The sequence below is a fragment of the Micromonospora sp. NPDC047738 genome (genome assembly GCF_040642675.1).
In the GTDB taxonomy this organism is placed as follows: domain Bacteria; phylum Actinomycetota; class Actinomycetes; order Mycobacteriales; family Micromonosporaceae; genus Micromonospora.
This window is the reverse complement of the sequence record NZ_JBEYSO010000015.1, coordinates 55,629-113,299: the sequence shown is the minus strand read 5'-3', so window position 1 is coordinate 113,299 and position 57,671 is coordinate 55,629. Positions and strand designations below refer to the sequence as shown.

38 protein-coding genes and 1 pseudogene (2 of these 39 cut by a window edge) are annotated in these 57,671 nt (G+C 73.7%); 29 read left to right on the top strand and 10 right to left on the bottom strand.

Annotated features, from left to right (window positions below):
* A protein-coding gene (locus ABZ783_RS22965; protein ID WP_357441564.1) for a hypothetical protein crosses the window boundary here: on the bottom strand, positions 1 to 200 show its 5' portion. 49 nt of this gene lie to the left of the window's left edge; only the first 200 of its 249 coding nucleotides appear in the window; the start codon lies at positions 198 to 200; its stop codon lies beyond the left edge, outside the window.
* Between the two features lie 221 nt (positions 201 to 421).
* Between ABZ783_RS22965 and ABZ783_RS22960 the strand changes: the two genes are divergently transcribed.
* Positions 422 to 3,361: a hypothetical protein gene (locus ABZ783_RS22960; RefSeq protein ID WP_357441562.1), complete on the top strand. Its 2,940-nt coding sequence runs from the start codon at positions 422 to 424 to the stop codon at positions 3,359 to 3,361.
* Between the two features lie 222 nt (positions 3,362 to 3,583).
* On the opposite strand, the gene ABZ783_RS22955 is transcribed toward ABZ783_RS22960, so the two are convergent.
* From ABZ783_RS22955 to ABZ783_RS22945, 3 genes are all read right to left on the bottom strand, one after another.
* Positions 3,584 to 4,963, bottom strand: coding sequence for a hypothetical protein (locus ABZ783_RS22955; RefSeq protein ID WP_357441560.1), 1,380 nt, complete (start codon positions 4,961 to 4,963; stop codon positions 3,584 to 3,586).
* A complete protein-coding gene (locus ABZ783_RS22950) occupies positions 4,960 to 5,463 on the bottom strand; it encodes a SigE family RNA polymerase sigma factor (RefSeq protein ID WP_357441558.1) in 504 nt (167 codons plus the stop codon). The genes ABZ783_RS22955 and ABZ783_RS22950 overlap by 4 nt, the downstream gene beginning before the upstream one ends.
* 173 nt (positions 5,464 to 5,636) lie before the next feature.
* Positions 5,637 to 6,062 (bottom strand): hypothetical protein, encoded by a 426-nt coding sequence (locus tag ABZ783_RS22945; protein ID WP_357441557.1) that lies wholly within the window; start codon positions 6,060 to 6,062, stop codon positions 5,637 to 5,639.
* Positions 6,063 to 6,368: 306 nt separating this feature from the next.
* On the opposite strand from ABZ783_RS22945, the gene ABZ783_RS22940 reads away from it, so the two are divergent.
* Positions 6,369 to 7,379, top strand: coding sequence for a hypothetical protein (locus tag ABZ783_RS22940; RefSeq protein WP_357441556.1), 1,011 nt, complete (start codon positions 6,369 to 6,371; stop codon positions 7,377 to 7,379).
* Positions 7,380 to 7,550: 171 nt separating this feature from the next.
* Here the strand turns inward: ABZ783_RS22940 and ABZ783_RS22935 are convergent, their stop codons facing one another.
* Positions 7,551 to 8,159 (bottom strand): hypothetical protein, encoded by a 609-nt coding sequence (locus tag ABZ783_RS22935; RefSeq protein ID WP_357441554.1) that lies wholly within the window; start codon positions 8,157 to 8,159, stop codon positions 7,551 to 7,553.
* A 175-nt stretch (positions 8,160 to 8,334) separates the two neighbouring features.
* Between ABZ783_RS22935 and ABZ783_RS22930 the strand changes: the two genes are divergently transcribed.
* The gene (locus ABZ783_RS22930; protein WP_357441552.1) at positions 8,335 to 9,033 is read left to right on the top strand and encodes a carbonic anhydrase; all 699 of its coding nucleotides are present in this window, start codon (positions 8,335 to 8,337) and stop codon (positions 9,031 to 9,033) included.
* Between the two features lie 75 nt (positions 9,034 to 9,108).
* On the opposite strand, the gene ABZ783_RS22925 is transcribed toward ABZ783_RS22930, so the two are convergent.
* The gene (locus ABZ783_RS22925; protein ID WP_357441549.1) at positions 9,109 to 9,612 is read right to left on the bottom strand and encodes an O-acetyl-ADP-ribose deacetylase; all 504 of its coding nucleotides are present in this window, start codon (positions 9,610 to 9,612) and stop codon (positions 9,109 to 9,111) included.
* 217 nt (positions 9,613 to 9,829) lie between these two features.
* Here ABZ783_RS22925 and ABZ783_RS22920 point away from each other — a divergent pair, with 217 nt between their 5' ends.
* Both ABZ783_RS22920 and ABZ783_RS22915 read left to right on the top strand, forming a co-directional pair.
* Entirely contained in the window at positions 9,830 to 10,342 is a 513-nt protein-coding gene (locus ABZ783_RS22920) for a hypothetical protein (protein WP_357441548.1), read from the top strand.
* Positions 10,343 to 10,668: 326 nt separating this feature from the next.
* On the top strand, positions 10,669 to 11,451 hold the full coding sequence (locus tag ABZ783_RS22915; RefSeq protein WP_357441546.1) for an AfsR/SARP family transcriptional regulator: 783 nt from the start codon (positions 10,669 to 10,671) through the stop codon (positions 11,449 to 11,451).
* Positions 11,452 to 11,520: 69 nt separating this feature from the next.
* On the opposite strand, the gene ABZ783_RS22910 is transcribed toward ABZ783_RS22915, so the two are convergent.
* The 3 genes from ABZ783_RS22910 to ABZ783_RS22900 form a co-directional block, all read right to left on the bottom strand.
* Positions 11,521 to 12,201, bottom strand: coding sequence for a response regulator transcription factor (locus ABZ783_RS22910; RefSeq protein WP_357441544.1), 681 nt, complete (start codon positions 12,199 to 12,201; stop codon positions 11,521 to 11,523).
* The gene (locus ABZ783_RS22905) at positions 12,198 to 13,283 is read right to left on the bottom strand and encodes an ATP-binding protein (RefSeq protein ID WP_357441542.1); all 1,086 of its coding nucleotides are present in this window, start codon (positions 13,281 to 13,283) and stop codon (positions 12,198 to 12,200) included. The genes ABZ783_RS22910 and ABZ783_RS22905 overlap by 4 nt, the downstream gene beginning before the upstream one ends.
* Positions 13,284 to 13,384: 101 nt before the next feature.
* Complete coding sequence (locus ABZ783_RS22900) at positions 13,385 to 13,948, bottom strand: DUF3995 domain-containing protein (RefSeq protein WP_357441539.1); 564 nt, start codon at positions 13,946 to 13,948, stop codon at positions 13,385 to 13,387.
* Between the two features lie 279 nt (positions 13,949 to 14,227).
* Here ABZ783_RS22900 and ABZ783_RS22895 point away from each other — a divergent pair, with 279 nt between their 5' ends.
* The 24 genes from ABZ783_RS22895 to ABZ783_RS22780 all read left to right on the top strand — a co-directional run bounded on the left by ABZ783_RS22895 (position 14,228) and on the right by ABZ783_RS22780 (position 56,838).
* Positions 14,228 to 15,436 (top strand): beta-ketoacyl-[acyl-carrier-protein] synthase family protein, encoded by a 1,209-nt coding sequence (locus ABZ783_RS22895; RefSeq protein WP_357441537.1) that lies wholly within the window; start codon positions 14,228 to 14,230, stop codon positions 15,434 to 15,436.
* Complete coding sequence (locus tag ABZ783_RS22890; protein WP_357441536.1) at positions 15,433 to 16,554, top strand: beta-ketoacyl synthase N-terminal-like domain-containing protein; 1,122 nt, start codon at positions 15,433 to 15,435, stop codon at positions 16,552 to 16,554. The genes ABZ783_RS22895 and ABZ783_RS22890 overlap by 4 nt, the downstream gene beginning before the upstream one ends.
* A gap of 4 nt (positions 16,555 to 16,558) precedes the next feature.
* A complete protein-coding gene (locus ABZ783_RS22885; protein WP_357441645.1) occupies positions 16,559 to 17,656 on the top strand; it encodes a beta-ketoacyl synthase N-terminal-like domain-containing protein in 1,098 nt (365 codons plus the stop codon).
* Complete coding sequence (locus tag ABZ783_RS22880) at positions 17,646 to 18,572, top strand: beta-ketoacyl synthase N-terminal-like domain-containing protein (protein ID WP_357441534.1); 927 nt, start codon at positions 17,646 to 17,648, stop codon at positions 18,570 to 18,572. Before ABZ783_RS22885 ends, ABZ783_RS22880 begins: the two co-directional genes overlap by 11 nt.
* A complete protein-coding gene (locus tag ABZ783_RS22875; protein WP_357441533.1) occupies positions 18,569 to 19,381 on the top strand; it encodes an alpha/beta fold hydrolase in 813 nt (270 codons plus the stop codon). The genes ABZ783_RS22880 and ABZ783_RS22875 overlap by 4 nt, the downstream gene beginning before the upstream one ends.
* Entirely contained in the window at positions 19,378 to 20,280 is a 903-nt protein-coding gene (locus ABZ783_RS22870; protein ID WP_357441532.1) for a thioesterase, read from the top strand. Before ABZ783_RS22875 ends, ABZ783_RS22870 begins: the two co-directional genes overlap by 4 nt.
* Complete coding sequence (locus ABZ783_RS22865; RefSeq protein ID WP_357441530.1) at positions 20,277 to 20,996, top strand: DsbA family protein; 720 nt, start codon at positions 20,277 to 20,279, stop codon at positions 20,994 to 20,996. The genes ABZ783_RS22870 and ABZ783_RS22865 overlap by 4 nt, the downstream gene beginning before the upstream one ends.
* A gap of 23 nt (positions 20,997 to 21,019) precedes the next feature.
* Positions 21,020 to 21,964, top strand: coding sequence for a beta-ketoacyl-ACP synthase 3 (locus ABZ783_RS22860; RefSeq protein ID WP_357441528.1), 945 nt, complete (start codon positions 21,020 to 21,022; stop codon positions 21,962 to 21,964).
* A 597-nt stretch (positions 21,965 to 22,561) separates the two neighbouring features.
* Positions 22,562 to 23,551 carry a 2,3-diaminopropionate biosynthesis protein SbnA gene (sbnA, locus tag ABZ783_RS22855; protein ID WP_357441527.1) on the top strand — a complete coding sequence of 330 codons (990 nt, stop codon included), beginning with the start codon at positions 22,562 to 22,564 and terminating at the stop codon, positions 23,549 to 23,551.
* A 10-nt stretch (positions 23,552 to 23,561) separates the two neighbouring features.
* Positions 23,562 to 24,584 (top strand): 2,3-diaminopropionate biosynthesis protein SbnB, encoded by a 1,023-nt coding sequence (sbnB, locus tag ABZ783_RS22850; protein ID WP_357441526.1) that lies wholly within the window; start codon positions 23,562 to 23,564, stop codon positions 24,582 to 24,584.
* 16 nt (positions 24,585 to 24,600) lie between these two features.
* The gene (locus ABZ783_RS22845; protein WP_357441525.1) at positions 24,601 to 25,563 is read left to right on the top strand and encodes an ATP-binding cassette domain-containing protein; all 963 of its coding nucleotides are present in this window, start codon (positions 24,601 to 24,603) and stop codon (positions 25,561 to 25,563) included.
* Positions 25,560 to 26,348, top strand: coding sequence for an ABC transporter permease (locus tag ABZ783_RS22840; RefSeq protein WP_357441523.1), 789 nt, complete (start codon positions 25,560 to 25,562; stop codon positions 26,346 to 26,348). Before ABZ783_RS22845 ends, ABZ783_RS22840 begins: the two co-directional genes overlap by 4 nt.
* Before the next feature lie 122 nt (positions 26,349 to 26,470).
* Complete coding sequence (locus ABZ783_RS22835) at positions 26,471 to 35,758, top strand: amino acid adenylation domain-containing protein (protein WP_357441522.1); 9,288 nt, start codon at positions 26,471 to 26,473, stop codon at positions 35,756 to 35,758.
* Between the two features lie 4 nt (positions 35,759 to 35,762).
* The gene (locus tag ABZ783_RS22830; RefSeq protein WP_357441520.1) at positions 35,763 to 50,690 is read left to right on the top strand and encodes an amino acid adenylation domain-containing protein; all 14,928 of its coding nucleotides are present in this window, start codon (positions 35,763 to 35,765) and stop codon (positions 50,688 to 50,690) included.
* Positions 50,687 to 50,920, top strand: coding sequence for an MbtH family protein (locus ABZ783_RS22825; protein ID WP_357441519.1), 234 nt, complete (start codon positions 50,687 to 50,689; stop codon positions 50,918 to 50,920). Before ABZ783_RS22830 ends, ABZ783_RS22825 begins: the two co-directional genes overlap by 4 nt.
* Positions 50,921 to 50,929: 9 nt before the next feature.
* Positions 50,930 to 51,667 carry a 3-oxoacyl-[acyl-carrier-protein] reductase gene (fabG, locus tag ABZ783_RS22820; RefSeq protein ID WP_357441517.1) on the top strand — a complete coding sequence of 246 codons (738 nt, stop codon included), beginning with the start codon at positions 50,930 to 50,932 and terminating at the stop codon, positions 51,665 to 51,667.
* Between the two features lie 74 nt (positions 51,668 to 51,741).
* The gene (locus ABZ783_RS22815) at positions 51,742 to 52,158 is read left to right on the top strand and encodes a 3-hydroxyacyl-ACP dehydratase (protein ID WP_357441516.1); all 417 of its coding nucleotides are present in this window, start codon (positions 51,742 to 51,744) and stop codon (positions 52,156 to 52,158) included.
* Positions 52,151 to 52,633, top strand: coding sequence for a 3-hydroxyacyl-ACP dehydratase FabZ family protein (locus tag ABZ783_RS22810; RefSeq protein WP_357441514.1), 483 nt, complete (start codon positions 52,151 to 52,153; stop codon positions 52,631 to 52,633). Before ABZ783_RS22815 ends, ABZ783_RS22810 begins: the two co-directional genes overlap by 8 nt.
* 36 nt (positions 52,634 to 52,669) lie before the next feature.
* Positions 52,670 to 52,927 carry an acyl carrier protein gene (locus ABZ783_RS22805; protein ID WP_073836461.1) on the top strand — a complete coding sequence of 86 codons (258 nt, stop codon included), beginning with the start codon at positions 52,670 to 52,672 and terminating at the stop codon, positions 52,925 to 52,927.
* Positions 52,928 to 53,005: 78 nt separating this feature from the next.
* Positions 53,006 to 53,821, top strand: a complete 816-nt coding sequence (locus ABZ783_RS22800; protein WP_357441512.1) for an alpha/beta hydrolase — start codon at positions 53,006 to 53,008, stop codon at positions 53,819 to 53,821.
* A gap of 20 nt (positions 53,822 to 53,841) precedes the next feature.
* A complete protein-coding gene (locus ABZ783_RS22795) occupies positions 53,842 to 54,465 on the top strand; it encodes a DsbA family protein (RefSeq protein ID WP_357441511.1) in 624 nt (207 codons plus the stop codon).
* Positions 54,462 to 54,929: a cobalamin-dependent protein gene (locus tag ABZ783_RS22790; RefSeq protein ID WP_357441508.1), complete on the top strand. Its 468-nt coding sequence runs from the start codon at positions 54,462 to 54,464 to the stop codon at positions 54,927 to 54,929. Before ABZ783_RS22795 ends, ABZ783_RS22790 begins: the two co-directional genes overlap by 4 nt.
* A gap of 20 nt (positions 54,930 to 54,949) precedes the next feature.
* Positions 54,950 to 56,290 carry a methylaspartate mutase gene (locus ABZ783_RS22785; protein ID WP_357441644.1) on the top strand — a complete coding sequence of 447 codons (1,341 nt, stop codon included), beginning with the start codon at positions 54,950 to 54,952 and terminating at the stop codon, positions 56,288 to 56,290.
* Positions 56,287 to 56,838 (top strand): GNAT family protein, encoded by a 552-nt coding sequence (locus ABZ783_RS22780; protein ID WP_357441506.1) that lies wholly within the window; start codon positions 56,287 to 56,289, stop codon positions 56,836 to 56,838. Before ABZ783_RS22785 ends, ABZ783_RS22780 begins: the two co-directional genes overlap by 4 nt.
* Positions 56,839 to 56,879: 41 nt before the next feature.
* Here the strand turns inward: ABZ783_RS22780 and ABZ783_RS22775 are convergent.
* Positions 56,880 to 57,671, bottom strand: a pseudogene (locus tag ABZ783_RS22775) (IS110 family transposase) (it continues 437 nt past the right edge of the window).

Sequence of the window (57,671 nt, the reverse complement as noted above, 5' to 3'; positions counted from 1 at the left end):
CAGCCGGGCGTGCAGTAGACGACCATGTTCCCGTCGTTCTGCAACGCTAGGACTGAACCCTGACCGGCGGCGTTGTTGCAACGGATCCCGGTCGCCCAGACCGCGCGACTGTCCTCCGTGTACACCACAAGGTTCGAGTCCGGCTGGAGCACGAGCTGAACGCCGAACTCCCAACCGGTCAGGCCGGTGAAGAAGTTCATTCGACCGGTCCCGAAGTTCCTGATCATAGGCTTTCTGCGTTGCAAGCTCGATGACGCCGGCCTGGTGGAGACCGTACGCGGGGTGGGCTACCGGCTGCGGCCGAGCTGACGGCACGGGCCGATTCTCAGATCATCCTCAAGAAAACCCGCCCGGTCGGCCGCTGGCGGCACGGCTGGCGTGTGCTGACCCCACCGTGTCATCCCCCTGTTCTGGAGCTTCTATGAGAGACAGACGGACGATCACCTTCTCCGTCCTGCTCGCCGCGACCCTCGCGGCGACCGTTGCGCCCACGCCCAACGCGTCCGCGGCCAGCGTCGGCGAGGAGCGCTTCCAGCCGAGTGTCACCTACGATCTGTCGGTGACCGACGCCGAGCGCGACGCGATCCACGCGGAAGTCGAGGCGTTGGCTGGACGGGTCAAGAGCGCGCGGGCGGGGGACGGCACCTACGACCCGCTCAGTCTGGTCGGGGCGATGCTGGACGGGTCGAGCTACGACTCCATCTCCAGAGGCGGCACGGCCGCCACGGCGTACCCCTTCCCGGTCAGCAACACCGCGGCCAACCAGTACGAGTACGACCGCAAGGTCGCCAAGCTCGCCTGGGTGGTCAAGCTGGCCACCGACCTGGGTTTCCCGGTGGTCGTCCAACGCCAGCCCGACAAGTACGTCTACGCAGAGATCGGTGACCCGGACGCCCCGGAGATGGTCATGGCGTTGAGCCACCTCGACTCGCCGACGGCCTCCGTTTCGCCAGCCCAGCTGGCGCGCTGGCGGGACGCCGATGGCAACCTCGGCACTCCTGGTGCGTACCACTCGCCCTATGTCCAGGACGGCTGGGTCTACGGGGCGGGCATCCAGGACGACAGCGGCCCGACGCTGGCGACGCTGCTCGCGGCCAAGGCGCTGCTCGAGGCGGGGTTGCCCCTCGACCGACGCATCCGCATCGTCATGGGAATCTACGAAGACGGCGGTCCCGGCACGCCCTCGACGACGAACACCGCCACCTTCCAGTCCATCCCGTACAACTCGAACCCGAGCTTCTACGACAACTGGGCCTACAAGAACCTCAACCGGGAAGAGATCCCGATCGCGGCCTACACCTCCGACTCGCGGTTCCCGGTCATCGTCGGCAACTCCGGAGCGGTGACCCCGCCGGTGTCGATGAGCTTGGCCGCAGACAGCACCAAGGCCTTCCGGCTGACGAATGCCACAGCCGGCGTCACCCTGCGCGAAGGCGACCCGACGCTCAAGGACATCGCCTACGGCAGCACCACGCAGATCGCCTCGCGGGCCATTTTCACCCTCGACGTGGCGGGGGCCGGCTCCGCCGAGCGCGACCGATTCGTAGCGGCGATCACCGCTGCTGCGACCACGAAGGGTTGGCTCCCGGCCGCTCCCCGCACCACGCCCAAGGTGCAGACCACGATCACCGGCGACTCGCTCACGCTGGAGATCAACACCGATGTGGCGATGGAGATGCCGACCCCGCAGTACGGCAAGAATGCCGTCGTGTGGGGAATGTTCCTCCTCGCCAAGGGACTCGGCGCACTGGGAACCACGGCCGCCGACATGCAATTGAAGAAGGCCGCCGACGGCATCGCCGACCTGTTCTTCCGTGACGGTGTCGAAGGCGAAGCCTATATCGGCAAGTACATGGGCATCCCGGCGAGCCTGTTGCGCAACCCGAGCAACGGCACCCCGAACCTGACCTTTGCCCTCATGGGAGGCATCAACTCGGAGACGCCGACGAGCTTTTACACGGACGCCTCCGGCATCCTCAGCATGCCGATGTATGTGCGCAGCATGCACGTCACCGCGGCTGACTCCAGCCAGGCAACGACGGCGGTCACGGCCGCCTTCCAGGCCAAGGGGTTCACCATCGGCAACCTCGGCTCGCCCGTCGGCGCCGGGTTGTACGTCACTCACGACAACCCGCTGACGGCTCTTCAGTTCGGGAGCTACCAAGCCTCGATCAACCGCAACCCGGAGGGGTTTGCGGATCCATACTCCCTCAGGGACGTGGTCTATCCGCAGGGCACGACCGGCGGCACCCTGGCCAGCAGCTTCCGCAACAAGATGACCGCCTTCGGCGCCGTCATCCCGGGTAACGAGCGCTGGTGGCACACGGCCAACGAGCGGATGAAGGTCGACTCGGCGGTGCAGATGACCAAGATCATGGCCGATGGCATGCTGGAGATGGCCCGGTACTCCGGGCCAGCCGGTGCCAAGTTCATGTGGGCAAACATCCCGGGGCTGAACGCCGACCGGGCGGACCTCGACCTGCTCGACGTCACGATCGGAACCTACAAGGACGCGTCGGCCGCGGTCGGCACGAGCCAGTTGGGCTCCCAGGCCCTGCTCGGCGCCACCTCGTTCAACATCCCGATGTGGAACGGGCGCGGCAACTCGACCCCGACGGCATCGGCTTTCGAACTGGGGCACGCCCCGGGAGGGGTCTACTTGCCCCTGACCGACACCGAGTACCTGAACTCCACGTACGTGGCGCCAATGCGTCTGGAGTTCAAGGTGGAGCGCCCCGACTACATGTCGGACGCGGCTTGGGCGAAGTTCGTCGCCGGCGGCTACGGCGACTTCCAGTTCAACATTCTCGTCGGCGACACCGTTGTGCCGCTGGCCGTTCCTGCCGGGCAGAGTGCGGACAAGTTCTTCTCCTCGCGCATCTCGGCCAACAACCCCAACGCCATCTACCTGTCGGTCAACCTCGCGGTCACCGATGCCCCGTACACCGGGGTGCAGGCCATCCTCGCGGATTCCAAGACGGACCTGTACACGGTCAATCCGTCGTACTTGGCCTCAAACCCGGATCCGTTCCCCGGGCGCGGGGCCATCGAACAACGGGGCTTCTTCGTGTTCGGCGATGGGCAGAAGAACGCGGAGTTCTCTTCGCCCGACGCGGTCTACGTGACAGTCGCCAACGCGGTCATCGATGCGAAGCCGTCGGCGGTGGTGAAGAAGCTGACGGGCGACACGAATGAGTTGACCATCACGGTGACGCAGACCCACATCGACGGCAGCGAGTCTCCTGTGACGGCCACGTTCACCATCGACAACAACGCTGCTGGCACCTACACCGTCGGCGATTACAAGGTATACGTCGACACGAAGGGCAACACCCAGGTGCGGTCGATCTCCATCGTGTGACGCGTGTGAACCGGAAGTTCAGCGCGCGCACGAGAGGGCATGCGCGGTGGCAGGATGCCTCGACTCGGGGTCAGCGGCCGCCGGGGTGCGAGGCACATTGACAACGGAGTGGAGACATTGCCGTCGGTAGTGGTTCCACTCCGTTGTGCAGCATTGGGCGTGTCTGTTCCTGTGGGTCGCTAATGAGACTTGCCGGGTCGGTTGCGGCAGACTCGGCTCCGATCATGAGGATCGCCCACCCCGTCGACGTGCTTGCCTGGCCTGCCGGTTGTGGAACCAGAGCGCCAGCCCTTCGCGATTGCGGTACGCCGCGATACCGGCCACCAGGACGGTGATGAGGACCGTCCAATACCAGAATCGTGGACCCACCCCGTGCGGCGGGCTTGCGCCGCGGGTGCGGCCGCTGCGGATCACGTCGTTGGAAACGTCGATCGAGACGACGTCTTGTGGAGCGGTGAGCAGGGTGGTGGGAACCTCTGCGCCCCGGCCGAGGGCCAGCACCCGGACGGTCCCGACGTTGCCGTACGCAAGTCGCTGATCCATCTCTAGGGGGACGTCGAACGCGGCCGGCGCGTGGGGTGCAGGGTGGTAGGCGACGACCCGCGCGGATCCGTCCGCTGCCCACCCGAGCAGCCGGATGGCGGTCACCCCGGAGACGGCGGGGGTGTCCATCGCGCCGAGGTCCCGGCCGGTGGCCGGGTCGATCTGTCGCAGACTCCAGCTGTCGCCGTCCCGCCGGGTGACCGTCAGCGTCCGGCCGTCGGTGCTCCAGGCACCCTTGCCGGCCAGTTCCGTCTCGGGTGCGAGGCTGAACGAGGAGAGCCGCCGGCCGTCCAGGTCGGTGACGGTGACCGTCCGTCCGGTCTGGAAGGCGAGCCGTGCGCCGTCCGGGGCGAATGCCGGCCAGGCGATGCCATCGGACTCGTCGGCCAGCCGGGTCCGGCGATTGCCGTCCAGCCAGACGATGCTCAGCACTCTCCGGTAGGCGCTGCGCTCCGGGTTGGCCGGCACGGCGTCCCCGATGAGCAGCGCCCGGCCGTCCGGCGACCAGCCGGCCGGTCCGGTCAGCACCGTGTCGGGGACGCCGCTGGACACGGTACGGCTGCGTCCGGTGACCAGGTCGACGATCTCCACCCGGGACCCCGAGGTGAAGGCGACCCGACGACCGTCGGGGGACAAGATCGTGTCCCCACCGGCGTGCGCCTCTCTTCCGCCCTTGATGATCCGGTAACGATCGGAGTCCGCACCGACGACCACGACGATGCTGCCCTCGTCGCCGTACTCCAGACCCGGAGCCTGGCCTGTGAAGATCACCGAGGCGGGACCGAGCCGCGGCCAGTCGGTCGCGTGCAGGCTGCCGAGGGGCGGCAGACCGACCCGGTCGGGCAGCGCGGCGTCCGCGCCGGCCGCCGGGCCGACCGCGGGGGTACGGGCCAGCGGCAGCACCGCCCCGGCCAGCGCGACCAGCACCAGCGCCGCCCCGGCCGCGAGCACGGTACGGCGGCGGTGACGGCGGGCCGTGGCGAGCGCCTGCTCGTAGACCGGGTAGGCGGGGACGTCGGCCGCGGCGGTGTGCAGCATCTCGCGAAGTCGAGTAGTCATCGTGGGCTCCTTTCCGCCGTCCGGTCGACCAGGTCGGGGGCGATGGCGCGTAGCCGGCGAACGGCGTCGTGGCTGTGCCGCTTGACCGTGCCGACCGAGCAGCCGAGCACCTCGGCGACCTGCGACTCGGTCAGGTCTTCGTAGAACCGCAGCACGACCACGGCACGCTGGCGCGGAGTGAGCTGACGCAGCGCAGCCGCGAGGCTCAGCCGCAGCGCCGTAGCGTCTGAGTGGTCGTCACCGGCCCGGTCGGTGGGCTGCGACTCCAGCCGCTCGGCCAGCCGTCGGCGACGCCACCAGGAGACCTGCTGGTGGTACATGACCCGCCGCACGTACGCTTCGGGGTCGCCGCCGTGGATCCGCCGCCAATGCCGGTACGTCCGGGCCAGGGCGGTCTGCAACAAATCCTCGGCAAGCTGATGATCACCGGTGAGCAGGTAGGCCCTCCGGGACAGCGCCGGCGACCGGTGCACCACGAACTGATGGAACGTCTCGGTCATGCCCACCCCCTCGCACGTTAGAACGCCTCCCGTCGCCGCGATGGTTGAGGCCGGGCGCGGCGGGAATGCAAGCACCACGCCATGTCCCATGCCGGGTCTCAGGACCTGCACGACAGATCGTCTCGGGACGTGCGTGACACGTCCGGCTAGACGATCTAGGAATGGCGGACCGGTCACCCTACGGTGAAGCCGCCGTGGCTAACGGTCCGCCTCAGCCAGTCGAGCCAGGCCACCCACAGGCCATCCCCCTCCAACTCCGCCCGCAGGCTGGGTGATGAAGCCTGGTAGAGGTTCAGCGCTTGCTCGATCTCTCGCGCACCTACCAGCCACGGGCCGTTACTCGTCAGCTTGAACTCCGGGATGCCACCCATTCCAGCGACCGTCTGGGCCGACGCCGCCCGTTCGGCCTCGTTGTATGCGTCACGCCGGCTCTGATCCGCAGACCGCCAGTCGTCGATGTCATCGAACGGCCAGGCAGGGAAGGGTTGCGCGGTTGCCTGGTAGGTCATGCCCGTCCGGCGCATACCGTCGCGGCAGAAGGCCATGCCAGCGATGTTCAGATGGAACTGATAGGCATCTGACTCGAAGCTGTAGCCCATGAGACCTCCTTCGCTGTCGGCCACAACAGCCAATCGCTCAGCGCCATGAAAATTGCCGTGCAGCGCAGGCGGTCGGGGCGTGGGCATCGGGCGACTTGGCTAGCCCAGGGCAGCGAATCCGGCCGTCCCGACACAGCATGGGAGGGCACACCCACCGATGGATATGCCCCCTTTCCATAGCTGGTTACTAACTGAGTGTCACCGCAAAGCCCCGCCGTTGATGCAGCGCCTGTGCCCGTGGAGCCTAACTAGGTGGCCCGATCGGGATGGGTCGGCGACCATGGTCGGCATGGCAAGGGACCGGGCATGAGGTTGCCGCTTCAGGGTGGGCTGCCGCCGGTGGACGCGGTGGCTGGCACGGTCGTGGAGGTCGCCTGTGACGAGTCAGGGTTCTCCGGCACCAATCTGCTTGATCCCGCCACCCCGGTGATCACCCACGCGAGTGTCGATCTGTGTGGCGAGGAGGCGGCGGGGCTGATCGCGACACTGCGGTCCGGTTTCCGGTTCTCGCCGAACGAGTTGAAGTCCCGGCAGTTCCTCCGCCGGCCCGAAGCGGGTGAGGTGCTGGAGTGGTTCCTGGCGGCGCTGCGCGGCCGGGCACACGTCCACCTGGTCGACAAGCAGTACTTCCTCGTCACCCGCATCGTCGACCTGCTGCTGACCGAGCCGTCGTACGCGGCCGGTACCCGCCTGACCCAGGAACACCGTTCGGCGGCCCTCGCGTTGTATCGGGCCAGGCGCTCGGCCGGCTCCGATTGGGGGGTCTTCCTAGCGGCCTTCGTCGAGATGCTCCGGACCAAACGGCGAGACCGGCCGGATCACCGCAGCGTGGAACGGTTTTTCCAGGCACGGGATGTGCTGCTACGACACGCGCTGGGCGCGCCGGCCGAGGCCATCCTTCTCGGACTGGACCGGACCCGGGTGGCCAACGTCCAGGCCCGGCTGCACGGCAACGACCGGTCGATCCCGCCACCGCTGGAGCCGATGCTGCCGGCGCTGGCCGAGACCGTCCTGTTCTGGAGCGGCGGGGGGCGGCGGGTGCTGGTGATCCACGACGAGCAGAGCGCCCTCACGGCCGACCGGTTGCGCCGCCTGCAGCAGGTGCTGGCCGACAGCGCCGGACTGTCGCCGGCCGAAGGGTCGCCGCTGGCCGGGTTGGTGATGGTTGACTCCCGGGACGATCCGCGCGTCCAGGTCGCCGACCTGCTCGCCGGGGTGGCCCGGCGGTTGCCGGGGATTGTCGACGACGGCCCACTCCGGCCGTTGCTCTCCCCGACCTCACTGCGCGATCCGATCGGTGACGCCCTACCGACCTGACGGCCAAGCGAGGATAGGGCTACCGGAGCTCACCGGGTGGGCGGTGGGTGGCTCCGGGCCGCAGACACGGGTGGCCATGATCCTCGACATCGCGGCCCTGCTGGTCGTGCTGCGGTGCGTGCAGCGATCATCGGCTTGAGTGCCTGACCGAATGACGGCGGGTGCGAGTGACTATCGAAGTGTCTGGACCGTCGAGGCGATCCAGGGATGCCCGGGAACCGTGGCACCCTCCAGGTCCCGGGGGTCGATGCTCCATCGCCCCGCAAGTGTGAGTACGGTTTCCTCATCGGGCCACGGCCAAGACTCATCGTCGCCCTCGGGCCACGGTTGGTCCTCGCCGTGGGCGGTCCCGACTCCGAGGGCCTGCTCGTCCGCTGTCGGATCTCCTACCTGAAACAGCACCTCACCGCGCTCGCCGAGGTAGGCGAATGCTCGCTCCACGACCCCGTCGCGGGCGCGACCCCATCCGTGATATTCGACAACGCGATGAGTTCCGAAGTACTGCACCTCACCGAGGAGGCGGCTCAGCCCCGCCAGCCAGGCGGCGAACCGGTCGTCCTCGGGAGCGGGAACATCCCGCGAAGCGGCGAGCGTCCAGCCATCGAGCGGTGGTGTGAGAAGCCAGCGGCCGGGCCCGTCATAGGCAGCAGCCACCGCCGCACGCCAGGTGGACGGAGCGGGACGGCTGAGGCGCAGCGCCGCGGCGACATCAGCAACTCCCTGGCCACGCACCGCGAGCCACTGAAGCTTGTAGCCAAAACCGATCGCGGCCTCCGTCATGGCGTGATCGTAGGTGGCTGGGCCGCAGAGATGGTGTTGGTGCTCCTCATCCTCGGCGTCGCTCGACTGGCGATGCCGACCACCGGGCCGTCTCGTCTGAGGTGCTCCGCGACACACTGGACACTGTGGACGGCGGTGGTAGGAAATAGCTGACGCCTACCTCCAGGAGATCACCGTGAAGCTCTCTCGTCTCTCCCGCCGGTCGCTGCTCGCGACCGGTGGCGCCGCGGTCGTCGCCGCGGCGGCCGCTCAACCCGCCGTCGCCGCGCCGGCTGAGGAGCCCGCCGTCACGCCGGACGAGGCCCTGCGCCGCCTGCTGCGCGGCAACCACCGGTTCGTCACCGGGCACGGCCGGCACCCTCACCAGAGCCTCGACGACCTGCATCGGCTGGCCGCGGGCCAGCACCCGTTCGCCGTCACCGTCGGCTGCGCCGACTCCCGGGTGGCCCCGGAAGTGCTGTTCGACCAAGGCCTGGGCGACCTGTTCGACAACCGGGTGGCCGGGAACATCGTCGACGACCTGCTGCTGGGCAGCGTGGAGTTCGCGGTCGAGGAGTTCCACAGCCCGCTGATCATCGTCCTCGGGCACGAGCGCTGTGGGGCTATCACGGCCACCATCGACGCCATCCGCTCCGGCGGCACGGCGCCGGGCCACATCGGCATGATCGTGGAGGCCCTGCGTCCCATCGTGGCGCCGGTTCTCGAGCAGCCGGGGGACCCGGTCGACAACGCCGTGCGGGCGAATGTCCGGGCGCAGGTGCGGGGGTTGGTCGAGCGCAGCCCGATCATCGCCGAGCGGGTGCACCAGGGTGTGCTGCGCGTGGTGGGCGGCCGGTACGACCTCGACACCGGCCACGTCACGCTCGTGGACTGACCCGAACCCAGCCGCGACGCCCGGGGGCGTGAGACGTGCCTCCGGGCGGGGCTGCTCGTGGCGACCGTGCCGACGTCAGCCGTGCAGCGCGGCGGTCAGCAGGTCGTACGTGGCTTGGTCGAAGGCGACGAGGCGGACCTGCTCGACCGTCGTCGGGGTTGCCCGGATGGTCGAGGCCGCGATTGTCGCCGCCTGGTCGGCGGGGAACCCGTAGACGCCGGTGGCGATGGCGGGGAAGGCCACGCTGCGGGCGCCGATCTGGTCGGCGACCTCGAGGCTGCGCCGGTAGCACGACGCCAGGATGTCGGCCTCGCCGTGGTCGCCACCTTCCCACACCGGACCGACCGTGTGGATGACATGGCGTACCGGTGGGTCCAGGTCGAACGCGGGCGTGGCCACCGCGTCGCCCGGCGCGCAGGGTGCCAGCGCGGCACCTGCCCGGGCCAGTCGCGGCCCGGCCGCCCGATGGATCGCCCCGTCCACCCCGCCGCCGCCCAGCAGCGACTTGTTCGCCGCGGTGACGATGGCGTCGACGCGCTCGCGGGTGATGTCACCGAGCACAACTTCGACCACAGGCATGGGCCGATGATGCCACCCGGCGCTCCCTGGTGTGCGGCTCACCAGCTTGTTGCCGCCGCCGGCGTGCGACCGGTCGTCGATGCTGCCTCGACCCGGTCGTGGTCAGGTCGATGCTTCCAGGATCATCCGACCAACGACCGGCGATGGTGCGGCCAGGCCGGTGGGATAGAGGCGATCAGCTGTGCTGCGAGAGAGACTCCGGCGGTGGGACCCCCGGGTGTGGAATGCCACCCCGGAGGAGGTGGCGGCCGACTATCCGTGCGACCGCCACATGACGGTGCCGTTCCGCTCGTTCGTCCGGGCCGTCGACGTGGCGGCGCCCGTCCCGCTGGTGTACCGGTGGCTGTGTCAACTCAAGGTCGCGCCGTACAGCTACGACCTGGTCGACAACCTGGGCCGGCGCAGTCCCCGGACCCTCACCCCGGGCGCCGAGGAGTTGGCGCTGGGTCAGAAGTTCCTGATCTTCGAAGTGGTCGAGTTCGTTCCGGACGGGCATCTCACTGGGATGATCGCCCAGCGGCACCGGCGCAGCTACGGCGAGGTGGCGGTCAGTTACCGGGTGACGCCGGCCGCGGGTGGCACCCGGCTGGTCGGGCGGCTCGACGTCGGTGCCACCACCGTCTTCGAGCAGGCTCGGCGGGCGGCGCTGGCGGTCGGTGACGCGCTCATGGGCCGCAAGCAGTTGCTCACCATCAAGGCTCTCGCCGAGCGGTCTGCCCAGGCGGAGTGAACCGTGGATGTGCGGGCGCCGGTTGGCGGCGGGCGCGTCGGTGAAATGGGAGTGAACGCGAATCGCAATCGCATTCCCCCGGCTGCGGGTATCCGTTGTCGACGCCCGGCGGCCTGCTCGGGAACTGTTTGTGAAACTGTCCTGCACACCCAGCGCCTTCGATGCCGGAAAAGTCAAGGCCTTTAGGGGGGTGGTGGCGTACCACCAAAGTGGTATCGATGAGGTCCGATGAGTAGCGGGTACGTTCACCTTGGACGCAGAAGGGCTTGAGACGGGCTCACGGGCAGTTAGCGTCTACGTCAGATGCGTAGAGAAGAGGGTACAAAATGCTCCGCTTCAACATCCTCGGCAGCCTGGAAGTCCGACACCACGGCGTGGATTGCACCCCCACCGCGCCGAAGGTCCGTGCGGTCCTCGCGCTGCTGCTGCTCCGGGCCAATCAGACGGTGAGCCAGGACGCCATCTTCGACTGGCTGTGGGGCAACCGGCCACCCCGGAGCGCCGCCACCACCACCCAGACGTACGTCTACCAGCTCCGGGCGCTCTTCGAGCGGGTGGGCGTGGCCGGCTCCGCCGACCAGCTGCTGATCACCCGGCCGACGGGATATCTGCTGTCACTCGGCGAGGAGCAGCTCGACGCGACCGTATTCGCCCGCCTGTGCGAGGAGGGCGGCGCGTTGCTGGACGCCGGGCAGGCGGCGGAGGCGGCGCAGCGCCTGCGTACCGCCCTGTCCCTGTGGCGGGGGCCGGTGCTCGACGACGTCAACGTCGAGGACTGGATGGCCGCCGAACTCGCGCACCTTGCCGAGCTGCGGATGCGGGCGCTGGAGCTGCGCATCGAGGCGGACGCCCGGCTGGGTCGCTACCGGGAACTGATCACCGAGCTGCGGGCCCTGGTCGCGGCGCACCCGTTCAACGAATGGTTCCACGCCCAGCTGATCACCGCGCTGAACCGGTGCGGCCGGCGGGCCGAGGCGCTGCACGCGTACCGGAGCCTGCGGCAGACCCTCTCCGACGAACTGGGCCTGGAACCGACGCCCGAGCTGCAGGAACTCCAGCGGCAGGTGCTGAACGGCAGCCCCGCCCGGCTCCTCGTCGCCGCCGGCTGACCGCCGGGCAGGCGCCCTCGGTCCCGGATGCGGATCGAGGGCGCCGACGGCGTCAGTCGCCGCCTGCGGTCACCCACGTGGCCGCGGGACGGCCGGCTTCTCCGGGCTGACCAGGTTCATGGCGATGGCCTTGTTCACCGCGTCGATCCGGGACACCGCGCCCAGCTTGGTGAACACGTTGCGCAGGTGCCGCTTGACCGTGCCCTCGGTGATGTCCAGCCGCCGGGCGATCTGCGAATTGCTGTAGGCCTGCGCGACCAGGCTGACGATCTCCACCTCGCGGTCGGACAGGATCCGCGCGCCGGCGTCGCTGACCTGCTCGAAACTCTCCCGCGAGATCGACAGCATGATCCGGCCGGCGTCGGTGCGCACGCTGCGCAGCGTGGCGACCAGGTCGTCGCGGGTCACGCTCTTCAGCAGGTACGCGCGGGCTCCGGCGCCGAGCAGCTCCCGCACCACGGTGGGCTCGTCGAACATGCTCAGGATGACGATGCGGGTGGCAGGCGCCGCCGCCAGGGTGCGGGCGATGGTGGTGGCGGCGTGGTCGCCGGGGATGCCGACGTCGAGCAGCATCACGTCGGGCCGGTGCGCGGCGGCGAAGGCCACCGCCTCGGCCCCGGTGCTGGCCTCGCCGACCACGGTCAGGTCCGGCTCCATCGACAGCAGCTCGCGCAGGCCGTGCCGGAACAGCGCGTGGTCGTCGACGAGGAGGATCCTGGTGGGCGCGGGAGGCTGGCCGGACGATGTCATCGCGAGGTCCCTGAGAGTGGGATGAAGGCCTCGACCCGGGTGCCGCGACCTGGCGAACTGTGCAGGAAGAGCTTGCCACCGAGCAGTTCGACCCGTTCGCCCATGGAGGCCAGCCCGCTGCCGCCGGTGCAGCCGCCGTGGTCGGGGTCGAAGCCCACGCCGTCGTCGCTGACCCAGACCCGGATCTCGTGCGGCGCGATGTCCACGTGGCTCAGGATGGTCTGCGCCTCGGAGTGGCGGAAGGCGTTGCGCAGCGCCTCGCGGACCACCAGGAAGACCTCGGCCAGCACCTCGGCGGGGATCCAGGCCTCGTCCCCGCTGACCGCGAGGTCGACCGCCGCGTTGCCCTCGCCCATGACGTCGAGGAAGCCGCGCAGGGCCTGCTCCAGGTTGTCGAACTTGGACTCCAGCCGCAGGTCGGTGGCCACCCCCCGGACCGCCTCCAGGGTCTGCACGCTGGCCCGATAGGCGACGTCGACCTTGTCGTGCGACCGGTCCTGGTCGGTGTCCGCGTACGCCTTGGCCAGTTCCAGGTTGCGGGTCACGACGCTGGCTGATCCGCCGACGCGGTCGTGCAGTTCGCGGGCTATCCGGCGCCGTTCGGCGAGCTGCGCCTGCTGGACCCGGTCGAGCAGGAACCCGACGTACGCCTCGGAAGCCCAGCGGACGCGGGTCATGACGCTGCGCTGCAGGGCCTGGGTGGCGGTCCGGACGATGCAGGCGGCGTCCGGCTGGCCGGCGGCGGTCTCGATCACCGCGTCGAGCACCGGATCGAACAGTTCGGTCGCGGCCCGCAGGGACTCGACCGGGTGCAGGTTGCCCATGGCGCGGGCCGCGCCGGCCTGCCAGGCGAGGGCGATCGCCGTCTCGTCGACCTGGATCTGTCCAGTTCGGATGCTCTCAGTGACGTCGGCCAGCACCTGCCGGGCCTGGATAATTGCCTGGTTGAGAAGCGTTTCCTCGATGCCAATCGGGCCGCAGGCCCCGATCAGACGCTTACGGAAAGTGTCCAAAACCGTGTCGTGGCGGGCCTGGAACGCGCTCGCGATAAAGAATCCCGTGGCGAGCGCGCTTGGATCCATTGGTCTCTTACCTTTCGCCGAACTGTCCCCGCGAACGGCAAGTCTCCATTGTTTCGCACCGGATGGGCAAGGTCTTGTGACACATGATCGAACTAGTTTACCTATTTGTGCCGTAGAGTTCGTATGCTAAGCCTCGAGTAGCGGATTGCCGCCAGGGTGAACAGCAGACCACCGGAGAGCCACACCGGATCCCAAAGCAGCAGGTGCCAGGGCAGTGCCGCCCGGCCAAGCCCGGCCGGGACCTCGACCAACCCCGCCACGATCAGCAGGTGTTGCGCCAGGTTCGCCACACCATACAGGGACAGCAGGGCGGCGGCGCCCCAGCCGGCGAGCAGCAGCATCCAGCGCGGCAGCCAGCGGGGACGCCCGTCGACGAGCGCCAGGGCGAGCGCCGCGGCGACCAGCTTGAGCACCGCGGTGGCCCACAGCAGGGCCACGAAACCGGGCTCCCGGGCCAGTGCCGGGCCTTCGACGGCCGGGCCGATGGTGCCGGTGCCGACCCGACCCCCGGCCGCCCAGTAGAAGCTGAGCGCGGCGAACAGCACGGACCAGACGCAGGCGCCGTACGCGGCCCAGGGATCAGCTCGTCCACCGGCCCGCCGCGCCGGATCGGCGGAACCGCCGCTGCGCTGGCCGTCGGTGCTGGCTGCGGTGCTCCGGGTCACCGGTCCTCCCGTGGTCGGGTTCGTCGATCGGCATCGTATCGGTGGACGTCGGTGCGGCCGCGTCCGCCTTCCGTGGCAAGGCTTTTCCGCAGCCCTCGAAGCGGCCTCCACGATGGCTCGACGTCGCGGCCGGGGGTTCGAGGCGCCGTCGAGGCCGCCGCGAGGCCGTCACAAGGCGACAGCTCGACGGTGAGAACCCGACCACGCTGCGGATGACGGGGCGGCGCGCGGCGCTCGCCGACGGACGCGGCCCAAGGACTCACGAAGGACTCCTGGGTGATGAACCGACGGGTTGTGGTAACCGGGCTCGGGCCGGTGTCGAGCATCGGCATCGGCGTCGACGCCTTCACGACAGCACTGCGCGCCGGGCGCAGCGGCATCACGCCGATCGCCAGCTTCGACACCACCGGCTTCCTGACCGACCGGGCCGGCGAGGTGCACGAGTTCGCGCCGGAGGCCATGCTGACCCGGCTCGACCCGGCGGACTGGGGCCGCAGCAGTCTCTTCGCCGCCGCCGCGGCCCGGCTCGCGCTCACCGACGCGGGGGCCACCGACCTCCCGGACCAGTCCGACCGGATCGGCGTCTGCATGGGTACGACCAGCGGCGAGTCCCAGGTGGTGGAGCGGCTCACCGAACACTGGTTGGCCCACGGCTACCCGGACACGCCGCAGCGGCTGGCCCGCCAGCTGCCCGCGGGACGCGTCGCCGAGGCGGTGAGCCGGGAACTGGGCCTCACCGGCGCGGCGCTGACCGTCTCGACCGCCTGCTCGGCGAGCAACTACGCCCTCGGCTACGCCCTCGACGTCATCGCCACCGGCGAACAGGACTACATGCTGGTCGGCGGGGCCGACTCGGTGTGCCGGTGGGCCCACGCCGGCTTCTACCGGTTGGGCGCGCTCGCCGCCGAGCGGTGCGCGCCGTTCGACCGTGACCGGGCCGGAGTGATCACCGCCGAGGGCGGCGTGGCGCTGTTCCTGGAAAGCCTGGACTCGGCCCGGGCCCGCGGCGCCCGGATCTACTGCGAGGTGCTCGGCTACGGGCTCACCTGCGACGCCAAGCACCCGACCGCGCCGGACGCGACGAGCGTGGCCCGCTGCATGCGGCTGGCCCACCAGGACGCCGGTGTCAAGCCCGACGAGGTCGACTTCATCTGCGCCCACGGCACCGCGACCCCGGCCAACGACGCCGCCGAGTACGAGGCGGTCCGCGACGTCTTCGGCGACCGGCTGCCGCCGATGAGCTCGGTGAAGTCGATGCTCGGCCACACGATGGGCGCGGCGAGCGGGTTCAGCGCCCTGGCCGGGGCGCTGGCCATCTCGTCCGGCTTTCTCGCGCCGACCATCAACCACGTGACCACCGACCCGGCGATGACCGGCCTGGACGTCGTACCCAACGAGTCGCGTCCCGAGCAGCCGCGCATCGTCCAGGTCAACGGTTTCGCCTTCGGCGGCAACAACGCCATCACGATTCTTGGACGGCTCGCATGACCGTGACCACCGATTCGCGTACCGAGGCTTTCGTGCTCGGCGTCTCCGGGTGGGGCGTGCTCTCCCCGTTCGGGTTGGGCGCCGACGAGTTCACCGCCGGGCTGCGTACCGGGCGGGACGGCACGGTCGACGCGACCGCGCTGACCGAGGAGCCGGTGCCGGACCCGCGGGCGTACGGCCTGGTCGGGTTCCGCGCCCGGGACCACCTGGGCCGCAAGGGCACCAGCTTCCTCGACCGGCGGACCGCGTTCGCGGTGCTGGCCTGCGGCCAGGCGCTGGCCGACAGCGACCTCGTGGTCGGCGACGACAACCGGGACCGGGTCGGCGTCGTGCTCGGCACCAGCGTCGGCAGCCTCCAGTCGACCAGTGACTACAGCCGGGACACGCTGGTGCAGGAGAAGCCCTACCTGGTCAACCCGATCCTGTTCCCCAACACCGTGCTCAACTGTGCGGCCGGCCAGGCGGCCATCTGGCACCAGTTGCGCGGGGTCAACACCACCCTCGCCGGCGGCGGGATGGCGACCCTGGCCGCGCTCCGCTACGCCACGACGGTGCTGCGGCGCGGCCGCGCGGAGGCGCTGCTGGTCGGCGCGGTGGACGAGTACACCCCGCAGCTGGCGTGGACCGAGCACGCCACCGCCGCGTCGCCGACCGCGGTCGGCGGCGAGGGCGGCGCGGTCTTCCTGGTCGAGGACGCGGCCGCCATGCGCGCCGCCGGCCGCGAGCCGGTCGCCGAGATCCTCGCGGTCGACCTCGGCCACACCGGAGGGCGGACGGACCTCGCCGCGGCGCTCGCCGACCGGGTACGCCGGGTGCTGGACCAGGCCGACGTCCACCCCCAGGACCTCGCCACCGTGGTCACCTCCGGGGCCGCCGCCGAGGAGCAGGCGCTCGACGAGGTGGTCGGCCCGGACGCCGACCGGGTGGCCATCACCGACCTTGCCGGCAACTGCCCGACCGCCGCCGGCGCGCTCCAGGTCGCCGCGGTGCTGGCCCACCAGCGGGGCGCGCCGGAGCACGACGGGTGCCTCTCGCTGATCGTCGCCAGCACCGCCGACGGCTCCGTCGGCGCTGCCGTCCTGAAGGGAACCGGGCGTGCGGCTCGCGATCACCGGTAGCGCGATGCGCACCAGCCTCGGCGACACCGCCGAGACGTACCAGGCGTTGCTGTCCGGGGAGTCCGGCCGGCAACCGCTGCGGTACGTCGCCCCGGACGGCGTCAACGTCCGCCACGGCTACCACGTCGACGCGGCCGGCCCGGAACGCCCGTACCGGGCCAGCGCCTGGCTGGCCGAGTGCGTGGCGGCGGCGGCCCGCGAGGCCGGCCTCGACTGCGCCCGGCAGCGCGTCGTCGTGCTGGTCGGCACCGGGCTGCGTGAGCTGCGGGCGGTGGAACGGTGGCGGGCCGACGGGCAGCCGGCGGACCTGGACGCGCTGCATTTCGGCGCCGCCGTGCGCGCCGCGTTGCCCGGCGTCGAGGACGTCTTCACGGTCTCCAACGCCTGCTCGGCCTCCTCGCACGCGCTCGCGCTCGCCGCCGACCTGCTGCAGCTCGACGAGGCGGACGCGGTGCTGGCCTGTGGCGCCGACGCGATGACCGAGAGCATGCTCGCCATGATCGGGCGGGTCGGGGACGAGTCCAGCGACGCGGTCCGGCCGTTCGACGCCGACCGCAAGGGGGTGCTGCTCGGCGACGGCGCGGTGGCCGTCGTGCTGCAGCGGGCCCCCGACGACGCCACGGTGCTGCTGCGCGGGGTGGGCATGTCGTGCGACGCGTACCACGAGACGGCGCCCGACCCGGCCGGCCTGCGCGCCGCGATGGACGACGCGTACCGGCGAGCCGGGCTGAGCCCGGCCGACGTCGGGCTGGTGCTGGCGCACGGCACCGGCACCGCGCTGAACGATCCGACCGAGGCCGGCGTGCTGGCCGGGCTGTTCGCCGACGCCCGCCCCGGACCGCTGGTCACCGGGATCAAGGGCGCGATCGGGCACACCTCCGGCAGCGCCGGGCTGATGAGCCTGCTGGTCGCCGTCGAGGCGCTGCGGCACGGCCAGGTGCCGCCGGTGGTCGGACTGCGGACCCCGATCCCCGAGGCGGCCCCGCTGCCCCTGGTGATCGGCGGGCCGGCCGGCATCGACGCCCGGGTGGCCCAGGTCAACGCGTTCGGATTCGGCGGCGTGAACGCCGTCTGCCTGGTGGAGGTGCGGCATGGACGGTGACCGGGTGGTGGTCGGGGCCGCGGCGGTACACGTGCCCGGGATCGCGCCGGAGCGGCTGATCGCCTCGGCCACCGAGCCCGACTGCGGCCCCGACGAGGCGCACACCCTGCTCGGCCGCAAGGGTCTGCTGTTCAAGGAGCCGGCGGTGCGGCTCGCCATGTGCGCCGTACACCGGGCCCTGGGCCTGCCGACCGGCCGGCCGACCGGGCCGGTGCCGGGCGCCGCCGGGACCGCCGTCGTGGTCAGCTCCAATCTCGGCAACGTCGCCACCGTCTGCGACATCGTCGACCAGGTACGCGCGGGCGGCCTGCGCGGGGTGAGCCCGATGCAGGCGCCGAACGCGTCGAGCAACATCATCGCCAGCAGCATCGCCATCCGGTACGGCTTCACCGGCCCCAACCTGATGGTCTGCTCCGGCGCGACCGGCGGGCTCGACGCGGTGCGGCTCGGTGCCCTGCTGGTGCGCAGCGGCCGAGCGGACCGTGCCGTCGTGGTGGGCGCCGAACCGGCCGACGAGATCGCGGCCGGGCTGCGCGCCGCCGGCGGGATCCCGCCGGGGCCGCCGCAGGGGATGGCCGCCTGCGTGGTGCTCGTCCCGGCCGAGCAGCCGGGCCCGGTCCGGTTGCACTCGGTACGCCGGCACCGGGCCCCGGAGCCGGTCCCGGCCGGCGGGCCGCGGACCATCCGGCTCGCCTGCGGCACCGGCGACGGCCCGGACCAGGACCTGGCCGCCCTGCTCGGCGGCGGATACGGTGCGGCCGGGGTGCTGCAGACCGCGCTCGCCACCCGGTGGCTGACCGACCCGGCCACCCGACCGGAAGGTGTCGAAGACGCGGTCGAGGCGGTGCTGACCTGCGGCTCGACCGGCGACGGATTCGCCACCGCACGGCTGTGCCGCGACGGGGACCGGACATGACCTGGCGGCTGCTCGCCGCGCCCGGCGCCGCCCCGGAGCACGGGCGGTCCCGGGTGGTGGCGGCCGTGCACGGCCTGGCCGACCACGGGAGCACCTGGCAGGACCTGGCCGTACGACTCGGCCCCGGCTACCGCTGCTACGCCGTCGACGCCCCGTGGAGCGGCGACCCCGGTCGGTCCCTGGTGGACTCGGCCGGTCCCGCCGAGTGGCTGCGACGGGCCCTGGCGGCCGTGCCCGAACCCGTCGACGTGCTCGTCGGCCACTCCTTCGGCGCCAACGCCGTACTGGACCACCTGGCCACCGGAGCGCCACCGGCGGTCTGCGCCGCCGTCCTGCTCGCGCCGCTGGTCCGCCCCGCCGACCGGGCCCCGCACCCGGTGCTGATCGCCCGCACCCGGGCGGCGATCCGGCAGGTGGTGGCCGACGGGCTGCGGGCCCGGCTCGGCCCCCGCGCCGCACACGTCGCCGACGACCTGCTCGCCGCGATGGTCGACAAGGCCCTGCAGCGGGTGCCCGACGGTGCCGCCGACCTGGTGCTCGACCGGCTGCTCGCCACGCCGCGGCCCGCGCTGGGGCAGGTCCGCACCCCGATCCTCGTCCTGGCCGGGCGGGACGACCAGCGGCTGGCCGGGGTGCGGGCCAACTCGCTCGCCGTGCTGCCGGCGGCGCAGGTGCACGTCCGCCCGCACTACGGCCACTTCTGTCACATCACGCAGGCGACCGAGGTGGCCGCCGAGTGTGCCGAGTTCCTCGACCGCGTCGTGCCGGCACTGTCGCCGGCCGGTCCGACCCTGGAGGTTTCCGCATGACCGTCCTGCTCGACGCCCACCCGACGACCTACCGCGGCCGGCCGCGGTACGAGGGTGCCAACATCGGCACCTGGGTCGGCTTCAAACAGTTCGTCTACCTGGCCGAGGACGCGGTGTTGCAGTACTACCGCGACCGCGGGACGGGTCCCGGCCAGCTGTTCCACGGGGCCGGGGTCCAGCTGTCCATCGTGGAGCACTCGGTGCGGCTGCCCGGCCCGGTCTTCGTCGACGACGAGGTGCACGCCGAGGCGACGCCCGTGCCGGGCGGCAACGACGCCGAGGACACCTTCGCCGTCACGCTGACCGTCGAGCGGCACGGACAGCCGGTGCCCGTGCTCAAGGGCAAGGTCCGGGTCGCGTTCGTCGCGCCGACCGGGGTCACCGGGGAGCTGCCCGCGGAGCTGGCCGGCCGGGTAGTGCCCGGCGTCGCCGCGCTGCGCCCACCGGCCGAGCCGCCCGCCGCCTTCCGACCCGGCTTCACATGGAGCGAGACCATCCCGTACCCGCACTGCCAGTTCTCCGACCGGATCCAGCACTCCGGTTACGTGCGCGACCTGGAGGAGGTGGTGCACCGGTACCTGGCCGAGCGGGGCATCTCGATCCGGCGGATGCTCACCGAACGCAACTGGATCCCCGCCGTGACGCGCTCCCAGGTGCGGCTGCTCGCCGACGCGCACCTCGAAGAGGAGCTGCACACCGTGTTCACCGTCGACGACATCGTCAAGGACGTCATGTTCAGCGGCCGGATGGACTGCTACGTGGTCCGCGACGGCCGGATCGTGCACACCGCCACCGGGTCGATCACCCACGGGTACGGGGTGGCCAGCGGCCCCGACGCCGGCCAGGTCGCCGTCATGGACCCGCAGACGCAGGCCGCGCTGCTGTGGAGCGCGCCGTGACCGGCCGGCCGAGGGTGTACTTCTCGTTCCAGAGCCCGTTCAGCTGGATGGCGTTGCGGCAGCTGGAAGAGCGCGTACCGGACTTCGCGGACCTGTTCGAGTACGTACCCTTCTGGGACCCCGACGACCGGACCCGGGCCGGCCTCGACGCGCACGGTGCGGACTTCCACTACACCGTGATGAGCAAGGCCAAGCACCTGTACATCCTGCACGACACCAAGCGGCTCGCCGCCGGCTTCGGCTACCGCCTGGTCTGGCCGGTGGACGTCGCGCCCTGGTGGGAGCCGTCCGCGCTGGGCTGGCTGCGCGCCCGCGAACTGGGTTGTGAACGGCGGTTCTACCAGGTAGTCACCGAGGCCCGCTGGGACCGGGGCGACAACATCAGCGACCCGGCGGTGCTGCGGGCCGCCTGCGACGCGGCGGGCCTGCCCGGTGCCGAGCTGATGGCCGCCGTCGACGACGACCGGATCCGCGAACTGGGCGTGGCAGCGCTGGTCAGCGCGCACCACGACGAGGTGTTCGGCATCCCGCTGTTCCTCGTCGACCGCCAGCGCTACTGGGGCGTGGACCGGATCGCCGACGTCGAGGCGGCGGTACTGGCGCTGCGCGGTGCCGGCCCGGCGGTCGAGTCGGCCGACCTGCTGGCGAGCCTCCCGGTGGCGGCGCTCGCCACGGTCGGCTCGTTCGACCACGACGAGCCCGGCGGCTGCGGCTGACCGGGCGAGGGGAGGAGATGACAGTGCGCACCTGGCAGGGATCCCGCATCGCCGGTCTCGGCTACTACCAACCGCCGCGGGTACTCACCAACGAGCAGCTCACCCAACTGGTCGACACCGACGACGCGTGGATCCGCAGCCGGGTCGGCATCCAGCAGCGGCACATCGCGGAGGACCAGTCGGTGGCCGACATGGCCTCCGCCGCCGCCGGCAAGGCGCTCGGCGCGGCCGGCATCATGCCCGCCGAGGTGGACCTGGTGGTCGTCGCCACCTGCACGTCCATCGACCGGGTGCCGAACGTGGCGAGCCGGGTGGCGGCGAGCCTGGAGATGGCCGGGCAGGCGGCGTACGACATCAACACCGCCTGCTCCGGCTTCTCGTACGCGCTGGCCACCGCCGACCACGCCATCCGCGCCGGCGCCGCCGGCACGGCCCTGGTGATCGGGGCGGAGCGGCTCACCGACTGGATCGACTGGCAGGACCGCAGCACCTGCATCCTGTTCGGGGACGGCGCCGGCGCGGCGGTGCTGGTCGGGGACGACGACTCGGGCGTCGGCCCGGTGGTGTGGGGCGGGTCCGCCCAGCGCGGGCCGGCGATCCGGATCGAGGGCCGGTCGGCGCGGATCGAGCAGGACGGCGCGACCGTGTTCCACTGGGCCACCACTGCGCTCGCGCCGATCGCGGAGGAGGCCTGCCTGCGGGCCGGCATCAAACCGGCGGAGCTGGCGGGATTCGTGCCGCACCAGGCGAACCTGCGCATCATCAACGCGATCGCCCGGGAGCTCGGGGCCGAGCAGGCCGTGATCGCCCGGGACATCGTGTCGTCCGGGAACACCTCGTCGGCGAGCACCCCGATCGCCCTGGCCAAGCTGGTGGAACGGCGGGAGGTGGCCAGTGGCGCGCCGGTGCTGCTGCTCGGGTTCGGTGGCGGGCTGACGTACGCCGGCCAGGTGATCCGCTGTCCCTGAGCCACCGCTGACCGCCCGGCGCCGCCCGGCGTCCGCCGCCCTCCGGGGCGTCGGGTGCCGGGCGGCGCCGGTTCGCGCCGCGTCCGGGGCCGAAGGGGGAAGCCCCGGACGGGCGGTCCGGGCCGGACTGGCAGCAAGGCGGGCCGCGTCAACCCCGCGGGTGTGTCCGGGGAGCCGTCGAGTGCCGGGACCGAGATCGTCGGCGCCTGGTCCGCGTCCACGCCCTGCCGCGGTGCGACCCGGGCCGGACTCCGGTCGGTTCCGGCCCGGACGGCCTCTCGTGGCGGCCGCCGGTGTCGCACGGGAACCAGGCTGCCCGGCCACCCTCGAGCCGGGATCGACCGTGGCTCGACGGCGGTGGCACGGCGGCGGACCCCGGCCCGGCCGCCCACTCTCTTCGGCCCGGCTGCCCGCGGTCTGACCGGCGGCTCGAGCCGGCTGCTAGCCGTCCCCGACCTCGATCCGAGCCCACCCCGAGCCGGGTGGCCGACCGTGAGCGGCGTTCCCATCCGCCCGCCGGTGCCTGACCTGAGCCGCCGGGCCTTCATCGAGCCGGACCGGGAGTAGCCGAGATGTTCCAGTGCGGAAGTGATCGCCATGAGCCGTGAGGCGCTGCTGGCGCGCCTGGCCATGGTCGGGCGGGCGATGCCCCGCACCCCGGTGGTGCAGCTGCGGCACGACCGGCTGGACCTGTTCGCCAAGCTGGAGTACGTCAATCCGAACGGCAGCTCCAAGGACCGCTCGGCGTACTGGATCCTGCAGCGGGCGGTCGAGCGCGGCGACATCACCGAGCGGACCACCATCGTGGAGTCCTCGTCGGGCAACTTCGCCATCTCGCTCGCCTCGTTCTGCCGCTGGATCGGGCTGACCTTCGTCCCGGTGATCGATCCGAACGTCAACGCCAGCACCGAGGCGTACCTGCGCCGGCTCTGCGACCGGGTCGAGAAGGTCACCGAGCCGGACGGGACGGGCGGGTACCTGTCCACCCGGCTGCGGCGGGTGGAGGAGCTGCGGGCGGAGCTGCCCTCGGTCTACTGGCCCAACCAGTACGCCAACCCGGACGCGATCGAGGCGCACGACCGGCTCACCGGGGCGGAACTCTGCGCCGACCTGCCGCACATCGACTACCTGTTCGTCGGGGTGAGCACCGGCGGCACCATCGGTGGGCTGTCCACCCGGCTCAAGCGGCTGCACCCGGACGCCTGGGTGGTCGGCGTCGACGCCGAGGGGTCCGTCATCTTCGGTGGCCCGCCGGCCAAGCGGCGCCTGCCCGGGCTCGGCTCCAGCATCGTCCCGCCGCTGGTGGGCAAGGCCAGCATTGACGACGTGGTGATCGTGCCCGAGGTGGACGCGGTACGCGGCTGCCACGAGCTGTTCGAGCGGCACGGGCTGTACACCGGCGGATCGACCGGCAGCGTCTACAGCGCGATCGAGCGGTACTTCGCCGATCACCGGGGACCCCGCCCGACCGTCGCCTTCCTGTGTGCCGACCGCGGCACCGGTTACGCCGACACCGTGTACGACCCGGACTGGGTCGACCGGTTCGTCGCCCAACGCGACCGCGGCCAGTCCGTGGCCCTGGTGTGAGAGGAACAGCATGACCGAGACGCACCGACCGACCGTCCGGCCGTTCACGGTGGTGACCGCGGCCGAGGTGGCCGCGGCCATCGAGGCGGACCGGGCGGCCTGCCTGGACGCGGTACGCCGCTGCTACCTCGCCCACGACGAGGCGACCAGCGAGCTGCCGCACAGCAGCTTCCTGCGCTTCCCGCAGCTGCCCCGGGACCGGATCATCGCGCTGCCCGCCTACCTCGGCGGCGAGTTCGAGGTGGCCGGCATCAAGTGGATCGCCAGCTTCCCCGGGAACACCGCGCACGGCATCCCCCGGGCGTCGGCGGTGCTGCTGCTCAACGACCTGGCCACCGGCTACCCGTACGCCTGCCTGGAGTCCTCGCTGATCTCGGCGACCCGGACCGCGGCGTCGGCGGTGCTCGGGGCGGAGGAACTGGTCGGCGGCCGGCGGGTCGGCAGCGTCGGCTTCATCGGTACCGGCCTGATCGCCGAGCACGTCCGCCGGTTCCTACGCGACCTGGACTGGGAGATCGGCGAATACCGGCTGTTCGACCTCGACCCGGCGGCAGCCGAGCGGTTCGCCGCCACCGTGCAGGCCGACGGGGTGGCCGCGGCCAAGGTGGTCCCCGAGGCCGCCGACGCCTTCGCCGCCGACCTCGTGGTGCTCGCCACCGTGGCCGGCGAGCCGCACCTGCACGACCCGGCGCTGCTCGCCCACCACCCGGTGGTGCTGCACCTGTCCCTGCGCGACCTGTCGCCGGAGATCGTGCTCGCCGCGCAGAACGTCACCGACGACGTCGACCACGCGGTCCGCGAACGGACCTCGCTGCACCTGGCCGAGCAGCGGGTCGGGCACCGCGACTTCGTCGCCGGCACCATCGCCGACGTGCTGCGCGGCCGGATCCGCCGGGACCCCGACCGGGCCGCGATCTTCGCGCCGTTCGGCCTCGGCGTGCTCGATCTGGCCGTCGGGGCGTGGGCCTTCGACCGGGTACGCGCCGCCGGCGGCGGCCGGGAGATCGCCGACTTCTTCCCGCTGGCGAACTGATCTAGGGGGTGGGCACGTGGACCTGACGATCGAGGCCGAAGGGCTACGCAAGACCTACGGCACGCACACCGCGCTGGCCGGGGTGGACCTCGCCGTGCCGGCGGGCACCGTGCTCGGCCTGCTCGGCCCGAACGGCGCCGGCAAGACCACCATGGTGCGGATCCTGTCGACGCTGCTCACGCCGGACGGGGGCACCGCCCGGATCTGCGGGCACGACGTGGTCCGGCAGCCGCGCGAGGTACGCCGGCGGGTCGGCCTCACCGGCCAGTACGCGGCCGTGGACGAGCTGCTGACCGGCCGGGAGAACCTGGTCCTGATCGGCGTGCTGCACCACCTCGGCCGGCGGGCGGCCCGCGCCCGGGCCGACGAACTGCTCGAAAGGTTCCAGCTCACCGATGCCGCCGGCCGGGCCACCCGGACCTACTCCGGCGGCATGCGGCGCCGGCTCGACCTGGCCGCGAGCCTGGTCGCCGACCCGCCGGTGCTGGTGCTCGACGAGCCCACCACCGGGCTGGACCTCACCAACCGCCGCACCCTGTGGACGATGGTCCGGGAGCAGGTGGCCCGCGGCACCACGGTGCTGCTCACCACGCAGTACCTGGAGGAAGCCGACCAGCTCGCCGACCGGATCCTGGTCCTCGACGGCGGGAGGGTGATCGCCGAGGGCACCCCCGACGAGCTGAAGCGCAAGGTCGGCGACGAGCAGCTGCAGATCCGGCTGCGGGACGGCGGGCAGCGCTCCGCCGCCGTCGCCGCCCTCGCCGCCGTCGCGGCGCACCAACCGGTGCCCGACGACGACGAGGCGAGCCTGCGGCTGCCGTTGACCGACGGGCTGGCCGGCATCGCGGCCGTGGCGGCGGCGCTGGACGCCGCCAGGATCGACGTCGAGTCGTTCGCCAGCTGCACGCCGACCCTGGACGACGTCTTCCTGTCCCTGACCGGGCGGAGCACCGCCGAGAAGCCGGAGGCAGCGGCATGACCACCCTCGCCGTCGAGACCTCGGCCCTGGTGGGCCGCCACCTGCGGCACCTGGCCCGGGTGCCGATGCGGCTGCTCGGCGTGACCGTGATGCCGGTCGCGTACGTGGTGATCTTCGGGTACCTCTTCGGCAGCGTCATCGAGGTGCAGGGCGGCGGCTACCGGGAGTTCCTGATGGCCGGCATCTTCGCCCAGATGATGCTCACCAACCTGCAGCACACCGCGCTCGGCGTGGTCGACGACCTGGGCAACGGCATCGACGACCGGTTCCGGTCGCTGCCGATCGCCGGGCTCGCCGTGCCGCTGGCCCGGACCATGGCCGACCTCACCCGGGTGGTGGTCGCCTGCGTCGCCATGGCCGTGGTGGGCTTCGCGATGGGCTGGCGCACGCACGCCGGCCCGGTGCAGGTGCTCGCCGGCTTCGGGCTGCTGCTGCTGCTCGGCTTCGCCGCCTCCTGGCTCGGGGTCCTCCTCGGGCTGCGGCTGCGCTCGGCCGAGGCGGTCAGCGCCGTGGCCTTCCTCGTCGTGATGCCGATGACGTTCCTGTCCAACGCGTTCATCCCGCTGCACGGGCTGCCGGGCTGGCTGCGCACGGTGTGCGAGTGGAACCCGCTGTCCGCCGTGGTCGCCGCCTGCCGGGACCTGTTCGGCAACCCGGGCTCGGCCGGCGACGCCCTGCCGATGCGGCACCCGGTCGCCGCCTCCCTGCTGCTGATCACCGCGCTGCTGGTGGTCAGCGCGGCCCTGGCCACCCACGCCTACCGGGCCGCCGCCCGGGGCCGCTGACCCCGCCGCCGACCGGCCGGTCCGCGCGTACGCCGACCGGCCGGGCGGCCAACCGCTCGCCACCCGACCGAGCAGCCAGCCACCCCGCGAACACACCACGTCCGTAGCTCCGGAGGACTGCTGTGCCCGACCACGAGGATGTTCACTGCCCGCTGACCACCGCGCAGTTCGGGGTCTGGCTGGCTCAGCGGCTCGACCCGGACAACCCGATCTACCTCCTCGCCGAGTACGCCGACCTGACCGGCCCGCTCGACCACGCGGTGTTCGAGGCGGCCCTGCGCCGGACCATCGCCGACACCGAGGCCCTGCGCATCCGGGTGCAGGAGCCGGTCGAGGGCCGACCCGTGCTGGCGGTGTCGCCGACGGTCGACTGGCCGCTGCCGGTGCTCGACCTGCGCGGGGAGGCCGACCCGTTCGACGCCGCCCTGGACTGGATGCACGCCGACGCCACCCGGCCGCTCGACCCGGGACAGGCGCCGCCGTTCCGGTACGCGCTGCTGCGCCTGGCCGACGACCGGACCCTGTGGTACCAGTGCTACCACCACCTGGCCCTGGACGGGTACGGCATGCTCCTGGTGGCCCGGCGGGTCGCCGCGGTCTACACCGCACTGCGCGGCGGCGACGAGCCGAAGCCGGCATCGTTCGGGCCGCTGCGGGCGCTGGCCGACGCGGAGGCCGCCTACCGGACCAGCGAGCGGTTCGACCGCGACCGCGAGTACTGGACCGGGCGGTACGCCGACCGGCCCACCCCGGCCAGCCTCGCCGACCGGCGGCCGGCCACCCCGCGCCGGCTCACCCGGCGTACCGCCCCGGTGGCACCGGCCACCATGGACCGGCTGCGGGCGGCGGCCCGGGAGCGCGGCGTCGCCGTGCCGGCGGTCGTGGTGGCCGCGATCACCGCCTACCTGCACGGGCTGACCGGCAACGAGGACGTGGTGCTCGCCCTGCCGCTGACCGCCCGGCAGAACGTCGCGGCGCGGGCCACCCCCGGCATGGTCTCCGCGATCGCGCCCCTGCGCGTGGCGGTCCGCGCCGACGCCACCCTCGGCGCGCTCGTCGCCGGCGCCTCACAGGAACTGCACGACGCGCTGCGCCACCAGCGCTACCGTTTCGAGGACCTGCACCGCGACCTGGGCCTGACCGCCGGAGCGTCGGTGCTCGGCCCGCACGTGAACATCCTGCTCGACGCCGGCGGCGGAGCCGGGACCCGGTTCGGCGCCGCCACCGGCACCGACCACAACCTCGCCGGCGGCCCGGTCGACGACCTGGCCTTCGTGCTCGACGCCCGGCGCGGCGACGCCGACGCCCGGCTGGACCTGGACGCCAACCCCGACCTCTACCCCGACGAGCAGGTCAGCGGGCACGCCCAGCGCCTCGCCGCCTTCCTCGACACCTTCGCCCGGGCCGCGGCGGAAGACCCGGACACCCCGGTCGGCCGGCTCGACCTGGCCGGCCCCGCCGAACGGCGGCTGGTGCTGCACGAGTGGAACGACACCACCCGGTCGGTGCCGGACGTGCGGCTGCCCGCGCTGATCGAGCAGCAGGTGGCGCGTACCCCCGACGCCCCGGCGGTCACCTGCGGGCCGACCACCCTGACGTACGCCCAGCTCAACGCCGCCGCCAACCGGCTGGCCCGGCTGCTGGTCGCCCGCGGCGCCGGCCCGGAGCAGCTGGTCGCGCTGGCGCTGCCCCGGTCGGCGGAGATGATGGTCGCCCTGCTCGCCGTCCTCAAGGCCGGCGCCGGCTACCTGCCGGTCGACCTGCGGTACCCGCCGGACCGGGTCGAGTTCATGCTGGCCGACGCGGACCCCCGGCTGGTGCTCACCGTCGGCGGCGCCGGCGACGGGCTGCCGGTCGGCGACCGGCTGCTGCGCCTCGACGAGCCCACCGTCCGCGCCCTGCTCGCCGCGCAGGACGACGGCGACCTGACCGACGCCGACCGGCTGCGACCGCTGCGCGGCGCCCACCCGGCGTACGTCATCTACACCTCCGGCTCCACCGGCCGGCCCAAGGGCGTGGTGGTCAGCCACGACAACGCGGTCGACCTGGCCTGCTGGGCGGTCGCGGAGATCGGCCCGGCCGCGCTGTCCCGGGTGCTGGCCAGCACCTCGCTCAACTTCGACGTGTCGGTCTTCGAGATGTTCGGCCCGCTCGCCTGCGGCGGGGAGATCGAGGTGGTCGACGACCTGCTCGCCCTCGCCGAGCGGGCCGACGGCTGGTCCGGCAGCCTGATCAGCGCCGTCCCGTCGGCCTTCGCGCAGCTGCTGGCCGGCGGGGCGGTCGACGCGCACGCGGACCTGGTGGTGCTCGCCGGTGAGGCGCTGTCTGCCCAGGCGGTGCGGGACATCGGCGCCGCGCTGCCCGGCGCCCGGGTGGCGAACATCTACGGCCCGACCGAGGCCACCGTCTACTCTACCGCCTGGTACGGCGGGGACCTCGCCGACGGCGGCACCCCGCCGATCGGCCGGCCCATCACCAACACGCGGGTGTACGTGCTGGACAGCGCGCTGCGTCCGGTGCCGCCCGGCACCGTCGGCGAGCTGTACCTGGCCGGCGCCGGGCTGGCCCGCGGCTACCTGGACCGGCCCCGGCTGTCCGCCGAGCGGTTCGTCGCCGACCCGTTCGGCGCGGCCGGCGCCCGGATGTACCGCACCGGCGACCTGGTGCGCTGGCGGGCGGACGGTCACCTCGACTACCTCGGCCGGATCGACCACCAGGTCAAGGTGCGCGGCTACCGGATCGAGCTGGGCGAGATCGAGGCGGTGCTGTCGGCCCACCCGGCCGTGGCCCAGGCCGCGGTGGTCGCCCGCGCCGGGGTCACCGCCCAGCTCGTCGGATACCTGGTGCCGGCCGACCCGGCTACCCCGCCGGCCCCCGCCCAGCTGCGCGACCACATTGCCGCGGCGCTGCCGGAGTACATGGTGCCGGCAGCCTTCGTGCTGCTGGACGCGCTGCCGCTGAACCCCACCGGCAAGCTGGACCGCGGCGCCCTGCCCGCCCCGGACTTCGCCGCGGCGGCCGGCGCCGGCCGGGCCGCGGCCGGCCCGCGCGAGGAGCTGCTGGCCCGGCTCTTCGCCGACGTGCTGGGGCTGCCCGGGGTCGGCGCGGAGGACAGCTTCTTCGACCTCGGCGGGGACAGCATCGTCTCCATCCAGCTGGTCAGCCGGGCCCGGCAGGCCGGGCTGCGGCTCACCCCGCGCGACGTGTTCACCCACCGGACGGTGGCCGCCCTGGCCCGGGTGGCCGGCGAGTTCGGCTCGGCCGAGACCGAGGACCCGAACGCCGCGCTGGGGGAGGTGCCGCTGCCGCCCATCGTCGACTGGCTGCGCGGCCGGGCGGGCGAGGCCCACCCGGTCGACGGGGTGGCGCAGAGCATCGTCGTGCGTACCCCCGCCGGGCTGCGCGGGGTGGACCTGGCGGCCGGGTTGCAGGCGCTGCTGGACCACCACGATGCCCTGCGGATGATCCTGCACCGCGACGCCACGGCGTGGCGCCTGGCGGTGCCGCCCCGGGGCACGGTGTCCGCCGCCGACTGCCTGCGCCGGGTGGCCGCCGACGCCGCGATCGGCGCCGCCCGCGCCGACGCCCTGGCCGGGCTGCGCCCGGGCGACGGGCAGCTGCTGCGGGCGGTGTGGGGTGACGCCGGGGCGGACCGCCCGGGCTGGCTGGTGCTCGCCGTCCACCACCTCGCCGTGGACGGCGTGTCCTGGCGGATCCTCCTCGACGACCTGGCCACCGCCGTGGCAGCGAGCGCCGCGGGTGAACCAGCCCGGTTGGCGCCGGTCCCGACCTCATACCGCACCTGGGCGCGGCGGGTGACGGCCGCAACTCCGACTGGGACCGCGACGGGCGCCGGTCAGGCGGTCGAGCCGGCCGGGTCCATCGTGGACCCGCCGCTCGGGCGCCGACCGGTCGGCCCGGACGACACCGAGGCGGCGGCCCGCCGCCGGACCGTCGGACTGCCCGTGGCCCGCACCGAGGCGTTGCTGCGCACCGCCGCCCCCCGGTGGTACGCAGGTGTCGACGACCTGCTGCTGGCCGCCCTGGCGGTCAGCGTGGCCGACTGGCGGCGCCGGCACCGGCCCGGCACCGGAGCCGGACTGCTGGTGGACGTCGAGGGGCACGGCCGGGACGGCGTCGACGGGCTGGACCTGTCCCGCACCGTCGGCTGGTTCACCCGGCTGGCCCCGGCCCGGCTCGACCTCGGCGACCTCGACCCGGCCGAGGCGCTGGCCGGCGGTCCGGCCGCCGGCCGAGCGGTGAAACGCCTGAAGGAACAGCTGCGGGCACCCGGCCGACGGGGCGGCGAGCCGCAGATCGGGTTCAACTACCTGGGCAGGCTGACCGCCGACGACGGCACCGACTGGTCGCCGCTGACGGTCGACGGCGAGGTCGCTTCCGGTGGGGCGAGCGCGCTGCCGATGGCCCACCCGCTGGAGATCAACGCGGTGGTGGTCGACGGACCGGACGGGCCTCGGCTCACCGCCGAGTGGAGCTGGCCGGACGGGGTGCTCACCGACGGCGACGTCCGCGAACTCACCGACGGCTGGCTGGCCGCGCTCGAGGCGATCACCGAACACGCCGCCCGCCCGGGCACCGGTGGGCGTACCCCGTCGGACCTGCCCCTGGTCGAGCTGGACCAGGCCGAGGTGGAACGGCTGGAGCGGAGCTACCCGGCGCTGGCCGACGTGCTGCCGCTCGCCCCACTGCAGGAGGGGCTGCTGTTCCTGTCCGCGTACGACGAACAGACCCCGGACATCTACACCGTGCAGTTCGTCTTCGACCTCGACGGCGAGCTGGACCCGGCGCGGCTGCGCACCGCGGCCCAGGCGCTGCTCGACCGGCACCCCGGGCTACGCGCCGGCTTCACCCACCGGGACCTGCGCCGGCCGGTGCAGGTGGTGCTGGACGGCGTCGAGGTGGACTGGCGCGAACCGGACCTGACCGGGCTCGCACCGGCCGACGTGGACCGCCGGCTCGCCGAGCTGCTCGCCGTCGACCGGGCCGAACGCTTCGACCTGACCCGGCCGCCGCTGCTGCGCTTCACCCTGGCCCGGCTGCCCGGCGGGCGGCACCGGCTGGTGCTGACCAACCACCACATCCTGCTCGACGGCTGGTCGATGCCGGTGCTCGCCGGGGAGCTCTTCGCGCTGTACCGCGCGGGTGGCCGTACCGACGGGCTGCCGCCGGTCACCGACGCGCGGGCGTACCCGGCCTGGCGGGCCCGGCAGGACCGGCCGGCGGCCGAGGCGGCGTGGCGGGCGGCCCTCGCCGGGCTGACCGAGCCGACCCTGGTGGCGCCGGCCGCCGAGCGGGGTCCGGTGCCGCCGGCCAAGCTGCTGCGTGAGGTGCCGGCCGCGCTCACCGAGGCGCTCACCGCCACGGCCCGGACGGCGGGCGTCACCCTGAACACCGTCGTGCAGGGCGCCTGGGCGGTGCTCGTGGGCAGCCTCACCGGCCGCGACGACGTGGTCTTCGGCGCCACCGTCGCCGGCCGGCCGGCGGAGCTGCCCGGCGTGGAGACCATGGTCGGCCTCTACATCAACACCGTGCCGGTGCGGGTACGCCTCGACCCGGCCGAACCGGTGGCCACCGCGCTCGCCGGGTTGCAGGAACGGCAGGCCGCCCTGCACCCGCACCAGCACCTCGGCCTGCCCGACATCCAGCGGCTGGCCGGGCACGGCGAACTCTTCGACACCCTGGTGGTCTTCGAGAACTACCCGGTCGACCCGGCCGTGCTCGACCTCGCCGGCACCGGCCTGGCCGTGCGCGGGGTGCACGGGCACGACGCCACGCACTACCCGCTCACCCTGGTGCTGGTCCCCGGTGACCGGCTGGGGCTGCGGTTGGAGTACCGGCCCGACCTGATCGACGCGGACACCGCCGGGGCGCTGCTGGAGCGGATGTGCCGGCTGCTGAGTGACATCGCCGCCGACCCGTCCGTCCCGGTGGGCCGGCTCGACCCGGTCACCCCGGCGGAACGGCGGCAGGTCCTCGTCGAGTGGAACCGCACCCGGCAGCCGGTCGACCCGGCCACCCTGCCGCAGCTGCTGGCCCGGCAGGCGGCCGCCACCCCGGACGCCACCGCGGTGGTCTTCGAGGGGAGCAGCCTGACCTTCCGCGAGCTGGACGAGGCGAGCAACCGGCTGGCCTGGCTGCTGGTCGGGTACGGCGCCGGGCCGGAGCGGTTCGTCGCCGTGGCGGTGCCCCGCTCACTGGAGCTGGTGCTGGCGCTCTGGGCGGTGCTGAAGGCCGGCGCGGCATACCTGCCGGTCGACCCGGACTACCCGGCCGACCGGATCGCGTACCTGCTCGACGACGCCCGGCCCGCCCTGCTGCTCACCACCCGGGCCACCGCCGCGCTGGCCACCGGCACCGCCGCCGCCCTGGTGCTCGACAGCGACGAGGTACGCCAGGCCGTGGCGGAACACGCCGCGGCCGCGCTGACCGACGCCGACCGGGCCGGGCCGCTGCGCCCGGCCAACCCGGCGTACCTGATCTACACGTCCGGCTCCACCGGCCGGCCCAAGGGCGTGCTGGTGCCGCACCAGGGCATCGTCAACCGGCTGAGCTGGATGCAGCACGAGTACCGGCTCACGCCGGCCGACCGGGTGCTGCAGAAGACCCCGTCCGGCTTCGACGTCTCGGTGTGGGAGTTCTTCTGGGCCACCATCATCGGCGCCACCCTGGTGGTGGCCCGGCCCGAGGGGCACAAGGATCCCGCGTACCTGGCCGGACTGATCCGCACCGAGCAGATCACCACCCTCCACTTCGTCCCGTCCATGCTGCAGGCGTTCCTGGCCGAACCGGCCGCCGCCGGCTGCACCGGGCTGCGCCGGGTGATCTGCAGCGGCGAGGCGCTCCCCGCCGACCTGGCCGAGCGGTTCTTCACCACCCTCGACCCGGCCGGCGCGCACGGCATCGAGCTGCACAACCTGTACGGGCCCACCGAGGCGTCGGTCGACGTGACGTACTGGGCCTGCCCGCCGGGGGAGCGGACCGTGCCGATCGGGGCGCCGGTCTGGAACACCCGGCTGTACGTGCTGGACGCGTTCCTCCGGCCGGTGCCCCCGGGCGTGGCCGGCGAGCTCTACCTGGCCGGCGTGCAGCTGGCCCGCGGCTACCAGGGCCGGGCCGGGCTCACCGCGCAGCGGTTCGTCGCCGACCCGTTCGCCGCCGCGCTGGCCGCCACGGACCCGTCGGTCACGGCGGGGGAGCGGATGTACCGGACCGGGGACGTGGTGCGCTGGCGGGCCGACGGGGTGCTGGAGTACGTGGGCCGGACCGACCACCAGGTCAAAATCCGCGGCTTCCGGATCGAACTGGGCGAGATCGAGGCGACCCTCGCCGAGCATCCGTCGGTGGGGCAGTGCGTGGTCCTCGCCCGGGAGGACCAGCCGGGGGTGAAACGCCTCGTCGCGTACGTCGTAGCGGCCGCCGGGCAGCGGGTCGACGCGACCGTCCTGCGCGAGCACGTCGCCGGGCGGCTGCCCGAGTACATGGTGCCGGCGGCGGTGGTGGCCCTGGCCGGCCTGCCGGTGACCGCCAACGGCAAGCTCGACCGGGCGGCCCTGCCGGCCCCCGACTTCGCCGGGGTCAGCGCGGCCGGCCGGGCGCCGTCGGCGCCGCGCGAGGAACTGCTCGCCGGGCTCGTCGCCGAGGTGCTCGGGCTGCCCCGGGTCAGCGTCGACGACAGCTTCTTCGACCTCGGTGGGGACAGCATCGTCTCCATCCAGCTGGTCAGCCGGGCCCGCCAGGCCGGGTTGGAGCTGACCCCGCGCGAGGTGTTCACCCACAAGACGGTGGCGGCGCTGGCGACGGTGGCCCGGGAGGCGGCCGGCAGCGCCGCGACGGATCCCGACGCCGGCATCGGCGAGCTGCCGCTGACCCCGATCGTGCGCTGGTGGCTGGACCGGGCCGGCCCGCTGGGCGGGTTCCACCAGTCGGTGGTGGTGCCCGCGCCGGCCGGACTGACCGCCGACCGGCTGCGCGGCGCGGTGCAGGCGCTGCTCGATCACCACGACGCGCTGCGGATGCGGCTGGCCGGCCCGGCCGGGCAGCGGCGGCTGGTGATCGGTCCACGTGGCAGCGTGGCCGCAGCTGACCTGATCACGCCCGTGCCCGCCGCGGACACCGGCCCAGCCAGCGCGGACAACGGGTCCGATGTCGGCGGGACCGACGCCGATGGACCCGACCTGAGCGCGCTGGCCGAGGCGGCCCGGGCCGAGCTGGACCCGGTCGCCGGCCGGATGCTGCGGGTCGTCTGGTGCGACGCCGGCCCCGGCCGGCCCGGCCAGCTGCTGATCCTGGTGCATCACCTGGCCGTCGACGGCGTCTCCTGGCGGATCCTGCTGCCCGACCTGACCGCCGCGCTGGACGCCACCGCACCCGACGGGACGGCCGGCGAGGCCGCCACCGGCAGCCACACGCCCGGCACGTCGCCCCAACTCACCCCGGTCGGCACCTCGCTGCGGGAATGGGCGGAGCACCTGGTCCGGGACGCGCACAGCCCGGCCCGGCTGGCCGAGCTGCCACTGTGGACCAAGCTGCTCGACCAGCCGGAGCCGGCCCTGGCCGGGCGGCCGCTCGACCCGGCCCGCGACACCGTCGCCACCCTCGCGGAGCTGTCCGTCGAGCTGCCCACCGAGCACACCGAACCGTTGCTGACCGCCGTACCGGCGCTGTTCCACGCCCGGGTCGACGACGCGCTGCTGGCGGCGCTGGCCCTCGCGGTGGCCCGCCGGCGGCAGCGGCGCGGCCTGGGCGACGACCCGGCGGTGCTGGTGGACCTGGAGCGGCACGGCCGGGCCGACCACGTGCCGGGTGTCGACCTGTCCCGCACCGTCGGCTGGTTCACGAGCCTGGCTCCAGTCCGGCTCGATCCCGGGACGGTGGAGTGGGACCAGGTGCGCAACGGCGGTGCGGCCGTCGGAACCGCACTGAAGCGGGTCAAGGAGCAGCTGCGGGCCGCACCCGACGACGGCCTCGGCTACGGCCTGCTTCGACACCTGAACAGCGAGACCGCGGGCGTGCTGGCGGACCTGGCCGAGCCGCAGATCATGTTCAACCACCTCGGCCGGCTGGGCGGCGCCGAGGGCGGCGGTGCGCGGATCGGCGGCGGCGCGGACCCGGAGCAGCCCGTGGCGTACCCGATCGAGGTCACGAGCTGGACCGTCGACGGCACCGACGGGCCGCGACTCACCGCGGTGTGGCGCTGGCCGGGCGGGCTGCTGGATGACAACGACGTCCGTCAGCTCGCCGACGACTGGCGGACGGCCCTGGCCGGGATCGTGGCGTACGCCGCGGCGGGCGGAATCGGTGGGCACACCCCGTCCGACCTGACGCTGGCCTCGCTGTCCCAGGACGAGATCGACGAGTTCGAGGACGAACTGGAAGCGGAGTGGGGGTAACGTGGTGAAGCAGTCACGCGTCGAGGACATCCTGCCGCTGTCACCGTTGCAGCAGGGACTGCTGTTCCACGCGCTGTACGACGGAGCGGCGTCGGACCTCTACACCGTCCAGTTCGCCCTGGATCTGACCGGTCCGGTCGACGGCGACCGGATGCGCCGCGCGCTCGCCGCGATCCTGGCCCGGCACGCCAACCTGCGGGCCGGCATCCGGCAGCGCAAGACCGGGGAGTCGGTCGCCGTGGTGCCGCGCGAGATCACCCCGGCCTGGCAGGAGCACGACCTGACCGGCCACGCCGCGGCGGACCGGGACGACGAAGTGGCCCGGCTGCTCACCGCCGACCGGGCCGCCGGATTCGACCTGGCCCGCCCACCGCTGCTGCGCGCCGCGCTGATCCGGACCGGACCGGAGCGGGCCAAGCTGGTGCTCACCAACCACCACGTCCTGCTCGACGGCTGGTCGATGCCGCTGCTGGCCAGGGAACTCTTCGCGCACTACGTCGCCGGCGGGCACGACCGCACCCTGCCACCGGTCACCCCCTACCGCGACTACCTCGGCTGGCTCGAGCGGCAGGACCGGGCCGCCGCCGAGCGGGCCTGGCGAGACGCGCTGCGCGGGCTGACCGGGCCGACCCTGCTCGCGCCGGCCGACCCGGCGCGCCCGCCGGCCACCCCCGAACAGCTCACCGTGGCCCTGCCCGCCGAACTCACCGCCGGGCTGACCGCCGCGGCCCGCAAGCTCGGCGTCACCCTCAACACCGTGGTCCAGGGCGCCTGGGCGCTGCTGCTCGGCATCCTCACCGGCGACGACGACCTGGTCTTCGGCGCCACCGTCGCCGGCCGGCCGCCGGAGCTGCCCGGTGTCGAGTCGATGCTCGGCCTGTTCATCAACACGGTGCCGGTGCGGATCCGGCTCGACCCGGCCGAGTCGCTGGCCGCCCTGCTGGCCCGGGTGCAGGACGAGCAGTCGGCGCTGATGGCGCACCAGCACCTCGGCCTCGCCGACATCCGCCGGCTGGCCGGCACCGGCGACGGCGACCTGTTCGACACGCTGACCGTGTTCGAGAACTACCCCCTCGATCCGGCCGCGCTGGACCTGCCCGGCACCGGCCTGCGGGTCACCGCGGTCACCGGGCACGACGCCACGCACTACCCGTTGACCCTGGCCGTGCTGCCCGGGGAACAGCTCACCCTGCGCCTGGACCACCGGCCGGACCTGCTGGACGCGGCGGCCGCCCGGCGCATCGCCGACCGCCTGGTCCGCCTGCTCAGCCAGGTCGTCGACGCACCGCAGACCCCGGTCGCCGCGCTCGACGTGCTCGACGGCGCCGAGCGCGCCGCCGTGCTCGGCGACTGGGCCGCCGGACCGCCGCCCGTCCCGCCGCGCACCTTCCCTGAACTGTTCGCCGCCCAGGTCGCGGCCCGACCGCAGGCGCCGGCCCTGATCGGCGACGACACCATGTCGTACGCCGAACTGGACGCCGCCGCCGACCGGCTGGCCCGGCTGCTCGTCGACCGCGGCGTCGGCCCGGAGCGTGTGGTCGCCCTCGCCCTGCCGCGCAGCCCGGAACTGGTCACCGCCGCGCTCGCGGTGAGCAAGGCCGGCGGCGCCTGGCTGCCGGTCGACCCGGACTACCCGGCGGACCGGATCGCGTTCATGCTCACCGACGCCCGGCCGGTGCTGCTGGCCACGCGGACCGGGATCGACCTGCCCGACACCGGCGTGCCCCGGCTGCTACTCGACGAACCGGCCACCGTGGCGGACTGGGCGGCCCGGCCCACCGGCCCGGTCACCGACGCCGAGCGCGGCGCAGCGGTGCAGCCCGGGCACCCCGCCTACCTCATCTACACCTCCGGTTCCACCGGCCGGCCGAAGGGGGTGGTGGTCACCCACGCCGGCCTGTCCAGCTTCACCGCCGCGATCGTGGCCGGCTTCGACGTCGACCCCACGAGCCGGGTGCTGCAGTTCTCCTCGCCCAGCTTCGACGCGTCGGTCCTGGAACTCTGCGCCGCCTTCGGCGCCGGGGCGGCGCTGGTCGTACCGCCGCCGGGGCCGCTCGTCGGCGACGACCTGGCGGCCGTGCTGACCGGCCAGCAGGTGACCCACGCGCTCATCCCGCCGGCCGCGCTCGCCGGCCTGCCCACCGTGGCGCCGCCGGTGCTGCGCACCCTGGTGGTTGGCGGCGACGCCTGCGGCGAGGACCTGGTCGCCCGGTTCGCCCCCGGCCGGCGCATGGTCAACGCGTACGGGCCGACCGAGATCACCGTGGCCGCCACGCTCAGCGCGCCGCTGGTCCCCGGCGCCGGCGCCCCGCCGATCGGCGCCCCGGTCGCCGGTGCCCGCGCCTACGTCCTCGACCGGTTCCTGCGCCCGGTGCCGCCCGGCGTGCCCGGGGAGCTGTACATCGCCGGGGCCGGGCTGGCCCGTGGCTACCTGGACCGGTCGGCGCTGACCGCCGAGCGGTTCGTGGCGGACCCGTTCGCCGCCGAGCCGGGCGGGCGGATGTACCGCACCGGCGACCTGGTGCGCTGGCGCGCCGACGGGACGCTGGAGTTCGTCGGCCGGGCCGACGCCCAGGTGAAGATCCGGGGCTTCCGGGTCGAGCCGGGCGAGATCGAGGCGGTGCTGTCCCGCCACCCGGCCGTCGCGCAGGTCGCGGTCATCGCGCGGGAGGACCAGCCGGGCGTGAAGCGCCTGGTCGGGTACGTGGTCCCGGCCGCCGGCGCGTTGGTCGACCCGGCCGCGCTGCGGGCGCACGTCGGTGCCAGCCTGCCCGAGTACATGGTGCCGGCGGCCGTGGTCGGCCTGCCGGCGCTGCCGCTGACCCCGAGCGGGAAGCTGGACCGGCGGGCGCTGCCGGCCCCCGGGTTCACCGGCTCCGCTGGCGGCCGGGTCCCGGCCAACGGCCGCGAGGCCCTGCTCGCCGGGCTGTTCGCCGAGGTGCTCGGGCTGGACGCGGTGGGCGTCGACGAGAGCTTCTTCGACCTCGGCGGTGACAGTATCGTGTCGATCCAGTTGGTCAGCCGGGCCCGCAAGGCGGGGCTGTCGTTCAGCCCCCGGGACGTCTTCGTGCACCGGACGGTGGCCGGCCTCGCCGCCGCCGCCGCGGACGACGCCGTGCCGGTGCCCACCGACGACGGTACGGGTGAGGTGCCGCTGACCCCGATCGTGCACTGGCTGCGCGAGCGGGGCGGCCCGATCGACGGCTTTCACCAGTCGATGCTGGTGACCAGCCCGGCCGGGCTGCGGCCCGAGCAGCTGGTCGCCGCGGTGCAGGCGCTGGTCGACCACCATGACGCGCTGCGGCTGCGGCTGGTCCGCGACGCGGCGGGCGGCTGGCGGCAGGAGATCGGCCCGCGCGGCAGCGTGGCCGCGGCCGAGGTGGTGACCCGGATCGACGCGGCCGGGCTGGACGCCGACGAGCTGCGCGGGCTGGTCGAGGAGCAGGCCAAGGCGGTGCAGGCCCGGCTGGCCCCGGGTGAGGGGCGGATTCTGCAGGCGCTGTGGTTCGACGCCGGGGCCGACCGGCCCGGCCGGCTGCTGCTGGCCCTGCACCACCTGGTGGTCGACGGGGTGTCCTGGCGGATCCTGCTGCCCGACCTGGCCGCCGCCGCGCAGGCCGTCGCCGCCGGGCGTACCCCCGAACTGGAACCGGTGCGGACCTCGCTGCGCCGCTTCGCGGAGCACCTGGTCGCCGAGGCCGCGCGCCCGGAGCGGACCGTCGAGCTGGCCGGCTGGCTGGACCGGCTCGGCGTCGCCGAGACCCCGCTCGCGGGGCGGCCGCTCGACCCGGCCCGGGACATTGTGGACGCCGGCCGGCTGCTGACCGTCACCCTGCCCGCGGAGCGCACCACGCCGCTGCTGACCCGGGTGCCGGCGGCGTTCCACGGCCGGGTCAACGACGTGCTGCTCACCGCGCTCACCCTCGCGGTCACCCGGTGGCGGCGCCGGCGCGGCAGCCAGGAGGCGGGCCTGCTGGTCGACCTGGAGGGCCACGGCCGGGAGGAACTCGCCGCCGGCCTGGACCTGTCCCGGACCGTCGGCTGGTTCACCACCATGTACCCGGTCCGGCTCGACCTCGGCCGGCTCGACCTGGCCGAGGCGTTCGCCGGCGGCGCCGCCGCCGGGCGCGCGGTCAAGCGGGTCAAGGAACAGCTCCGCGCGGTGCCCGACAACGGCATCGGGTACGGCCTGCTCCGCTACCTCAACGCCGACACCGCCCGGCAGCTGGCCGACCGGCCGGCCGCGCAGATCGGCTTCAACTACCTCGGCCGGTTCGCCACCGCCGACGACGGGGACACCGCCTGGACGGTCGCGTCGGACGCTCGGGCCCTCGGCGGCGGTGCGGACGGTGCCCTGCCGGTGCCGCACGCCATCGAGGTCAACGCGGTCACCCGGGACCACGCCGACGGTCCCCGGCTGTCGGCGACCTTCTCCTGGCCGCAGACCCTGCTCGGCGAGGCGGACGTCCGCGAGCTGGCCGACGACTGGCTGGCCGCGCTGGACGCCCTGGTCACCCACGCCGCCACCCCCGGCGCGGGCGGGCACACCCCGTCCGACCTGCTGCTGCCCCTGTCCCAGGAGGAGATCGAGGCGATCGAGGCGGCCCAACCGGCCGCCAGCGACCTGCTGCCGCTGTCCACCCTGCAGGAGGGGCTGCTCTTCCACGCCCTGTACGACGGGCCGGACCGCGACGTCTACACCGTGCAGCTCTGCTTCGACCTGGCCGGTGAGCTGGACACGGCAGCCCTGCGCGGTGCCGCCGACGCCCTGCTGGCCCGGCACGCCAACCTGCGGGCCGCGTTCCGCCAGCGCCCGTCCGGCGAGTCGGTGCAGGTCGTGGTGGACGGGCTCCGGGCCGGCTGGCGGGCGCACGACCTGCGGGAGTTGGCCGGCGCGGAGCAGGCCGACCGGGTCCGCGAGCTGCTCGCCGCCGACCGGGCCGAGGGCTTCGACCTGACCCGCCCGCCGCTGCTGCGGTTCACCCTGCTGCGGCTGGCCGACACCGCACACCGGCTGGTGCTCACCAACCACCACATCCTGCTCGACGGCTGGTCGGTGCCGACGCTGATGCGGGAGCTGCTGGCCCTGTACGCCGCCGGCGGCGACGACCGGCAGCTGCCCCGGGTGGCGCCCTACCGCGACTACCTGGCCTGGCTCGGCGCGCAGGACCGGGCGACCGCGGAGCGGGCCTGGGCCGAGGCCCTCGCGGGCCTGGCCGAGCCGACCCTGCTCGCCCCGGCCGACCCGGCCCGGGCCCCGGAGCTGCCCGACCGGCTTGTCCTCGACCTGCCGGCCGAGCTGACCGCCGACCTGCAGGCGCAGGCCCGGCGGCACGGCGTCACCCTCAACACCATCCTGCAGGGCGCCTGGGGGGTGCTGCTCGGCGCGCTGACCGGACGTGGCGACGTGGTGTTCGGCGGCACGGTCTCCGGCCGCCCGCCGGAGATCGCCGGCGTGGAGACCATGGTCGGGCTCTTCATCAACACCCTGCCGGTCCGGCTGCGGCTGGACCCGGCCGAGCCGGTCGCCCGAATGCTGCTGCGCCTGCAGGACCAGCAGTCCGCGCTGATGGCCCACCAGCACCTGCCGCTCACCGAGGTGCAGCGGCTGGCCGGGCACGGGGAACTCTTCGACACCCTGGTGGTCTTCGAGAACTACCCGCTCGACCCGAAGCTGCTGGCCCTGCCCGGCACCGGGCTGCGGCTGACCGGGGTCTCCGGCCGGGACGCCACTCACTACCCGCTCACCGTCACCGCGATCCCCGGCGAGCGGCTGCGGCTGCAGTTGGACCACCGCACCGCCCTGTTCCCGGCCGACGCGGCGCAGCGCCTCGCCGACCGGCTGCTGCGGCTGCTGACCACCGTCGCCGCCGACCTGGACACCCCGGTCGGCCGGTTGGACGTCCTCGACCCGGCCGAGCGGCGGCTGGTGCTGGCCGACTGGAACGACACCACCCGGCCCGAGCCGGCGCTGACCGGCGGGGTGGCCGCCCGGTTCGCCGCGCAGGCCGCCCGCACCCCGGACCAGGTGGCCGTCCGCGCCGCCGACGGCGCCACGCTGACCTACCGGGAACTCGACGCCCGGGCCAACCGGCTGGCCCAGCACCTGCTGGCGCTCGGCGTCGCCGCCGAGCACCGGGTCGCCCTGCTCCAGGAACGCTCGGTCGACCAGGTGGTGTCGGTGCTGGCCATCCTCAAGGCCGGCGCCGCGTACGTGCCGCTGGACCCGCGCTACCCGGCCCACCGGTTGACCCACATCGCCGCCGACACCGCCAGCTCGGTGCTGCTCACCGACCGGGCCATGGCCGGCCTGCGGTTCGACCACGACCTGACCGTGGTGACCGTCGACGGCGACGCCGCCGCCGAGATCGCCGCCCGGCCGGACGCCGACCCGGCCCGGCCTGCCCACCCCCGGCAGCTCGCCTACGTCATGTACACCTCCGGGTCGACCGGCACCCCCAAGGGCGTCGCGGTCACCCAGTACGACGTGCTCAGCCTCGCCGCCGACCGGTGCTGGCGGACCGACCGGCAGCGCCGGGTGCTGCTGCACTCGCCGCTGGCCTTCGACGCCTCGACGTACGAGCTGTGGGTGCCGCTGCTGAACGGCGGTGAACTGGTCGTGGCCCCGCCCGGTGAGCTGAGCATGGACGACCTGCGAGCCGTCCTCACCGGCGGCCAGGTGACCGCGCTGTGGCTGACGGCCGGCCTGTTCCGGCTGCTGGCCGAGGAGACCCCGGAGGCGTTCGCCAAGGTCCGTGAGGTCTGGACCGGCGGCGACGTGGTGCCCGCGCCGATGGTGCGCCGGGTGCTTGCCGCCTGCCCGGGCCTCGTGGTCGGCGACGGCTACGGCCCGACCGAGACCACCACGTTCGCCTCGCACCACCTGATGCACGCCGTGGCCGAGGTGCCGGACTCGGTGCCGATCGGCCGGCCGCTGGACAACATGCGGCTGTACGTGCTGGACGACTACCTGCGCCCCACCCCACCCGGGGTGGCCGGTGAGCTGTACATCGCCGGCGCCGGGCTGGCCCGCGGCTACCTGAACCGGCCGCGGCTGACCGCGGAGCGGTTCGTGGCGAACCCGTTCGGCGCGGCCGGCACCGGTGACCTCGGCTCCCGGATGTACCGGACGGGAGACGTGGTCCGCTGGCGGCCCGACGGCAGCCTGGAGTTCGTCGGCCGCGCCGACGAGCAGGTGAAGATCCGTGGCTTCCGGATCGAGCTCGGCGAGATCGAGGCGGTGCTGGCCCGCGACCCCGGCCTGGGGCAGGTGGCCGTGGTGGTCCGCGAGGACCGGCCCGGCGACAAGCGGCTGGTCGCCTATGTCGTACCGGCCGCCGGCGCGGCGCCGCCGGACCCGGCCGTGCTCCGCGCGCACGCCGCCGCGGTGCTGCCGGAGTACATGGTTCCCGCCGCCGTGGTGGTGCTGGCCGCCCTGCCGCTGACCGGCAACGGCAAGGTGGACCGGCGGGCCCTGCCGGCGCCCGACTACGCGGCCGGCTCCACCCGGCGGGCGCCGCGCACCCCGCAGGAGGAGGTGCTCTGCGGGCTCTTCGCCGACGTGCTCGGCCTGCCCGAGGTCGGCATCGAGGACAGCTTCTTCGCCCTGGGCGGCCACTCCCTGCTGGCCACCCGCCTGGTCAGCCGGATCCGCACCGCGCTCGGCGCGGAACTGGCCATCCGGGACCTGTTCGAGTCGCCCACCGTGGCGGGGCTCGCCGCCCGGCTCGGCGGCGCGAAGCAGGCGCGCCGGGCGTTGGCGCCGATGCCCCGGCCGGAGCGGATCCCGCTGTCGTACGCGCAGAACCGGCTCTGGTTCATCAACCGGCTCTCCGGCGCCGACTCCCCGTACAAGATCCCGATCCTGCTGCGGCTGACCGGCGACCTGGACGTGGCCGCGCTGCGCGCCGCCCTGCGCGACGTGCTCGAACGCCACGAGAGCCTGCGCACGATCTACCCGGACGCCGACGGCGACCCGTACCAGGTGATCCTGACCGCCGACGCGGCCTGCCCGCCGATCACCGTGGAGGCCGTCGACCCGGCCGAGGTACGCGAGCTGATGCTCGCCGAGACCCGGCGCGGGTTCGACCTGGCCGTCGACCCGCCGCTGCGGGCCCGGCTGTTCGACCTCGGCGGCGGCGAGTACTTCCTGCTGCTCGTGCTGCACCACATCGCCGGTGACGGCTGGTCGATGGCCCCGCTGGGCCGGGACTTCTCCGCCGCGTACGCCGCGCGGGTCGCCGGGCGGGCGCCGGAGTTCCCCCCGCTGCCCGTGCAGTACGCCGACTACGCGCTCTGGCAGCGCGCGGTGCTCGGCGACGAGTCCGACCCCGACAGCGCCATCGCGGAGCAGGTGCGGTTCTGGCGGGACACGCTGGCCGGCGCGCCGGACGAGCTGACCCTGCCGGCCGACCGGCCGCGCCCGCCGGTCGCCAGCCACCAGGGCGGGATGCTCGGCTTCGTCGTCGAACCGGCGCTGCACGAGCGGCTCAACGCGCTGGTGCACGCCACCGGGGCCAGCCTGTTCATGGTGTTCCAGGCGGCCCTGGCCGCGCTGCTCACCCGGCTCGGCGCCGGCACCGACGTGCCGATCGGCAGCCCGATCGCCGGCCGCACCGACGACGCCGTCGACGAGCTGGTCGGCATGTTCGTCAACACGCTGGTGCTGCGCACCGACACCACCGGCAACCCCACCTTCCGGCAGCTGCTGGACCGGGTCCGCGAGGCCGACCTGGCCGCGTACTCGCACCAGGACACCCCGTTCGAGCGGCTGGTCGAGGTGCTCAACCCGCCCCGGTCGATGGCCCGCAACCCGCTGTTCCAGGTCATGCTGGTGCTGCAGAACAACGCCACGGTGGACCTGGACCTGCCCGGCCTGCGGGTCGTGGTGGACAACGTCGGGGCGCACGCCGCCCAGTTCGACCTGTCCATCGACCTCACCGAACGGCCGGCGGGCGCCGGCGGCATCGACGGCCGGCTGGACTACAGCCGCGACCTGTTCGACGAGACCACCGCCGAGCGGATCCTCGCCGGGTTCCTCCGCATGCTGGAGGCCGCCGTCGCCACCCCGGACGCGCCGATCGGCGCCGTCGACGTGGTCGGCCCGGCCGAACGGCAGCGGATGCTCGTCGACTGGAACGCCACCGGCCGGCCGGTGCCCGGCGAGGACCCGGTGACCCTGATCCGGGCGGTGGCCGCCGCGCGGCCCGACGCGGTCGCGGTGACGGACCCGCGGCAGACCCTCACCTACGCCGGGCTGATCGCCCGCGCCGACGAGCTGGCCGCCCGGCTGCGCGCCGCCGACGCCGGGCGGGGCTCCCTGGTCGCGCTGCTGACCGACCGGGGCGCCGACGCGATCACCGGGGTGCTGGCCGCGCTCACCGCCGACGGCGCCTACCTGCCGCTGGATCCGCGCTCGCCGGTGGCCCGCAACGCTGACCTGCTGGTCGACAGCGGCACTCGCTGGCTGCTGGTCGACCAGGCGCACGAGGCGCTGGCCGCCGAGGTGGTCGCCGCCGCCGGTGTCCCGGTCACCGTCCTGCCGCTGGCCCAGGCCGGCCCGCCGGTCGGGTCCGCGCCGCTGGCCGCCGGCCTGGCCGACCTGGCGTACGTCATCTTCACCTCCGGCTCCACCGGCCGGCCCAAGGGCGCCATGGTGCACCGGCGGGGGATGCTCAACCACCTGCTGGCCAAGGTGGAGGACCTGGACCTCACCGAGGCGGACGTGGTGGTGCAGAATGCCGCGCTCACCTTCGACGTCTCGGTCTGGCAGATGCTCTCCTCGCTGCTCACCGGCGGCAGCGTCGACGTGGTCGACGACGATACCGCGTTGGACCCGGGCGCCCTGTTCGGCCGGGTCCAGCGGCACGGGGTGACCATCCTCGAGGTGGTGCCGTCGCTGCTGCGCACCGCGCTGGACGCCTGGGACGCCGGCGCCCCGGTGCCCGAGCTGCCGAAGCTGCGCTGGCTGCTGGTCACCGGCGAGGCGCTGCCGCCGCAGCTGTGCCACCGCTGGCTCGCCCGATTCCCGGGGATCCCGCTGCTCAACGCGTACGGGCCGACCGAGTGCTCCGACGACGTGACGCACGCGGTCATCGCCACCCCGGCCGACGCCGACGCGGACCGGGTGCCGATCGGCCGGGCCATCCGCAACACCCAGCTGTACGTGCTCGACGCCAACCTGCAGCCGGTGCCGCCTGGGGTGCCGGGCGAGCTGTGCGTCGGCGGCGTCGGGGTCGGTTTCGGCTACCTGGGCGACCCGCGCCGCACCGCCACCGTGTTCGTCGCCGACCCGTTCGCCGACCGGCCCGGCGCCCGCCTCTACCGCACGGGCGACCGGGTCCGCTACCGCCCCGACGGGCAGCTGGAGTTCCTCGGCCGCAACGACGACCAGGTCAAGATCCGCGGCCAGCGGATCGAGCTGGGCGAGGTCGAGGCGGCGCTGCGGGCCGCGGCCGGGGTGACCGCCGCCGCCGTTGCGGTGAACACCGACCCGGCCGGCACCAACCGCCTCGTCGGGTACGTCGTCGGCGACACCGACCCGGAGGCGGTCCGTGACCACGTGGCCGCCCGGCTGCCGGACGCCATGGTGCCCTCGGTGGTGGTCCGGCTGGACGCGTTGCCGCTGAGCGCCAACGGCAAGGTCGACCGCAAGGCGCTGCCTTCGGTGGACTTCGGCTCGGCCGGCGGGCGGGCCGCCCGCACCCCGCAGGAGGAGCTGCTCTGCGGTGTCTTCGCCGACGTGCTCGGGGTGGCCCGGGTCGGCGTGGACGACGACTTCTTCGCCCTTGGCGGCCACTCGCTGCTGGCCACCCGGATCGTCAACCGGATCCGCGCGGTCTTCGGCGTGGAGCTGCCGATCCGGGCGGTCTTCGAGACCCCGACCGTCGCCGGCCTCGCCGCGCGGCTGCTGGCCGGCGGGGAGAGCCGCCCGCCGCTGCGCCCCGGGCCGCGTCCGGAGCTGGTGCCGGTGTCCTACGCCCAGCGGCGGCTGTGGTTCCTCAACCGCTTCGACGACTCCGACGTCAGCTACAACGTGCCGCTGGCGCTGCGGCTGCACGGCGACCTGGACCGGGCCGCGCTGCAGGCCGCGCTGGCCGACGTGACGGCCCGGCACGAGACGCTGCGCACCGTCTTCGTCGAGGTCGACGGCGAGCCGTACCAGCGGGTCCTCGACCCGGCGGCGGCGGTGCCCACGCTGGCCGAGCACGACGTCGCCGAGGCGGACCTGCCCGCCGCGCTGGCCGCCGCGATCGGGCACCGGTTCGACCTGGCCGGCGAGCCGCCGCTGCGCGCCGACCTGTTCCGGCTCGCCGCCGACGAGCACGTTCTGCTGCTGCTGATGCACCACATCGCCAGCGACGGGCAGTCGGCCGGGCCGCTCTCGGCCGACCTGGCCGCCGCGTACACCGCCCGGCGGGCCGGCCGGGCGCCCGACCTGCCCGCCCTGTCGGTCCAGTACGCGGACTTCGCGCTCTGGCAGCGTGCCGTGCTGGGCGCGGAGACCGACCCGGACAGCCTGGTCAGCCGGCAGACCGGCTACTGGGCGCAGACCCTCGCCGGGCTGCCCGAGCAGCTGGAGCTGCCGGTCGACCGGCCCCGCCCGGCGGTGTCCAGCCGGCGCGGTGGCAGCGTCACCTTCGAGGTGCCGGCCGACCTGCACGCCCGGCTGACCGACCTGGCCCGACAGCGGCAGGCGAGCCTGTTCATGGTGGCCCAGGCCGCCCTGGCCGCCCTGCTCACCCGGCTCGGCGCGGGGGACGACGTGCCGCTGGGCACCCCGATCGCCGGCCGGGTCGACGAGGCCGTCGACGGGCTGATCGGGTTCTTCGTCAACACCCTGGTGCTGCGCACCGACACCTCCGGCGACCCGACCTTCGGTGAACTGCTGGACCGGGTCCGGGCCACCGACCTGGCCGGGTACGCCCACGCGGACGTGCCGTTCGAGCGGCTGGTCGAGGTGCTGAACCCGGCCCGGTCGGTGGCCCGCCACCCGCTGTTCCAGGTCGTGCTGGCGGTGCACAACCACGCCCGCCTCGACGTGACGCTGCCCGGCCTGCGGGTGTCCGGGCTGTCGGCGGGCACCGGCGGGGCCAAGTTCGACCTGAACGTCAGCCTCGCCGAGCAGGTGGACGACGCCGGCGCCCCGGCCGGGCTGGCCGGCCGGATCGAGTACAGCGCCGACCTGTTCGACCACGGCACCGTCGAGCGGATCGCCGACCGGCTGCGCGCCATGCTCGCCGCGCTCGCCGCCGACCCGGACCAGCCGATCGGCGCGGTGGACCTGCTCACCGGGCCGGAACGCGAGCAGGTGCTGGTGACCTGGAACGACACCGCCGCCCCGGTGCCGGCGGCCACCCTGCCGGAGCTGTTCGCCGCGCAGGTCGCCCGTACCCCGGACGCGCCGGCCCTGGTCGACGCGGACACCGAGCTGAGCTACGCCGAGCTGGACGCGTACAGCAACCGGCTGGCCCGGCTGCTGATCGCGCGGGGCGTCGGTCCGGAGCGGTTCGTCGCGGTGGCCCTGCCCCGCTCGGCCCGGCTGGTCGGCTGGCTGCTCGCGGTGCTCAAGGCCGGCGGCGCGTACGTGCCGGTCGACCCGGCCTACCCGGCGGACCGGATCGCCTTCATGCTCGCCGACACCGCGCCCGCGCTGCTGCTCACCGACACGGCCACGGCCGCCGAGCTGCCGGGCGGGGTGCCGCGGCTGCTGGTGGACGACTGCGACCCGGACGGCTTCCCGGCCGAACCGGTCACCGACACCGACCGGGTCGCGCCGCTGCGGCTCAACAACCCCGCGTACGTCATCTACACCTCCGGCTCGACCGGCCGGCCCAAGGGGGTGGTGATCGAGCACCGCTCGCTGACCGATTACCTCACCTTCGCCGGCGGCGACTACCAGGGCGTACGCGGCAGCGCGCTGCTGCACTCGTCGATCTCGTTCGACCTCAGCGTCACCGGCATGTGGGTGCCGCTGACCGTCGGCGGCACGGTGCACGTCGCCGGCCTGGACGACGACCCCGCGACCCGGGAACGGCTGGGCCGGCACGCCTGCACCTTCCTGAAGGCCACTCCCAGCCACCTGCGGCTGCTGGCCGCGCTGCCGGACGACTACGCCCCGACCGCTGAGCTGCTGCTCGGTGGGGAGCTGCTGCTCGGCGAGGTGGTCGACGAGTGGCGCCGGGAGCACCCGGGCGTGGCGGTGTACAACATGTACGGCCCGACCGAGACCACGGTCAACTGCACCGAGTACCGGATCGCACCGGGTGCGGTGATCCCGCCCGGCCCGCTGCCGATCGGCGGTCCGCTGGCCAACACCCGGCTGTACGTGCTCGACGCCCGGCTGCGGCCGGTGCCGCCCGGCGTGCCGGGTGAGCTGTACGTCGCCGGTGGCGGCCTGGCCCGCGGCTACCTGGCCCGCCCGGGCCAGACCGCCGGGAAGTTCGTGGCCGACCCGTTCGGCGCGCCCGGCACCCGGATGTACCGCACCGGCGACATCGTGCGGTGGACCGACACCGGCGAGCTGATGTTCCTGCGCCGGGTCGACGACCAGGTCAAGCTGCGCGGGTTCCGGATCGAGCTGGGCGAGATCGAGGCGGTGCTGGCCGGCCACGACGACGTGGCCCGCTGCGCGGTGATCGTCCGCGAGGACCGCCCCGGCGACCAGCGGCTGGTCGGGTACGTCGTACCGACCCCCGGCCGGAGTCCGCAGCCGGCCGAGCTGCGCGCCACGGTCGCCGCGGCGATGCCGGAGTACATGGTGCCGGCGGCCGTGGTGGTGCTGGCCGAGCTGCCGCTGACCCCGAACGGCAAGCTGAACCGGGGTGCCCTGCCGGTGCCGGACGCGGCCGACACGGGCGCCGGCGCGCAGCGGCGCGCCCCGCGCAGCCACCGGGAGCGGGTGCTGTGCGGGCTGTTCGCCGAGGTGCTCGGCGTACCCGAGGTGGGCATCGACGACGCCTTCTTCGACCTGGGCGGGCACTCGCTGCTGGCCACCCGGCTGATCAGCCGGGTCCGCGCCACCTTCGAGGTGGACCTGGCCCTGCGTACGCTGTTTGAGGCGCCGACGGTGGCCGAGCTGGCCGACCGGCTCGACACCGCCGACGACGACGGCCGCAGCGCCTTCGACGTGCTGCTGCCGCTGCGCCGGCACGGCGCCCGGCCGCCGCTGTTCTGCGTCCACCCGGCCAGTGGCTTCAGCTGGTCCTACTCCGGCCTGATGGGGCACCTCACCGACCGGCCGATCTACGGTCTGCAGTCGCGGGGCCTGGCCGAGCGCGCCGAACTGCCGGGCAGCGTCGGGCAGATCGCCGAGGACTACCTGGCCCGGATCCGGGAGGTCCAGCCGGCCGGCCCGTACCACCTGCTGGGCTGGTCGTTCGGCGGGCTGATCGCGCACGAGATCGCCGCCCGGCTGCGGGCCGACGGCGAGCAGGTGGCGCTGCTGGCGCTGCTGGACTCGTTCCCGAAGACCGAGGCGGAGCGGGCCGAGCCGGGCATCCTCAACCGGACCGAGTTCCTGGCCGGGATGCTGCAGCTGGCCGGCTACCCGGCCGACGCTGCCGCCGAGCAGGTCGACGAGGAGCAGGTCGCCGAGCTGCTCAGCCGCAACGAGGGGGTGCTCGGCCGGCTGGAGGCCCGGCATATCACCGCCCTGTACGAGGTGTTCGCCAACAACTCCCGGCTGGCCCGGGAGCACCGCCCGGGGCACGTCGACCTCGACGCGCTGCTGTTCGTCGCCACCCGCGACCGGGCACCCGGGGCGGACCCGCGGGCCGCCTGGCGGCCACACCTGTCCGGCGGCGTGCGGACGCACGACGTCGACTGCCAGCACAACGACATGACCCAGCCGGAACCCCTGGCCGCCATCGGCCGGGTGCTGGCCGAGCGGCTGAGCGCGATCGACACCGAGCGAGAGGGAGAAACGCGATGAGCAGCAACCCGTTCGAGAACGAGGAGGGCCGGTACGTGGTGCTGGTCAACGACGAGGGGCAGCACTCGCTGTGGCCGTCGTTCGTGCCGGTGCCCGACGGCTGGCACACCGCCTTCGGCGACGACAGCCGGCAGGCCTGCCTCGACTACGTCGAGCGCGAGTGGACCGACATGCGCCCGAAGAGCCTGATCGCCGCGATGGCCGCCGACGGCGCCGCCGCGGCCCGTTAGGAGGACCGGATGGAGCAGCGCACCGCGCTGGTCACCGGCGGCTCGCGCGGCATCGGCCGCGCGGTGGCGCTGCGACTGGCCGAGGACGGGTACGACGTGGCGTTCTGCTACCGCAGCGGCGGAGAGGCGGCGGCGGAGGCGGCCGACGCGATCAAGCAGCGGGGGGTGCGCTGCTTCCACGCCCTCTGCGACGTGGCCGACCCGGACGCGGTGACCGCGTTCGTCGCCGCCGCCGAGGCGGAGCTCGGACCGGTGGAGGTGCTGGTCAACAGCGCCGGCATCGTCCGGGACAAGCCGTTGGTGCTGATGCCGTTCGCTGACTGGGCGGCGGTGCTGGACACCAACCTCACCGGCACCTTCAACTTTTGCCGGACCGTGGTGTTCGGCTTCATGAAGCGCAAGCGCGGCACCGTCATCAACATGTCCTCGGTGGCCGGGGTGTACGGCAACGCCACCCAGGCCAACTACTCGGCCAGCAAGGGCGGGATCAACGCGATGAGCCGCGCCCTGGCCAAGGAGTTGGGCCCGTACGGGGTGCGGGTGAACGTGGTGGCGCCCGGGTTCATCGAGACGGACATGACCGCCGCGCTGTCCGAGAAGGCCAAGGCGAAGGCGGTCGGCATGATCCCGCTGCGCCGGCTCGGCCAGCCGGCCGACGTCGCGGAGCTGGTGTCCTTCCTGGCCTCCGACCGGGCCGGGTACGTCACCGGCCAGGTGCTGCAGGTCGACGGCGGGATCGTGCTCTGACGACCCGAGCCGACCTTAAGCCGGCCTCGAGCCGGCACCGGTGCAATACGGACAGCGAATCGGAGAGGAGGGCCATGAGCCGCAGTTTCGCCGCACCCCTGGACGCGGTCGACGAGGTGCGAACGAGCGCCGACGGCATCACGGCGACCAAGCGGATCGTGGCCACCGACCCGTACCTGGCGGGCCACTACCCCGGCTTTCCCATCTACCCGGGAGTGTTCACCGTGGAGACGGTCCACCAGGCGGCCCGCCGGGCCGTCGAGGCCAGCCGCGGCCCGGACGTCCGGGTGGAGCTGGCCGCGGTGCGGTCGGTGCGGTTCAAGGCGCCACTGCTGCCCGGTGACCTGCTCACCGTGAGCTGCCAGCTGCGCGACGACCCGAACGACCCGCGCCGGGTCCGGGTGGTCGCCGACTGCCGCCGCGGCGACGGCGCGGCCAGCGCCAAGGTCACCCTGGAGCTGCGCGTGCGGTCGGGGGCGACCGATGCTTGAGTACGCCGACCTCACCGCGATCCTGCCGCACCGGCACCCGATCCTGCAGGTGGACCGGGTCCTCGAGGTGGAACCCGGGCGGCGCATCGTGGCGACCAAGGCGGTCACCGGCACCGAGCCGTGCTTCGCCGGTCTCGCCGAGGGACTGCCGCAGTCCGCGTACGCCTATCCGGCGGCGCTGATGGTGGAGTCGCTCGGGCAGGCCGGGGCGGTGCTCTGGCTGCTCTCCGCCCGGGCCACCGGCGAGACGCCGGAGGGCACCCTCGTCTTCGGCGCGGCCCGGGACTTCGAGTTCCTCGGCGCCGCGTACCCGGGCGACGTCCTGCGCCACGAGGTGGTGGTGGAGTCGCTCAAACCCAACAGCGCGGTCATGCGCGGCGAGACCTGGGTCGGTGAGCGGCGGATCGCCGTCGTCGGCTCGATGCTCGCGGTCGCCCGGCCGGACACCGAACTGGCCGCCGGGCCGACCGGCTGAGCCATCCAGTCACACCAGAGAAGGGAAGGCAGCACGATGACCCAGGTCATGAGCAACCGGATGAACGAGTTGCGCGAGATCGTCGCCGAGGTGCTCGAGGTGGAGCCCGAGGAGATCACCGAGACCAGCCACTTCGTCGACGACCACGAGGCGGACTCGCTGCGGGCGATCGAGATCCTGGCCCGGCTGGAGAAGATGTACAAGATCGAGATTCCGCAGACCGAGCTGCCCAAGATGGAGAACCTGCGCGCCGTCTACGACGTCGTCAAGCAGTACGCCGGCTGGCAGGACTGACCCACGTGACCGCCCCGGTCCCGCCGCGGGCAGCCACCGCCTGGTGGTCCCGCGGCGGGCGAGGCTCGGAGGTACGCCGTGACCTGGTATCCCGTCGTCGAGGCCGAGTGCCATGGCGAACGCCTTGCCGTGTACCGCGGTCCGGGCAGCGGCCCGGCGCTGGTGCTCGCGCACGGCATGGAGGACTCCTGGCACACCTGGCAGCCGTTCCTCGACGCGCTGGGCGCTGACCTCCCCTTCACCCCCTACGCCCTCGACCTGCCCTGGCGCGCCGGCGCCGAGTACGACTGGGTGCACCGCACCAGCCCCGCAACGCTGCTGCGGCACGCCCTGGCCCTGCTCCCCGAACCGCCCGCCCTACTGGTGGGCCATTCGTTCGGGGCGAACGCGGTGCTGGAACTCCTCGCCGCAGCCGAACTGCCCGCGGCGGACGGTGTCGTGCTGCTCGCCCCGTACTTCCGGCCCCTCGACGACCCGGTCAGCTGGCAGCTCTTCGACCGGGAACTCGCCCGGTTCCGCGCCGTGATCGGCGAGGGACTCCGGCTCCGGCTGGGCCGGCGGCGGCACACCCTGGACCCGGACCTGGTCGACACCATGGTCGCGAAGGCCCTCGACCGGGTCGGCCCGCTCGGCTTCGTCGCCCTGCTCCGCCAGTTCATCACGACCGCCGATCTCGGACTCGACACCGTCACGGTGCCCACCCTGGTGGTCACCGGCGCGCTCGACCCGGCCCTCGCCGGCGCCCGCACCGAGGCGCTGCGCCGGGCGATGCCGGTGGCGTCCGTGCACACCAGGTCCGACGGCGGTCACTTCTGCCACCTGGAGCAGGCCGCCGCGGTGACCGCGGAGATCCGGCGGTTCCTCGCGGCGCTGCCCACCCCGACCGTCGCCTGACCCCGAGGAGACCCCCTGACATGCGTAAGCCTCCCCGGCTCTACTTCTCGTTCCGCAGCCCGCGCAGCTGGCTCGCCGTACGCCAGCTCACGGAACGCTGGCCGGAAGCGCCGGACGCCATCACCTTCGTGCCGCACTGGGTGCCGGAGGACGGGCTGCGCGCCGCGTTGGCCGAGGCGGACTCGAGCTTCCTGGACACCCCGATCAGCCGGGCGAAGCACGAGTACCTGCTGACCGACACCAACCGGCTGGTGCACCGGCTCGGGTACCGGATGGTGTGGCCGGCCGACATGGACGTCGACTGGGCGGTGCCCCACCTGGCCTGGCTGTACGCCCGCCAGCAGGGGCGCGCCTGGGAGTTCTACCAGGCGGCGGTCCGCGCCCGGTGGGAGCAGGGCGAGAACATCAGCGACCCGGGCGTGCTGGCCGGCCTGGCCACCGAGGCGGGGATCGATCCGGCCGCGGCGATCGGCGCCGCGGCCGACCCGAGCCTGCGCGAGGCGGCGGTGCAGGCCCTGGCCGGCGCGTACGACGATGACATCTTCGCGGTGCCGTACTTCATCGTGGGCCGGCACCGGTTCTGGGGCCTGGAGCGGCTGGACGGCTTCCTCGACGCCCTGCACGCCGCAGGGGTACGCCGGTGACCGTGCTGGCCCCGGTCCAGCCGGCCGCGACCGGCGGCGGCCGCACCGTGCTGCTCGGCACGGTCTCCTCCGACGCGCACACCTGGAACCTGGTCTACCTGCAACTGCTGCTCGAGGAGGCCGGGCACCGGGTGATCAACCTGGGTGCCTGCGTGCCGGAGGAGCTGTTCGCCGCCGAGTGCCGCCGGAACAACCCCGACCTGGTGGTGGTCTCCAGCGTCAACGGGCACGGCTGCACCGACGGCAAACGGCTGGCCGCCGTGCTGCGCGCCGACCCGGCCCTGGCCGACGTGCCGATCGTCATCGGCGGCAAGCTGGGCGTCGACGGCAGCCTGACCGGGGCACAGGTCGCCGAGCTGTTCGCCGCCGGCTACACGGCCGTCTTCGACGACGGAGCCGACCGGGACCGCTTCCTGGAGTACCTCGGCCGGCTCGAACTCGTCGCGGCGGACCGGCCGGCATGACCGAGCGGAGCGCCGCCGGGATGCCGCGCGGTCCGTTCGCCGCGGCCGTCGCCGCCGCCCGGGCGCGGGGCGAGCTGGTCGTGCAGCCCCGAATGGGCTTCGGCGACCCGGCCACCATGCGCGCCGGGCTGGACGCGGTGGCGCGGGCCCGGGCGGCGACCGCGGCCACCGTCACGCTGGACAGCTACACCCGGGTCGGTGACCACGCGGCTGCCCGGCGCGCGCTGGCCGACGGATCACCCCTGAACGGGTATCCGATCGTCGACCACCCCCCGGAGGTGACCCGCTGGGTGCTCGCCGCCGCGCACCGGCACGACGTGCCGGTGCAGGTGCGGCACGGCTCGGCACGGCCCGAGCAGATCTTCGCCGCCCTGCTGCGGACCGGCGTGGACGCGACCGAGGGCGGCCCCGTCTCGTACTGCCTGCCCTACAGCCGGGTGCCGCTTCGGGACGCGGTCGACAGCTGGGCGCGCTGCTGCGCCGGCTACACCCGGCTGCGGGACCTCGGCGTCGAACCGCACCTGGAGAGCTTCGGTGGCTGCCTGCTCGGGCAGCTCTGCCCGCCCAGCCTGTTGCTTGCCGTGGCCGTGCTGGAGGGCATGTTCTTCCGGCAGCACGGGCTGCGCAGCGTCTCGCTGAGCTACGCCCAGCAGACCTCGCCCGAGCAGGACGAGGAGGCGCTGGCCGCGCTGCGCCGGCTGATCGACGAACTGCTGCCCGACCTGGACAGTCACGTGGTGCTCTACACCTACATGGGGGTCTATCCACGGACCACCGAGGGGGCGTTGCGGCTGCTCGGCACCGCCGCCCGGCTGGCGGTACGCGGCGGAGCGGCCCGCCTGATCGTGAAGACCCCGGCCGAGGCGCACCGCATCCCGACGGTCGAGGAGAACGTGGCCGCGCTGGAGCACGCCGCCCGGGTCGCCGCCGTCGAGCAGCCGGCCCCGGCCGAGGTACCGGACACCGGCATCTACGCCGAGGCGCGGACCCTGATCGAGGCGGTGCTGGAGCTCAGCGAGGACGTGGGCGTCGCCCTCCGCCGTGCCTTCGCCCGCGGCTACCTCGACATCCCGTACTGCCTGCACCCGGACAACGCCGGACAGGCCCGCGGCTACATCAGCGACCGGGGCCGACTGGCGTGGTCCCGGGCCGGCCGGATGCCGGTGACCGTCGACCGGTCGGCCGCCGGGCGGCCGGTGGAGATGACCAGCGACGGGCTGCTCGCCGCGCTGTCGTACGTGGCTGGCCGATACGACTCGGTCCCGCCGCCGGTGGTCGGGCCCGGGCCCACCACGGCCCTGCCGGCCACGGAGTTCATCCGTCAGCGGGCTCAGGAACGGTCGTACCATGACCGTCCATGACCCGTTCCACACCGATCGTGCCGCCCGCCGCGCCGCTGACTGACGGCACGGTCGCCCTGCGGCCACGGCGGGAGTCCGACGTCGAGGCGATCGCCGCGGCCAGCCACGATCCGGAGATCCGCCGCTGGCTGGACGACGAGCCGATGGATGCGCAGGCGCGCCGCGACTTCGTGGCGCGGGGCGGGGAGATGTGGCGCAGCGGGAAGGCCGCCCCGCTGGTGATCGCGGACGCGGCGACCGACGAACCGGTCGGGAGCATCAACCTGCAGTTCCGCAGCGACGCGGTGGCCACCGTGGCGTACGGGGTGTTCCCGCAGTGCCGGGGGCGGGGTGTCGCGCCCCGGGCGGTCCGGCTGCTGGCCCGTTGGGCGCTGTCCGACCTCGCTCTGGAGCAGGTGATCCTGGAGGCGGACGAGGAGAACGCGGCCTCGATCCGGGTGGCGGAGAAGTGCGGGTTCCAGCGGACCGGTACTCGCATCGAGCCGGAGGGGGACGGCGGCCAGCGGAGCGTCGTCGTCTTCGCGCTCGGCGAACCCGCCGCGGACTGACCGACGGCGCGGCCGGGTCAGACAGCCCAGGAGCTGAGGTGTCAAGCAGCAGCGCGTACGACGGTTCGGTGTGACCAGGCGGTGGCCTGGTCGTAGTGGGTGTGGGTCTTGAGGCAGCCGTGGAGGATGCCGACGAGGCGGTTGCCGATCTGGCGTAGGGCGGCGGGGTGGCTGACGTCGCGGGCGCGGAGTTCGTCGTAGTAGGTGCGCACGGCGGTGTCGTGCAGGATCGCGGCGCCCGCCTGCATGTGCAGGGCGTCGACGAGCCGGTCGTTGTGGACGAATCGGGCGTGGATGGTTTTGGTCTTGCCGGATTGGCGGGTGATCGGGGCGGTGCCGGCGTAGTTTTTGCGTGATCTGGCGTCGGTGTAACGGCCGGGAGCGTCACCGAACTCTGCGAGCACCCGGGCGCCGAGAATCGCGCCGATGCCGGGCTGGCTGAGGTAGATCTCAGCGTCCGGGTGCTGGCCAAAATGCGCCTCGACCTGGCCTTCCATGGTGCGGATCTCGGCGTTGAGAGTCTGCAGGACCGCCACCGTGGCGCGGACGGTTGCCGCGTACGCGCCGGTGACGATCTCGGGCCGGCCCAGGTGCGCGGTGCGCAGTGCCTGCTGGATCGCTGCCGCTTTGGCGGGGATGTCGCGTCGGCGGGCTCGTTTAAGCGCGGCACCGATCTGCGCCACGGTGAGCTTGGCTGCTGTGGCCGGGGTCGGTGCCTTGGCCAGTAGCGCCAGGGTGTCCGAGCCGGTGAGTGCCAGCGCCTCGTATGCCTGCAGCGCGGCGGGGAAGTACTCCCGCAGTGCCGCCGCAGCCGCAGCGTGTGCCGGGTGCGC

Excerpts from the sequence above, each read along its gene's own strand:
- ABZ783_RS22870 (WP_357441532.1), top strand. The coding sequence starts at position 19,378 with ATGACCGTCCTGCTCGACGCCCACCCGACGACCTACCGCGGCCGGCCG.
- ABZ783_RS22910 (WP_357441544.1), bottom strand. The coding sequence starts at position 12,201 with ATGACATCGTCCGGCCAGCCTCCCGCGCCCACCAGGATCCTCCTCGTC.
- ABZ783_RS22785 (WP_357441644.1), top strand. The coding sequence starts at position 54,950 with ATGCCGCGCGGTCCGTTCGCCGCGGCCGTCGCCGCCGCCCGGGCGCGG.
- ABZ783_RS22895 (WP_357441537.1), top strand. The coding sequence starts at position 14,228 with ATGAACCGACGGGTTGTGGTAACCGGGCTCGGGCCGGTGTCGAGCATC.
- ABZ783_RS22960 (WP_357441562.1), top strand. The coding sequence starts at position 422 with ATGAGAGACAGACGGACGATCACCTTCTCCGTCCTGCTCGCCGCGACC.
- ABZ783_RS22915 (WP_357441546.1), top strand. The coding sequence starts at position 10,669 with ATGCTCCGCTTCAACATCCTCGGCAGCCTGGAAGTCCGACACCACGGC.
- ABZ783_RS22945 (WP_357441557.1), bottom strand. The coding sequence starts at position 6,062 with ATGGGCTACAGCTTCGAGTCAGATGCCTATCAGTTCCATCTGAACATC.
- ABZ783_RS22795 (WP_357441511.1), top strand. The coding sequence starts at position 53,842 with ATGCGTAAGCCTCCCCGGCTCTACTTCTCGTTCCGCAGCCCGCGCAGC.
- ABZ783_RS22875 (WP_357441533.1), top strand. The coding sequence starts at position 18,569 with ATGACCTGGCGGCTGCTCGCCGCGCCCGGCGCCGCCCCGGAGCACGGG.
- ABZ783_RS22890 (WP_357441536.1), top strand. The coding sequence starts at position 15,433 with ATGACCGTGACCACCGATTCGCGTACCGAGGCTTTCGTGCTCGGCGTC.
- ABZ783_RS22950 (WP_357441558.1), bottom strand. The coding sequence starts at position 5,463 with ATGACCGAGACGTTCCATCAGTTCGTGGTGCACCGGTCGCCGGCGCTG.
- ABZ783_RS22955 (WP_357441560.1), bottom strand. The coding sequence starts at position 4,963 with ATGACTACTCGACTTCGCGAGATGCTGCACACCGCCGCGGCCGACGTC.
- ABZ783_RS22815 (WP_357441516.1), top strand. The coding sequence starts at position 51,742 with ATGAGCCGCAGTTTCGCCGCACCCCTGGACGCGGTCGACGAGGTGCGA.
- sbnA (WP_357441527.1), top strand. The coding sequence starts at position 22,562 with ATGAGCCGTGAGGCGCTGCTGGCGCGCCTGGCCATGGTCGGGCGGGCG.
- fabG (WP_357441517.1), top strand. The coding sequence starts at position 50,930 with ATGGAGCAGCGCACCGCGCTGGTCACCGGCGGCTCGCGCGGCATCGGC.
- ABZ783_RS22810 (WP_357441514.1), top strand. The coding sequence starts at position 52,151 with ATGCTTGAGTACGCCGACCTCACCGCGATCCTGCCGCACCGGCACCCG.
- ABZ783_RS22825 (WP_357441519.1), top strand. The coding sequence starts at position 50,687 with ATGAGCAGCAACCCGTTCGAGAACGAGGAGGGCCGGTACGTGGTGCTG.
- ABZ783_RS22905 (WP_357441542.1), bottom strand. The coding sequence starts at position 13,283 with ATGGATCCAAGCGCGCTCGCCACGGGATTCTTTATCGCGAGCGCGTTC.
- ABZ783_RS22940 (WP_357441556.1), top strand. The coding sequence starts at position 6,369 with ATGAGGTTGCCGCTTCAGGGTGGGCTGCCGCCGGTGGACGCGGTGGCT.
- ABZ783_RS22880 (WP_357441534.1), top strand. The coding sequence starts at position 17,646 with ATGGACGGTGACCGGGTGGTGGTCGGGGCCGCGGCGGTACACGTGCCC.
- ABZ783_RS22805 (WP_073836461.1), top strand. The coding sequence starts at position 52,670 with ATGACCCAGGTCATGAGCAACCGGATGAACGAGTTGCGCGAGATCGTC.
- ABZ783_RS22935 (WP_357441554.1), bottom strand. The coding sequence starts at position 8,159 with ATGACGGAGGCCGCGATCGGTTTTGGCTACAAGCTTCAGTGGCTCGCG.
- sbnB (WP_357441526.1), top strand. The coding sequence starts at position 23,562 with ATGACCGAGACGCACCGACCGACCGTCCGGCCGTTCACGGTGGTGACC.
- ABZ783_RS22885 (WP_357441645.1), top strand. The coding sequence starts at position 16,559 with ATGCGCACCAGCCTCGGCGACACCGCCGAGACGTACCAGGCGTTGCTG.
- ABZ783_RS22925 (WP_357441549.1), bottom strand. The coding sequence starts at position 9,612 with ATGCCTGTGGTCGAAGTTGTGCTCGGTGACATCACCCGCGAGCGCGTC.
- ABZ783_RS22840 (WP_357441523.1), top strand. The coding sequence starts at position 25,560 with ATGACCACCCTCGCCGTCGAGACCTCGGCCCTGGTGGGCCGCCACCTG.
- ABZ783_RS22780 (WP_357441506.1), top strand. The coding sequence starts at position 56,287 with ATGACCCGTTCCACACCGATCGTGCCGCCCGCCGCGCCGCTGACTGAC.